The sequence below is a fragment of the Xanthomonas sp. CFBP 8443 genome (assembly GCF_025666195.1).
In the GTDB taxonomy this organism is placed as follows: Bacteria; Pseudomonadota; Gammaproteobacteria; order Xanthomonadales; family Xanthomonadaceae; genus Xanthomonas_A.
The window spans coordinates 2,283,237-2,340,907 of sequence record NZ_CP102592.1 but is presented as its reverse complement, the minus strand read 5'-3'; the positions used below and the strand labels follow the sequence as shown (position 1 = coordinate 2,340,907).

The 57,671-nt window shown below is 69.5% G+C and carries 44 protein-coding genes, 1 tRNA gene and 1 pseudogene (2 of these 46 cut by a window edge); 18 read left to right on the top strand and 28 right to left on the bottom strand.

Annotation, left to right across the window (positions count from 1 at the left end; all coding sequences use genetic code 11):
- Window positions 1–1,963 carry the 5' portion of a GH92 family glycosyl hydrolase gene (locus NUG20_RS10015; protein ID WP_263398167.1) on the bottom strand. The gene continues 512 nt to the left of window position 1, outside the view, so 1,963 of the gene's 2,475 nt are visible here — the first part of the coding sequence; its start codon is at window positions 1,961–1,963; its stop codon lies beyond the left edge, outside the window.
- 419 nt (window positions 1,964–2,382) lie between these two features.
- On the opposite strand from NUG20_RS10015, the gene NUG20_RS10010 reads away from it, so the two are divergent.
- Both NUG20_RS10010 and NUG20_RS10005 read left to right on the top strand, forming a co-directional pair.
- The gene (locus NUG20_RS10010) at window positions 2,383–5,478 is read left to right on the top strand and encodes a TonB-dependent receptor (protein ID WP_263398166.1); all 3,096 of its coding nucleotides are present in this window, start codon (window positions 2,383–2,385) and stop codon (window positions 5,476–5,478) included.
- A gap of 462 nt (window positions 5,479–5,940) precedes the next feature.
- Entirely contained in the window at window positions 5,941–7,128 is a 1,188-nt protein-coding gene (locus NUG20_RS10005) for a C13 family peptidase (protein WP_263398165.1), read from the top strand.
- A gap of 925 nt (window positions 7,129–8,053) precedes the next feature.
- Here NUG20_RS10005 and NUG20_RS10000 read toward each other — a convergent pair.
- The 11 genes from NUG20_RS10000 to hisS all read right to left on the bottom strand — a co-directional run bounded on the left by NUG20_RS10000 (window position 8,054) and on the right by hisS (window position 19,005).
- Complete coding sequence (locus NUG20_RS10000) at window positions 8,054–9,640, bottom strand: calcineurin-like phosphoesterase C-terminal domain-containing protein (protein ID WP_263398164.1); 1,587 nt, start codon at window positions 9,638–9,640, stop codon at window positions 8,054–8,056.
- Between the two features lie 82 nt (window positions 9,641–9,722).
- Window positions 9,723–10,346 (bottom strand): bifunctional phosphoribosyl-AMP cyclohydrolase/phosphoribosyl-ATP diphosphatase HisIE, encoded by a 624-nt coding sequence (hisIE, locus tag NUG20_RS09995; protein WP_263398163.1) that lies wholly within the window; start codon window positions 10,344–10,346, stop codon window positions 9,723–9,725.
- Window positions 10,336–11,112: an imidazole glycerol phosphate synthase subunit HisF gene (gene hisF / locus NUG20_RS09990; protein WP_263398162.1), complete on the bottom strand. Its 777-nt coding sequence runs from the start codon at window positions 11,110–11,112 to the stop codon at window positions 10,336–10,338. The genes hisIE and hisF overlap by 11 nt, the downstream gene beginning before the upstream one ends.
- Window positions 11,106–11,840 (bottom strand): 1-(5-phosphoribosyl)-5-[(5-phosphoribosylamino)methylideneamino]imidazole-4-carboxamide isomerase, encoded by a 735-nt coding sequence (gene hisA / locus NUG20_RS09985; protein ID WP_263398161.1) that lies wholly within the window; start codon window positions 11,838–11,840, stop codon window positions 11,106–11,108. Before hisA ends, hisF begins: the two co-directional genes overlap by 7 nt.
- Window positions 11,837–12,439, bottom strand: coding sequence for an imidazole glycerol phosphate synthase subunit HisH (hisH, locus tag NUG20_RS09980; protein ID WP_263398160.1), 603 nt, complete (start codon window positions 12,437–12,439; stop codon window positions 11,837–11,839). Before hisH ends, hisA begins: the two co-directional genes overlap by 4 nt.
- A gap of 28 nt (window positions 12,440–12,467) precedes the next feature.
- Entirely contained in the window at window positions 12,468–13,595 is a 1,128-nt protein-coding gene (gene hisB / locus NUG20_RS09975; protein WP_263398159.1) for a bifunctional histidinol-phosphatase/imidazoleglycerol-phosphate dehydratase HisB, read from the bottom strand.
- A complete protein-coding gene (gene hisC, locus NUG20_RS09970) occupies window positions 13,592–14,701 on the bottom strand; it encodes a histidinol-phosphate transaminase (RefSeq protein WP_263398158.1) in 1,110 nt (369 codons plus the stop codon). The genes hisB and hisC overlap by 4 nt, the downstream gene beginning before the upstream one ends.
- The gene (hisD, locus tag NUG20_RS09965; RefSeq protein WP_263398157.1) at window positions 14,698–15,993 is read right to left on the bottom strand and encodes a histidinol dehydrogenase; all 1,296 of its coding nucleotides are present in this window, start codon (window positions 15,991–15,993) and stop codon (window positions 14,698–14,700) included. Before hisD ends, hisC begins: the two co-directional genes overlap by 4 nt.
- Window positions 15,990–16,910: an ATP phosphoribosyltransferase gene (gene hisG / locus NUG20_RS09960; RefSeq protein ID WP_263398156.1), complete on the bottom strand. Its 921-nt coding sequence runs from the start codon at window positions 16,908–16,910 to the stop codon at window positions 15,990–15,992. The genes hisD and hisG overlap by 4 nt, the downstream gene beginning before the upstream one ends.
- Before the next feature lie 9 nt (window positions 16,911–16,919).
- A complete protein-coding gene (locus tag NUG20_RS09955; RefSeq protein WP_263398155.1) occupies window positions 16,920–17,246 on the bottom strand; it encodes a YerC/YecD family TrpR-related protein in 327 nt (108 codons plus the stop codon).
- 355 nt (window positions 17,247–17,601) lie between these two features.
- Window positions 17,602–19,005, bottom strand: a complete 1,404-nt coding sequence (gene hisS / locus NUG20_RS09950; RefSeq protein WP_263398154.1) for a histidine--tRNA ligase — start codon at window positions 19,003–19,005, stop codon at window positions 17,602–17,604.
- Window positions 19,006–19,142: 137 nt separating this feature from the next.
- On the opposite strand from hisS, the gene NUG20_RS09945 reads away from it, so the two are divergent.
- Together NUG20_RS09945 and NUG20_RS09940 are read left to right on the top strand one after the other, a co-directional pair.
- Complete coding sequence (locus NUG20_RS09945) at window positions 19,143–19,871, top strand: Crp/Fnr family transcriptional regulator (protein ID WP_263398448.1); 729 nt, start codon at window positions 19,143–19,145, stop codon at window positions 19,869–19,871.
- 335 nt (window positions 19,872–20,206) lie between these two features.
- Entirely contained in the window at window positions 20,207–20,518 is a 312-nt protein-coding gene (locus tag NUG20_RS09940) for a hypothetical protein (RefSeq protein ID WP_263398153.1), read from the top strand.
- A 100-nt stretch (window positions 20,519–20,618) separates the two neighbouring features.
- Here the strand turns inward: NUG20_RS09940 and thrC are convergent, their stop codons facing one another.
- The 6 genes from thrC to NUG20_RS09910 all read right to left on the bottom strand — a co-directional run bounded on the left by thrC (window position 20,619) and on the right by NUG20_RS09910 (window position 27,555).
- The gene (gene thrC / locus NUG20_RS09935) at window positions 20,619–21,920 is read right to left on the bottom strand and encodes a threonine synthase (RefSeq protein WP_263398152.1); all 1,302 of its coding nucleotides are present in this window, start codon (window positions 21,918–21,920) and stop codon (window positions 20,619–20,621) included.
- Window positions 21,921–21,956: 36 nt separating this feature from the next.
- Window positions 21,957–22,343, bottom strand: coding sequence for a hypothetical protein (locus NUG20_RS09930; protein WP_263398151.1), 387 nt, complete (start codon window positions 22,341–22,343; stop codon window positions 21,957–21,959).
- A gap of 297 nt (window positions 22,344–22,640) precedes the next feature.
- Entirely contained in the window at window positions 22,641–23,594 is a 954-nt protein-coding gene (locus tag NUG20_RS09925) for a homoserine kinase (RefSeq protein ID WP_263398447.1), read from the bottom strand.
- A gap of 11 nt (window positions 23,595–23,605) precedes the next feature.
- Entirely contained in the window at window positions 23,606–26,104 is a 2,499-nt protein-coding gene (thrA, locus tag NUG20_RS09920) for a bifunctional aspartate kinase/homoserine dehydrogenase I (RefSeq protein ID WP_263398150.1), read from the bottom strand.
- Window positions 26,105–26,605: 501 nt separating this feature from the next.
- Window positions 26,606–27,004: a hypothetical protein gene (locus NUG20_RS09915; protein ID WP_263398149.1), complete on the bottom strand. Its 399-nt coding sequence runs from the start codon at window positions 27,002–27,004 to the stop codon at window positions 26,606–26,608.
- A gap of 474 nt (window positions 27,005–27,478) precedes the next feature.
- Window positions 27,479–27,555, bottom strand: a tRNA-Arg gene (locus tag NUG20_RS09910).
- A 163-nt stretch (window positions 27,556–27,718) separates the two neighbouring features.
- Here NUG20_RS09910 and NUG20_RS09905 point away from each other — a divergent pair.
- The 10 genes from NUG20_RS09905 (at window position 27,719) to NUG20_RS09860 (ending at window position 38,323) form a co-directional block, all read left to right on the top strand.
- On the top strand, window positions 27,719–29,251 hold the full coding sequence (locus NUG20_RS09905; protein WP_263398148.1) for an L-piperidine-6-carboxylate dehydrogenase: 1,533 nt from the start codon (window positions 27,719–27,721) through the stop codon (window positions 29,249–29,251).
- Window positions 29,252–29,254: 3 nt separating this feature from the next.
- Window positions 29,255–29,995, top strand: coding sequence for a metallophosphoesterase family protein (locus NUG20_RS09900; protein ID WP_263398147.1), 741 nt, complete (start codon window positions 29,255–29,257; stop codon window positions 29,993–29,995).
- A 99-nt stretch (window positions 29,996–30,094) separates the two neighbouring features.
- The gene (locus NUG20_RS09895; RefSeq protein WP_263398146.1) at window positions 30,095–30,376 is read left to right on the top strand and encodes a DUF4190 domain-containing protein; all 282 of its coding nucleotides are present in this window, start codon (window positions 30,095–30,097) and stop codon (window positions 30,374–30,376) included.
- 4 nt (window positions 30,377–30,380) lie between these two features.
- Window positions 30,381–31,148 carry a class I SAM-dependent methyltransferase gene (locus NUG20_RS09890; RefSeq protein WP_263398145.1) on the top strand — a complete coding sequence of 256 codons (768 nt, stop codon included), beginning with the start codon at window positions 30,381–30,383 and terminating at the stop codon, window positions 31,146–31,148.
- A gap of 10 nt (window positions 31,149–31,158) precedes the next feature.
- Entirely contained in the window at window positions 31,159–32,214 is a 1,056-nt protein-coding gene (locus tag NUG20_RS09885) for a quinone-dependent dihydroorotate dehydrogenase (RefSeq protein ID WP_263398144.1), read from the top strand.
- Entirely contained in the window at window positions 32,211–33,251 is a 1,041-nt protein-coding gene (murB, locus tag NUG20_RS09880) for a UDP-N-acetylmuramate dehydrogenase (protein WP_263398143.1), read from the top strand. Before NUG20_RS09885 ends, murB begins: the two co-directional genes overlap by 4 nt.
- Window positions 33,252–33,259: 8 nt before the next feature.
- On the top strand, window positions 33,260–34,153 hold the full coding sequence (locus NUG20_RS09875) for a DMT family transporter (RefSeq protein ID WP_263398446.1): 894 nt from the start codon (window positions 33,260–33,262) through the stop codon (window positions 34,151–34,153).
- A gap of 32 nt (window positions 34,154–34,185) precedes the next feature.
- On the top strand, window positions 34,186–35,346 hold the full coding sequence (locus tag NUG20_RS09870; protein ID WP_263398142.1) for a TPM domain-containing protein: 1,161 nt from the start codon (window positions 34,186–34,188) through the stop codon (window positions 35,344–35,346).
- 298 nt (window positions 35,347–35,644) lie between these two features.
- Entirely contained in the window at window positions 35,645–37,525 is a 1,881-nt protein-coding gene (locus NUG20_RS09865; protein WP_263398141.1) for a DEAD/DEAH box helicase, read from the top strand.
- A 108-nt stretch (window positions 37,526–37,633) separates the two neighbouring features.
- Window positions 37,634–38,323: an aspartate/glutamate racemase family protein gene (locus tag NUG20_RS09860; protein ID WP_263398140.1), complete on the top strand. Its 690-nt coding sequence runs from the start codon at window positions 37,634–37,636 to the stop codon at window positions 38,321–38,323.
- A gap of 233 nt (window positions 38,324–38,556) precedes the next feature.
- On the opposite strand, the gene NUG20_RS09855 is transcribed toward NUG20_RS09860, so the two are convergent.
- Window positions 38,557–39,255: a phosphatase PAP2 family protein gene (locus NUG20_RS09855; RefSeq protein WP_263398139.1), complete on the bottom strand. Its 699-nt coding sequence runs from the start codon at window positions 39,253–39,255 to the stop codon at window positions 38,557–38,559.
- Window positions 39,245–40,510 carry a flavodoxin-dependent (E)-4-hydroxy-3-methylbut-2-enyl-diphosphate synthase gene (gene ispG / locus NUG20_RS09850; protein WP_263398138.1) on the bottom strand — a complete coding sequence of 422 codons (1,266 nt, stop codon included), beginning with the start codon at window positions 40,508–40,510 and terminating at the stop codon, window positions 39,245–39,247. The genes NUG20_RS09855 and ispG overlap by 11 nt, the downstream gene beginning before the upstream one ends.
- 124 nt (window positions 40,511–40,634) lie before the next feature.
- Between ispG and NUG20_RS09845 the strand changes: the two genes are divergently transcribed.
- The 3 genes from NUG20_RS09845 (at window position 40,635) to NUG20_RS09835 (ending at window position 44,356) form a co-directional block, all read left to right on the top strand.
- On the top strand, window positions 40,635–41,858 hold the full coding sequence (locus NUG20_RS09845; protein ID WP_263398137.1) for an ATP-binding protein: 1,224 nt from the start codon (window positions 40,635–40,637) through the stop codon (window positions 41,856–41,858).
- Window positions 41,855–42,421: a response regulator transcription factor gene (locus NUG20_RS09840; protein WP_263398136.1), complete on the top strand. Its 567-nt coding sequence runs from the start codon at window positions 41,855–41,857 to the stop codon at window positions 42,419–42,421. The genes NUG20_RS09845 and NUG20_RS09840 overlap by 4 nt, the downstream gene beginning before the upstream one ends.
- Before the next feature lie 144 nt (window positions 42,422–42,565).
- Window positions 42,566–44,356, top strand: a complete 1,791-nt coding sequence (locus NUG20_RS09835) for a putative bifunctional diguanylate cyclase/phosphodiesterase (RefSeq protein ID WP_263398135.1) — start codon at window positions 42,566–42,568, stop codon at window positions 44,354–44,356.
- An 84-nt stretch (window positions 44,357–44,440) separates the two neighbouring features.
- Here NUG20_RS09835 and NUG20_RS09830 read toward each other — a convergent pair whose 3' ends face one another.
- From NUG20_RS09830 to NUG20_RS09820, 3 genes are all read right to left on the bottom strand, one after another.
- On the bottom strand, window positions 44,441–46,003 hold the full coding sequence (locus tag NUG20_RS09830; protein ID WP_263398134.1) for a sodium/sugar symporter: 1,563 nt from the start codon (window positions 46,001–46,003) through the stop codon (window positions 44,441–44,443).
- A 406-nt stretch (window positions 46,004–46,409) separates the two neighbouring features.
- Window positions 46,410–49,001: a glycoside hydrolase family 3 protein gene (locus NUG20_RS09825; protein WP_286038061.1), complete on the bottom strand. Its 2,592-nt coding sequence runs from the start codon at window positions 48,999–49,001 to the stop codon at window positions 46,410–46,412.
- Between the two features lie 588 nt (window positions 49,002–49,589).
- The gene (locus NUG20_RS09820; protein WP_263398133.1) at window positions 49,590–49,820 is read right to left on the bottom strand and encodes a hypothetical protein; all 231 of its coding nucleotides are present in this window, start codon (window positions 49,818–49,820) and stop codon (window positions 49,590–49,592) included.
- A 55-nt stretch (window positions 49,821–49,875) separates the two neighbouring features.
- Here NUG20_RS09820 and NUG20_RS09815 point away from each other — a divergent pair, with 55 nt between their 5' ends.
- Window positions 49,876–50,118: a hypothetical protein gene (locus NUG20_RS09815; RefSeq protein ID WP_263398132.1), complete on the top strand. Its 243-nt coding sequence runs from the start codon at window positions 49,876–49,878 to the stop codon at window positions 50,116–50,118.
- Here NUG20_RS09815 and NUG20_RS21880 read toward each other — a convergent pair.
- The 5 genes and pseudogenes from NUG20_RS21880 to panD all read right to left on the bottom strand — a co-directional run.
- The gene (locus tag NUG20_RS21880) at window positions 50,115–52,556 is read right to left on the bottom strand and encodes a PAS domain-containing protein (protein ID WP_343237625.1); all 2,442 of its coding nucleotides are present in this window, start codon (window positions 52,554–52,556) and stop codon (window positions 50,115–50,117) included. The genes NUG20_RS09815 and NUG20_RS21880 overlap by 4 nt on opposite strands.
- A gap of 261 nt (window positions 52,557–52,817) precedes the next feature.
- Window positions 52,818–54,217 (bottom strand): annotated as a pseudogene (locus NUG20_RS21875) (chemotaxis protein CheB); the annotation flags it as partial.
- Between the two features lie 443 nt (window positions 54,218–54,660).
- Window positions 54,661–55,398 (bottom strand): hypothetical protein, encoded by a 738-nt coding sequence (locus tag NUG20_RS09800; RefSeq protein ID WP_263398131.1) that lies wholly within the window; start codon window positions 55,396–55,398, stop codon window positions 54,661–54,663.
- 460 nt (window positions 55,399–55,858) lie between these two features.
- Window positions 55,859–57,373, bottom strand: coding sequence for a glucose-6-phosphate isomerase (gene pgi / locus NUG20_RS09795; RefSeq protein ID WP_263398130.1), 1,515 nt, complete (start codon window positions 57,371–57,373; stop codon window positions 55,859–55,861).
- A protein-coding gene (gene panD / locus NUG20_RS09790) for an aspartate 1-decarboxylase (protein WP_003470181.1) crosses the window boundary here: on the bottom strand, window positions 57,370–57,671 show its 3' portion. 79 nt of this gene lie beyond the right edge of the window; 302 of the gene's 381 nt are visible here — the last part of the coding sequence; its start codon lies off the right edge, out of view — the gene reads right to left on this strand; it ends in the stop codon at window positions 57,370–57,372. The genes pgi and panD overlap by 4 nt, the downstream gene beginning before the upstream one ends.

Below are 57,671 nucleotides of genomic sequence, written 5' to 3'. Positions count from 1 at the left end.
TGTAGTAGCTGTACGGCCCGACCACCCACTCCTTGCGCGCGGCGGTCAGCGGCGCCTGAAGCAGCGCGTCGTAGGCGAAGAACGCATCCAGCCGGCGCCCGGCCTGTTCGCGGCCGTGCATCGCCTGGACCAGGCCGGGCACGTCCTGCTGCACCAGCCACTGGTATTGCCAGCCGGTCCCCTCGTGGAAGCCATGATGCGAGCGCGGGCTGTAGTGGCCGTCGGCCGGCGTGTACCACGCGCCGTCCTCCATGCGCGGCCGCGGGAAGCCGTCGAACCCGCCCTGCGCATCGCGCACCTGCGGGTCCCACACCTTGCGCCAATTGCGCCCGCGTTCGCGCAGCACGCCGGCGTCCTCGGCGTGGCCCAACCCGTCGGCCATTTGCGCCAGCGCGCAATCGGCCAGCGCGTATTCGAGCGTGGCCGAGCCGCCATGGTGCGGATCCACGTCCATGCCCTTGGACGGGAACGCGCGGTCGTACTGCACGAAGCCGTTGGCCAGGTAGCTCGGATTGCCCGAGCGCCCGGCGTGGCGCGAGTTCAGCGGCGGGATGCCGAAGGCATTCCTGCGCAGCGCGGCATAGGCCACCTCTTCGCGCCCGGCCAACGCGCCGGCGCGCCACAGGTCGACCAGGAACGGCGTCACCGGATCGCCGGTCATCACGTTGGTTTCGAAGTTGGCGTAGCCCCAGCGCGGCAACCAGCCGCCCTGTGCGTCGATCGCCAGCACGCTGCGGGCGATGTCGCGCGCGATCTGCGGCCGGGTCAGCGCCAGCCATTGGTTGTGCGCGCGGTAAGTGTCCCACAGCGAGAAGTACTCGTAATAGGTCCAGCCGTCGGCGCGATGGATGGCATCGTCGTAGCCGCGATAGCGGCCGTCGGCGTCGCTGCCGGTCAGCGGCTGCAGCAGCGCGTGGTACAGCGCGGTGTAGAACACGGTGCGGTCGTCGCCGCTGCCGCCGCGCAGGCGCACCGAGGCCAGTTCCTGCCGCCACTGCCGCTGCGCCAGCTGCCGCATCCGCTCGAAGCCCAGCAGGCTGTCGCCTTGCTTGCCGTCGGCGCGCAGGTTGGCGCGCGCGCCTTCGGCGTCCACGTGCGAGATCGCGCTGACCGCGGTCACCGCGCGGCCCTCGCCCAGATCGAAGCTGAGCCAGGCCCCGCTCGGCTTGAGTTCGCCTTCCATGCCGTGGCGGGCGCCGGGCACGCCGCCGGCCTCGCCCCAGGTGCCGAACGCCTTGAACGGGCGGTCGAACTCGATGCGGAACCAGGTGGTGTACTGGTGGCCGCCGCAGAAGCTGTCGGTCACCAGCTTGCCCTCGACCACGCGGTCGCCGACCACCTCGATCGCGCTGCCCGTCACCATGTGCCGGTCGTTGGCCTGACCGAGGTTGACCAGCACGTGGCCGCTGCCGGCCGCGGCCGGGAAGGTGTAGCGCTCTGCCGCGGCGCGGGTGCGCGCGGTGGCCTCGACGTCGATGCCGCCGTAGTCGGTCAGCCGCACCTTGTAGTAGCCGGCTTGCCCCACTTCGCCGGCGTGGGTGTACGCCGAGGCGTAGCGCTTGTGGTCGAAGCTCTTGGCGTCGCCGGTATCGAAATCGCCGCCGGGGCCGATGCGTCCGGTCACCGGCAGCACCGACACCTGGCCGCCCTGTTCCCAGCACCCGGCACCGGACAGGAACGAGTGGCCGAAGCCGCGGATCTTGGGGTCGTCGTAGCGCCAGCCGGCGTAGTGCTCGCCGATCGGGCTGACCTGGATCAGGCCGAACGGCGCCGAGGCGCCCGGGAAGGTATTGCCGTCGTCCTTGCTGCCGATGAAGGTGTTGACCTCGCGTTCCAACGCCTGCGGCGCGGCCTGCAGCGCCGGCGCGAACGCCAGCGCCAGCAGGCAGGCCAGCCCGGCGAGCTGGCGGTGCCGAGGCCCGGCGGTGGCGGCGGCAGGTAGTGGCGGATTGAGCGCTGCCATGGGCCGATGACACTGCGGCAGCGAGCCGCCCGCCGAGAGGCGCGCGACCTTGCATCGCGCCGCAAAACCCAAGCCGACCAACGCAGCAGCACCCATGCAGGCTCGCCTCCCCGGAGATTTAGATCGATTCAAGTAAACAAGAGAATCTCGGCGGGCGCATTCTGCGGCGCAGCATCCAATCGCCCTGCTCCACCCCGGATTCGCATATTGCGCGGCAGCATGCGTGTCCCGGCACGTCGTGTTACACATCTGGCGCCGTTTAGATCGATTCAAGCTCGATCAAGGCCCGAAGCACAGCGACGCCGGCACAGCCGAACCCATCAGATACATCGTCGCGGAGCGCGAACGCCCAGATTTGGATCGATAAAAACCAAGACCGTGCAAGCCGCCGTTCAATCCAGGAGAGAGGAGAGAGGGGAATGAAACAGACTTCACGCATGCAGGGCCGCCACACGCTGTCCACCGCCATCGGCTTCGCCCTGGCCGCCGCGCTGGCGCCGACCGGCGCGTTCGCGCAACAGGCCACCGCGCAGGCCGCCACGCCGTCGTCCGATGCGACCACGCTCGACAGCGTCAACGTCACCGGCTACCGCTACGCCATCGAAAAGAGCCTGCAGCAGAAGCGCGACGCCAACGCCGTGGTCGAAGTGATCACCGCCGAGGACGTGGGCAAATTCCCCGACAAGAACGTGGCCGACGCGCTGCAGCGCGTGCCGGGCGTGGTCATCACCCGCGATGGCGGCGAAGGCAAGAGCGTGAGCGTGCGCGGCCTGGCGCCGGACCTGACCCTGACCCAGTTGAACGGCAACTACGTCGCCACCTCGGAAACCAACGACGAAGCCACGCGCTCGTTCAACTATACCCTGCTGCCGTCGAACATGCTGTCCAGCGCGGAGCTGTTCAAGTCGCCGGAAGCGCGCATCGACGAAGGCGGCATCGGCGGCACGGTGATCCTGCATACCCGCCGCCCGCTCGACATGGAAGCCAACTCCGGCTACGTGAACGTCGAGGGCACTTCGTCCGACACCAGCCACGACGTCGATCCGCAGCTGTCGGCGCTGTACTCCTGGCACAGCAAGGACGAACGCTTCGGCGTGCTGGTCGGCGTGACCCAGCAAAAGCGCACAAACCGCAGCATGGAGGCGAGCACCGAGGACTACCAGTGGTACGGCGCCGGCACCGACGCGGTCGATGCCCACGGCAATCCGCTGACCCAGGACGGCATCCACTACTGGTGGGGCCAGTCCGGCTTCAACGACCAGAACGGGCGCAACTACAGCGAGTTCTTCCTGCCCACCTCGGTCAACTTCGCGGTGCGCGACGAACAGCGCGAACGCAAGGGCGGGCAGTTCACGTTCCAGTTCAAGCCGCTCGACAACCTGACCCTGACCGCCAACTACTTCCGCTTCGAGCTGCAGGGCAACTACACCCAGAACATGCTGAAGATTCCGGAATGGAACCTGGCGCGCTTCAACGGCGACGGCAACTGGGCCGGCGGGCGCCTGCTCAACGGGCTCAGCTTCGACCCCAGCGGCAGCATCGTCACCGGCGCGCAATACGAAAAACTGGCCGGCAAGACCTACTACTGCAGCGAGGAACAGGCGGCCGCCGCCGGCCTGGCGCCGGGCGGCTGGGGGCCGGACGACTGCACCATCCCGACTCCGCAGCTCACCGGCACCTACAGCCGCGAGAAGGCGCTGTCGCAGACCGCCGACCTATCGATCGACTGGGACATCAGCCCGCTGTGGAAGGCCTCGTTCACCGGCGGCCGCACCTGGTCCGACGGCGGCCCGTCGATGAGCTTCCGGATGGCGGCCAAGCCACGCCGGCAGGTCGACGGCGTGTGGCAATCCGGCAACGCCTACAGCGCCTGGGACCTCACCGGCACGCCGAGCGCGACGTTCTCGCCGAACCTGCAGGACCAGCTGATGGCGGGCATCGCCGAGATCGATACCGGCTCGACCGATTCGTCGTGGATGCAGACCAGCATCAAGCAGAACTACTTCCAGGCCGACATCAGCAAGCTGTTCGAAAACGGCTGGCTGGATTCGATCCAGTTCGGCGCCAAGTACCGCGACGGCCAGGTGCACCGCAACACCGGCAACACCTACTGGGTGTGCCAGGGCACCGATCCGGCCGACTACGACAACAACCGCTACCAGTCCGGTTGCGACCCCAGCGCCGGCGTAGCCCAGCCCGGCTTCTTCCGCTCCAGCCCGATCGACAACATCCGCGGCGGTTTCAACGCCAACGTGTTTCCGGGCATCGACTACCCGGCCTACATCGACTACCTCAACGACCGCTACGGCGGCTCGCACAACCGCCGCGAGGACGACTTCGTCTACAACGTCGACGAGAAGATCTTCTCCGGCTACTTCCAGGCCAACTTCCGCACCGAGCGCCTGCGCGGCAACCTCGGCGTGCGCGTGGTGCGCACCAAGCAGTTCGCCGAATCCAGCGATTCGGTGGAACGGTTCAACGATTACTTCCAGGACAACGCGGCCGGCGCGCCGATGGGCTGCGACGATCCGGCCGCCGCCGCGCTGATCGGCTCCGGCAGCGGCTATGTGTGCCAGAGCGGCTTCGTCCGCCTGCCCGATGCGCTGGCGCGCGAGAAGACCTATGCGCTGAGCTCGATGGAGAAGACGTATACCGACGTGCTGCCCAGCTTCAACATCGCCTGGGACATCACCGACACCCTGGTGCTGCGCGGCGCGGCGTCCAAGGTGATCGCGCGGCCGAGCTACACCAGCATCGCCTACCCCGGCAGCCTGCGCTTCGTCAGCGACGAGTACAGCAACGACCGCCGCGTCGCCGGCGGCACCGACACCCCCGGCTGGCACGGCTCGGGCAGCAACAAGGGCCTGGAACCGTTCGAGGCGACCCAGTACGACATCGGCCTGGAGTGGTACTTCACCCCGGGTGCGGTCGCCGGCGTGGCGCTGTTCCGCAAGAACGTGGACAACTTCACCGTGCCGGTGGTGCGCGACCAGCAGATGACGGTCGGCGGCCAGGCGGTCACGGTGCAGCGCTACGAAACCGAGGCCAACGGCCAGGACGGCGTCTCGCAAGGCGTGGAACTGTACGGCCAGTACACCTTCGGTTTCGGTCTGGGCGTCCAGGCCAACTACACCTACAACGACACCAACCTGGCCGCGATCGTGCTGGACGGCCAGGCGATCGGCTCCTCGCCGCTGGTCGGCAGCGCCAAGAACCAGGCCAATGTCACCGTGTTCTACGAGAACCAGAAATTCCTGGCGCGCGCCTCGTACAACCGGCGCGGCGAAGTCGTCGGCGGCCTCAACAACGGGCTGACCGAATACTCCGAACCCTACGATCAGTTGGACCTCAACGTCGCCTACAACTTCACCGAGGCCCTGACCCTGACCGCGTCGGTGCTCAATGCGACCAGGTCCGAACAGCGCATCCACCTGGGCAACGACAGCGAGGCGCGCCTGCTGTCGAACACCTACACCGGCCGCCAGCTGTATCTCGGCATGAACTGGAAATTCTGAGCGCTCGCCCCGGCGCTTCGACTCGGGGGCAGGTCTCTCCACGGCAGCCGCGCTGGTCCAGGCGGCTGCCGTTTTTTCTTGACGCGCGGGCCGGTTGGCCGCGACCAGGCGCGATGGTCCACGTAGTCGCGCGGCCATGTGCCTGCACGACGCTCGCCCGTTACCGGGGCACCGGTGCCCCGCCGCTTAGATGGGGTCGCTCTCTCCACGGCAGCCGCGCTGGTCCAGGCGGCTGCCGTTTTTTCTTGACGCACGCGAGCTGGGTGGCCGCGATCAGGCGGCCATGATCCATGGAGTCGCTTGGGCAGGAACCCGATTGCACCATGGCAGCGCGAATCAAAACCGGTGGAGCATCGGCAGGACCGATCGCTCTCCTGCACTTCATGCACCTTCCTGATTCCAGGGTTCCGCACTCCGGCCTTGGCGATTGCCGGGCCCGCAGTTTGCCGCGATCATCTGCGCATGGCCGCCACCTCCCGCCCGCGCTCCCGTCCGTACCGGCACCTGCTGGCCGCGGGCCTGCTGCTGTGCGGCGCCGGCCCGCACGCGGCGGTGTCGCCGGCGGCGCCGGTCGCGCTGGCCGCATCCACCTTGCCCGATCCCGGACAGGATCCGTTGCTGCAGGCGCAGCTGCGTGCACTGCAGCCGCAGCGGCCGGGCGTGACCGACCTGTACGTGGTCGGCTTCGCCGGCGACGCCAGCGAGGACGTGTTCCGCAACGAGACGCTGTACCTGCGCCAGCTGTTCGCGCAGCGCTTCGGCGCGGCAGGGCGCATCGTCACCCTGATCAACCACGCCGACAATCTCGACGCCCACGCCTATGCGCCGGAGGCCTCGTACGACAACCTGGCCGAGACGCTGCAGCGGATCGGCGCGCTGATGGACCGGCGCGAGGACGCGCTGCTGCTGTTCCTGACCAGCCACGGCACCGAACAGCACGAGCTGTACCTGCAGTTCGGCCCGGGCGAGGACGCCGACTACGACACCATCGCGCCGGCGGAACTGCGCGAACTGCTCGACGACGCCGGCATCCGCAACCGGGTGATCGTGCTGTCGGCGTGCTACTCGGGCGGCTTCGTGCCGGCGCTGAAGAGCGCGGACACGCTGATCATCACCGCCGCGCGCCGCGACCGGCCCTCGTTCGGCTGCGGCAACACCGCCAGCGCCACCTATTTCGGCCGCGCCTGGCTGATCGATGCGCTGGCGCGCACCAGCGACTTCGTCGAGAGCTATCGCCTGGCCAGCGCCGAGATCACCGCGCGCGAACGCGCCGAGGGCGAAGCGCCGTCGTATCCGCAGCTGTACGTCGGCGCGCGGATCGCGCCGTTGCTGCAGCGCTGGCGCGCACAGCTGCAGCCGGTCGCGGCGCCGGCGTATCCCTATCCGGAACCTGAGGCAGAACCTGCGGCGGAGCCGGAGACCGAAACGGAGACGGAGACGGGAACCGGGACGCCGGCAAACACGGATACGCCAACGGCAGCAGGGCCGGAACCGACTGCCGACGGCACGGCCGCTGCGAACCGCAAGATCCATGCGCAGCCGGGACCGAGGCCGGTTCCCAATGCCGATGGTGAGGCCAAGGCAGCGGCCGCAGGTCCGGCGAACGTACCGGCGTCGGCACTGCCGTCCGCGACAACGCCCCGCCACTGAGGTCCACGCGGCGATGCTGCGCGGACGATCGCGAGCGCCAGCTGTGACGTCCGCGGCGCTGGGCGCGGTCTACGCGCATGCGCGCGGCGGCGGCAGCCTGGCCGCGATGCAGACGGCACTGGCGGAGCGCAAGGGTTTCTTTGGCACATCCCCGCAACGAGATGCGAGTGATTCGCGTTTGATCGCACACTGCCGGCACTCGCTAAACTTCGTCCGCAGCAAGCCCGCCAGCCTCACGCCAGCCAGCTGCGCCCGATCCTTCCGCCCGCTCGCCTTCGCTCGCCAGCCAGGATCATCCGCTTTCGACAGCCTCCCGCGTGGAGGCGTTTTTGTTTTTGGGATTCGAAATCCACTGGTGGCCTGTCGCCATCGGCGACGCTGGCGCCCGCGCCGAGCCGCAGGGTTTGCCGCCTGCGCTCGTCGCGACTGAAGTCGCTCCCACAAGCGCTTGCGGCGAGCCAGCCGGCGTGCACTGCAGGAGGGGCTTCAGCCCCGAGAGCCCGCTTGCGGAGCCAACCAGTTTGCCGGCTCGTTTGTCGCGGCTGAAGCCGCTCCTACAAAGGCACGTAACAGTGGGCTGGATGCATTGTCGAACGGACCTCAGTCCCGACGGTGGCCGAGGCCACCCATCTCGCTGGCGGATTCGCGGTTGGAGCCTCTCCTACAGAAGCGCAGAAAACCAGCCTGGTGCACTTTAGGAGGGGCTTCAGCCCCAAGAGTCCGCTTGCGGAGCCAAACAGTTCGCCGGCTCGTTCGTCGCGGCTGAAGCCGCTCCTACAAAGGCGCGCAGCCGCGGGCCGGGTGCACTGTGGGAGGGACTTCAGTCCCGACGCGGGAAGCCGAAACGCTCGCCGCTCGCAGCTTGCCGCTCGCCATGTCAGGCCAGGGAATCCACCGCATCAACGCGCCGGTCCGCAGCGCGCACTCAGGGCGTCGCGTCCTGCAGGCGATAGCCAGTGGTGGCGCGTTGCTCGCCGCGCCAGCGGTCGAAGGCGCGGACCTCGATGCGGTGCGCGCCGGCGCCCAGGTCGGTCGGCAAGGCGCCGCGCCACAGGTGCTGCGACGGGGTCGCTTCCGGCGAGCGATCGTAGCCGCGCAGGGTCTCGGCGGCATCGTCGCGTGCGTTCTCGGCGAGCAGGTCCGGATCCGGCTGCTGCACGCGCGCCATCGGCTTCCACGCGCCGTCGTCGATGCGGTATTCCACGCGGCTGTCGTCCTCGCCCATGAACACGTTCGCGTACACCGCCCAGGCCGGATACGCCCCGCGGCGCAACACCCTCGGCGCGTGCAGGGTCATCGGCGCATCGTCGACCGCGCGCGCGGCATGGTAGGCCAGCGCATAGCGGCCGTCGCGCTGCACGGTCAGCAGCGCGTAGCCGTTGGGGGTGCCGTCGGCCATCGTCGCCGCGGGAATGCCGTCGGCATCCTTGGCACCGGACCAGAACGCGCCGCAGGCCGCGCCGACGTTGTATTCGTGCAGCGGCTGCGCGCCGCGCCAGCCGTCGTCGGCGCCATGGTAGTAGTGGCGCTGGGTGTGGCTGTGGCCGCTCAACACCAGCACGTGCGCGAATGGTTGCAGCAACGCGAACAGGCGTGCGCGGTCGGCATGGCGGAAGGTTTCCTTGCCCGGCGCGGCGTCGAACAGCGGGATGTGCAGGCCCAGCACCAGCAGCCGCTGCTTCGGCAGCGTCGCAAGGTACGTCTGCAGGAACGCAAACTGGTCCTCGCGCAAGCCGCCGACGTAATTCGGCCGCTGCTGCGGCTGATAGACCACGTCGTCGAGGAACACGAAGCTGGCGCCGCCCTCTTCCACCGCATAGGTGTCCGGGCCGTAGATCGCACGCCAGCTTGACAGCGACGCGAGGTCGTCGACCGCATCGAAATTCAGGTCGTGGTTGCCGGGTACGTGGAACCACGGCACGCCGAGCTTGGCGGTTTCGGCGTTCAACGCCGGATACAGCGACAGGTCGTCGTTGACCACGTCGCCCAGGGTGGTGCCCAGGCGCGCGCGGGTCTTGCCGAGCAGCGGCGCGACGATGTCGCGCGCGTAGTAGCCGACGTCGGTCGCCGAGGCGGTCTGGGTGTCGGCGAACACCAGCACCTCGGTGCTGGCCGCCGCCGGTTGCGCGCGCAACGCGAAGTCCCAGCCGCTGGTCGCGCCGGCGCTGGCCGCGATCCCGGGGTATTTGAGCGCAGGCGATCCGACCGGCGCGTAGTGCCGCCAGTAGTCCGGCAAGCCGTTGCCGGCACTGGCGAAGGCGTAGCCGTCGGGCTTGATCACGAACAGCGTGCGCCCCGGCTCCACCTCCAGGCGGTAGCGGCCCTGCGCGTCGGTGCGCACGATCTGCACGCCGTCGGAGACCTGCACCCCGGCGACGCCGCGCTCGCCGCTGCCGCGGCCGGCGTGGCCGTCACGTTCCTGGTAGACGCTGCCGCTGATCGTCGCCGACTGCGCCAGCGCGGGCGCAGCGGCCGTCAACAGGCAGGTGAACACTATGGCGCGTAGCGACATGCGGGGGTCCAGCGATCGGAAGAAGCCGCGATTGTAGCCATCCGCCGCGGCACGGCGATGACCGTCGCCGCACGCCCGGGATTCAGCGGTGGCGCGCTTCCAGTACCGCCACCGCGTCGGCCAGCGCCAGGCCGCGTGCGCGCAGCAGCACGGTGAGGTGGTACAGCAGGTCGGCCGATTCGCCGAGCAGTTCGGCGTCGCCTTCGGCCACGCCCGCCAAGGCGGTTTCCACGCCCTCCTCGCCGACCTTCTGCGCGATGCGCCGCGTGCCCTTCTCGAACAGCTGCGTGGTGTAGCTGCCGGGCGGACGTTCGCGTTCGCGCTGCGCGACCAAGCGGTCGAGCGCGCCTAGGAACTGGCCCGGCGCCTGCGGGAAGCAGCTGCTGCGCCCGAGGTGGCAGGTCGGGCCGTGCGGGTGCGCCAACACCAGCAGCGTGTCGCTGTCGCAGTCGGTCTCGATCGAGACCAGCTCCAGGGTGTTGCCGGAGCTTTCGCCCTTGGTCCACAGGCGCTGCTTGCTGCGGCTGTAGAAGGTGACCTTGCCGCTGGCGCGGGTCGCGGCCAGCGCTTCGGCGTTCATGTAGCCGAGCATCAGCACGCGCAGGGTGGCGGCGTCCTGCACCACCACCGGCAGCAGGCCGTCGCCCTTGCTCCAGTCCAGCCCCGCGTCCGCGGTCGCGGCGGCGGCTTGGTGTTCATGCGCCATCGCGCACCTCGATCTGTCGTTGGCGCAGGAAGCGCTTGAGCTCGGGAATCGGAATCGCGCCGCTGTGGAACACGCTGGCGGCCAGCGCGCCGTCCACGTCGGCCTGTTCGAACACATCGGCGAAGTGCTGCATCTCGCCGGCGCCGCCGGAGGCCACCAGCGGCACCTTGCACAGCGAACGCACCTCGAACAGCTGGGCGATGTCGTAGCCGCGGCGCACGCCGTCGTTGTCCATGCAGTTGAGCACGATCTCGCCGGCGCCGAGTTGCTGTGCCTCCACCACCCAGTCCACGGTGCGCACGCGCAGCGCCTGGGTCTTGCTCGGATCGCCGGTGAAGCGGCGCACGCGCCACTGGCCGTCGTCCTCGCGGATCGAATCGATGCCGACCACCACGCACTGCACGCCGAAGGCCTCGGCCAGTTCGGCGATCAGCGCCGGCCGCTCCAGCGCCGGCGAGTTGATCGAGATCTTGTCGGCGCCGGCATGCAGCACCGCGCGCGCGGTGGCCACGTCGCGGATGCCGCCGGCCACGCAGAACGGGATATCGATCAACCGCGCCACGCGTTCGACCCAGGCGTAGTCGACCGAGCGCCCTTCCGGGCTGGCGCCGATGTCGTAGAACACCAGTTCGTCGGCGCCCTGGTCGCGATAGCGCAGCGCCAGTTCGACGATGTCGCCCATGTCGACGTGGTCGCGGAACTTGACGCCCTTGACCACGCGGCCGTCGCGCACGTCCAGGCACGGGATGATGCGCCGGCTCAGCATGCCAGCGCCTCGTCCAGGCGCAATCGCCCTTCCAGCAGCGACTTGCCGAGCACCGCGCCGGCGCAGCCGACCTCGCGCGCGGCGCGCACGTCGGCGGCGTCGCGGATGCCGCCAGAGGCCTGCACGTGCACGCCCGGCGCGATCCGGCGCAGGTAGGCGTACAGCTCCAGGTTCGGCCCGGACAGCATGCCGTCGCGGGCGATGTCGGTGCACAGCAGGTGCTTCAGCCCGGCGGCGGCGTAGTCGACCGCCAGCGCTTCCAGGGTCAGCGAGGAGGTTTCGGTCCAGCCCAGCACCGGCAGCCGCCACACGCCCTGCGTGTCCTGGCGCGTGTCCAGCGCCACCGTGATGCGCTCGGCGCCGAACTCGGCCAGCCATTCCAGCACCGACTCGCGGTCGCGCACCGCCAGCGAGCCGATCACCACGCGCGTGGCGCCGGCGTCGAGGATGCGCTGCACGTCGGCGCGCGAGCGCACGCCGCCGCCGGTCTGCACCTGCAGCCCGGTCTGCGCGCTGATCCGGCTCAGCAAAGGCGCCAGGGTGTAGCCGCCGGCGCGCGCCGCGTCCAGGTCCACCAGGTGCATCCAGCTCGCGCCGGCGTCGGCGAAGGCTTGCGCGCGCGGCAGCGGATCGTCGCCATAGTGGGTTTCGCGGGCGTAGTCGCCTTGCGCCAGCCGCACAACGCGGCCGTCGCGGATGTCCAGCGCGGGATAGACGATGAAGCTCATGGGAAATCGGTCTCGAGGAAGTTGCGCAGGATGCGCGCGCCGGTGCTCGCCGAACGCTCGGGATGGAACTGCGCGCCGCAGCGGCGGCCGCGTTGCACCACCGCGGTGAACAGGCCGCCATGGTCGCAGGCCGCCACCGTATCGGCGGTGACCGGCGCGGCGTAGCCGTGCACGAAATAGGCGTCGGCGTGTTCGGCCAGGCCGTCGAGCAGCGGCGAGGCGCGCATCGGCAGCAGCCGGTTCCAGCCCATGTGCGGAATGCGGATGCCCAGCGCCGGCGGCATGTGCCGGACCACGCCGGTCAGCAGGCCCAGGCAGTCGACGTCGCCTTCCTCGGAACGCTCGAACAGCAGCTGCATGCCCAGGCAGATGCCGATCAGCGGCACTTCGAGCGCACGCAGCGGTTCGACCAGCCCTTGCTCGCGCAGCCGCGCCATCGCGTGCGGCGCGGCGCCGACGCCAGGCAGGATCACCCGCTCGGCGCCTTGCAATCCGGCCGCGTCGCGCACCAGCCGCGCCTCCACGCCCAGGCGCTCCAGTGCGTAGCGCACCGAGCCGAGGTTGGCGCCGCCGGCGTCGATCAAGGCGACATCGGTCATCGCGGCCTCCTCGCGCACACGGCCGCCATCACAGCACACCCTTCGTCGAGGGCAGCGCGGCGCCATCGCGGCGCAGCGCCTGGCGCAGGGCGCGCGCCAGCGCCTTGAAGCAGGCCTCGACCTTGTGGTGGTCGTTGTCGCCACGCACGCTCAGGTGCAGGTTCAAGCCCGACGCATCGCACAGCGAGCGGAAGAAATGCGGCACCAGCTCGGTCGGCAGGTCGCCGACGCGTTCGCGCTTGAACTCGCCTTCGAACACGAAATACGGGCGGCCGCTGAAATCCAGCGCGGCGCTGGCCAGGGTCTCGTCCATCGGCAAGGTGAAGCCGACCCGGCCAGCGGCGGCGTCGGCCGGCCACGGGCTGTCCGGCGGATCGAAGCCGTAGCGGCCGATGCCGCGCTTGTCGCCCAGCGCCTGGCGCAGCGCCTGGCCCAGGGCCAGGCCGGTGTCCTCGATGGTGTGGTGCTCGTCGATGTGCAGATCGCCCTCGGCGCGCACGTCCAGGGCGAAGCCGCCGTGCTTGCCGATCTGCTCGAGCATGTGGTCGAAGAACGGCAGACCGGTGGCGCAATGCGGATCGCGCGCCAGGTCCAGGTCGACCTCGACGCGGATCCGGGTTTCCTTGGTATCGCGCTGCACGGTGGCGCGGCGCGGCGCGTCGGCCAGTTCGTGGGCGATGCCGGCCCAGTCCCAGTCGCCGCCGAACTGCTCGGTCTTCAGCTGGAAGCCGCGGATGCGCAGGTTCTCGGCGAACTGGATGTCGGTGAGGCGGTCGCCGACCATCGCCGAACGCGCCCAGTCGATGCTGCGGTCCTGCAGGTACGGCAGCATCAGGCCGATGCCCGGCTTGCGCGTGGGCGCGTTGTCGGCCGGCCAGCTGCGGTCGATCAGCACCTCGCGGAACGCGATGCCCTGGCTGGCGAAGATCTGCAGCATCAGGTCGTTGGGACCGTCGAACGCGGCCTGCGGATAGGCCTCGCCGCCTAGGCCGTCCTGGTTGGTGACGATGACGAACTGGTAGCCGGCGTCGCGCAGCTTGAGCATCGCAGGAATCACGCCCTGCACGAAGCGCAGCTTCTCGTAGGCGTCGATCTGGAAATCTTCCGGCTCCTCGATCAGGGTGCCGTCGCGGTCGACGAACAGGATCGGGGTCATGCCGCCGCCCTCCCCGCCTGCAATGCGCCGAGCACGCGCTGGTTCTGCTCCGGCGTGCCGAGGGTGATGCGCAGCGCATCGCCCAGGCTCGGCGCGGCACGCTGGTCGCGCACCACCACGCCGGCGCCGAGCAAGGCGCGGAACGCGGCGTCGGCGTCGTCGAAGCGCAGCAGCAGGAAGTTGCCCTGCGACGGGTAGACGCGGCGCACGCCCGGCAGCGCGGCCAAGGCGGTCTGCATGCGCGTGCGCTCGCCGCGCACCTCGGCCACGCGCAGCGCGGTCTGCCGCAGCGGCTCGGCCTGCAGCGCGGCCAGCGCTAGCTGCGCGCACGGCGCCGGGATCGGATACGGCGCCTGGCAGCGGCGCAGCACCGCGATCAGCGCCGGATCGGCGATCACGCAGCCGATCCGCGCCGCAGCCAGCGCATGCGCCTTGGACAGCGTGCGCAGCACCGCCAGGTTGGGATACCGCGCCAGCAACGTGGTCGCCGACGGCACCTCGGAGAATTCGCCGTAGGCCTCGTCGACCACCAGCAAGGCGCGCCCGTGCAGGCGCTCGGCGGCGCGTTCGATGTCGGCCAGCGGGATCGCCGCGCCGCTGGGATTGCCCGGCGAGCACAGGAACACCAGCTTGGCCATCTGCGTCAGCGCCGCGTCCACCACCGCATCGACATCGGTGACCAGGCCGGCGGCGTCTTCGCGCAACGGCACCTCGACGATGCGCGCGTTCTGCAGCCGCGCGCACACCGCATACATGCCGAACACCGGCGGAGTGATCACGATCGCATCGCGGCCCGGCTCGCACAGCGCGCGCAGCAGCAGGTCGATGGCTTCGTCGCTGCCGCGGCCGAGCAGCAGTTGCTCCGGCGCGCAGGCGTACAGCGAGGCCAGCGCGGCGCGCAGCGCCGGCGGCTGCGGATCCGGATAGCGGCGGTTGCCGGCGTCGCGGTCGGCGGGATTGGCCCAGGCCGATTCGTTGGCGTTGAGCCAGACCTCGCCCTGCAGCGCGCTGCTGCGCGCCGAGGAATAGCCGGCGAAGTCGCGCAGGTCGGGGCGCACCAGGGCCAGCATCGAGCCGGGCGTCGCCGCAGCGGTCGCCGCGCTCATGCCGCCTTCTCCATCCGCAGCGCTACCGCATTGGCGTGCGCGTCCAGGCCCTCGGCGCGGGCCATGGTCACCGCGCAGGCGCCGATCGCGGCGATGCCGGCGCGGCTGGCGCTCTGCACGCTGACGAAATTCTGGAAACTGGCGACGCTGACCCCGCTGTAGGCGCGCGCCGCACCGTTGGTCGGCAGCACGTGGTTGGTGCCGCTGCAGTAGTCGCCCAGCGCTTCCGGGGTGTAGTCGCCGAGGAACACCGAGCCGGCGGCCTCGACCCGCTCCAGCCAGCCGCGCGGCTCGCGCAGCGCCAGGATCAGGTGTTCGGGCGCGTAGCGGTTGCTGATCGCGAAGGCGTCCTCGAGCGTGCCGACCTGGATCAGCCGCGACGCGGACAGCGCCTGGCGCGCGATCGCCGCACGCGGCAAGGTCGCCAGCTGCCGTTCGATCTCGTCCTCGACCGCATCGATCAGTTCGGCGCTGTCGGACAGCAGCAGCACCTGCGAATCCGGGCCGTGCTCGGCCTGCGACAGCAGGTCGGCGGCGACGAACGCGGCATCGGCGCCGACGTCGGCGATCACCAGCACCTCGGACGGCCCGGCCGGCATGTCGATCGCCGCCGCACCGGCCTGCGCCACCTGTTGCTTGGCTTCGGTCACGTAGCCGTTGCCCGGCCCGAACAACTTGTCGCACGAGGGCACCGACTCGGTGCCGAAGCCCATCGCCGCGATCGCCTGCGCGCCGCCGAGCTTGAACACGCGATCCACGCCGGTCAGCCTGGCCGCGACCAGCACCGCCGGATCGGCCGAACCGTCGGCGCGCGGCGGCGTGCACAGCACCACCTCGCGGCAGCCGGCCAGCGCCGCCGGCACGCACAGCATCAGCGCGGTGGACGGCAACGGCGCGCTGCCGGCCGGCACGTACAGGCCGACCCGGCCGATCGGCCGCACCACCCGTTCGCAGACCACGCCGGGCGCGGTTTCCACCGCATACGGCTGGGTCATGCCGGCGCGGTGGAAGCTCTCGATCCGCGCCGCGGCCTGCGCCATCGCCTCGCGCAGCACGGCCGGCACCGCGGCCTCGGCGGCGGCGAACTCGTCGTCGCCGACTTCGAAGCTCTGCAGCACCACGCCGTCGAAACGCGCGGTGATCTCGCGCAAGGCCGCATCGCCGCGGCCGCGCACATCATCGAGCAACTGCGCCACCGCCGCGCGGGTCTGCGCGGCCACGGTCTGCGCCGGCCGGGTCAGGGCCTGCGTGCGTGCCTGCGCGTCGAGCGAATACCACTCCAATCGGTTCATGCCAGCGAGCGCTCCACCGTCAACACCATCAGCCCCTGCGCGCCGGCGCGCTCCAGTTCTTCCATGCGCTGCCAGGTGATGGCGCCGTGGCACATGGTCTGCAGCTGCAGCGGACCGTCGCCGTCGCCGTCGCCGGGCAACTGCACCAGCGGGTCGGCGTCGGGCAGCAGCCGGGTCAGCTCGGCGACGTGGTCGCGCGAGGCGCGGAACATCAGCAGCTTGCTGTCGCGCAGCTTGAGCACGCCGTCGAGCCGGCGCAGCAGCATCGCCGCCAGCCCGGCACGGGCATCGCCCGGCTCGCGCACCGGCCCGGCCAGCACCGCCTCGCTTTCCAGCAGCGTCTCCACCGGCTTGAGCTGGTTGGCGGCCAGGGTCGCGCCGCTGGAGACCAGGTCGCAGATCAGCTCGGCGGTGCCCAGGCGCGGCGCGATCTCCACCGAGCCGGACAGCTCCACCACCTGCGCGTCGATGCCGCGCGCTTCCAGCCAGTCGGCCAGCACCGCCGGATAGCTGGTGGCGATGCGCTTGCCCTGCAGCTGCTCCACGCCGGTCCAGTCCCAGGTGTCGGGCACCGCCAGCATCAGCCGGCACTGGCCGAAGTTCAGCCCGCGCAGCGCGCGGTAAGCCTCGGGCAAGCCGTTGCGGCGGCGCTCGCCGGCCTGCTCTTCCAACTCGTTGCGGCCGACGATGCCGAAATCGCAGACGCCGTCGGCGATCAGCCCGGGGATGTCGTCGTCGCGCACCAGCAACAGGTCCACCGGCAGCGATTCGCCGTAGCAGAACAACTTGTCGCGGCTCTCGCGCCAGCTCAGCCCGCAGGCGGCCAGCACCGCCCGCGCCGGCTCGGCCAGGCGGCCGCTCTTCTGGATCGCGATACGCAGCCGGTCACGCGCCGGCGCTGCCAGGGAAGCACTCATCAGGACATCTCAATGGGAATCGGAAGGACGCGCCGCTTGCCGGCGCAGCGCCGTGGCATAGCCGCCGGCGCCATATTCCAGGGTCCGCGCGACGCGGCCGATGGTGGTGACGCTGACCTGGGTCAGCTCGTGGATCTCGCGGTACGGCACGCCCTTGAGCAGCAGCGGCACCACCCGCCAGCGGTCGGACATCGCCTCCAGCTCGGCCGGCGTGCACAGGTCCTGCAGGAACGCGGCGACCTCCTGCGGCTTGCTCAGGTGGGCCAGGGCGCGCGACAGCGCCTTGAACGAGGAGTCGTTTTCGCGATCGGTAGTGGGGGCGGGTCGTTGTTTCATTGCATTAATGTAATAGCGTGTTAGTACATTAGCGCGAATGGACGGACCGGGTCAAGCCGCGGTGTGCGGGCGTTGTGTGGATGTGTTCGATCCGGAATGGGATCAGGTCGCCATGCGATCTGTCGCGGCTGAAGCCGCTCCTACAGGGGGTGGTGCGCGCACGTGCTTTCGTGCGCTTTTGTAGGGGCGGCTTCAGCCGCGACAGGCACTCGCACCTACCGCATAGGCCCAAGGGCACAGGGGCGGCCTCAGTAGCGACAGGCCCTGGTCATCCGCGTCGCGACTGAAGTCGCTCCCACAAGGGACATGCGGCGCGACCGTCCAGGTTGCGCCATGCCCGGCCCGGCAAGCCCGCTCAGGGCATGACCTTGGCCTGCTCCAGCTCGACCAGCAGGGTGCTGGCCAGTTCGTCGCGGGCGACGTCGAACTGCTGCTCGCGCATCAGATCCTTGACCGCGACCACGCCGCGCGCCAGCTCGTCGTCGCCGGCCAGCACCACGAAGCGGATGCCGGCACGCGCGGCGTACTGGAACTGCTTGCCGACCTTCTTCGGCTCCATCTGCACTTCGGTGTTGATCCCGCCGGCACGCAGCCGGCGGGCGATGTCCAGCGCGTCGTCCAGCTTGGCCTCGTCCATCAGCGCCACCATCGCCTGCACGCTGCTGGAGGCGATGCCCTCGATCAGCCCGGCCTCGCGCAGCTGCCAGAACAGGCGGGTCAGGCCGATGGAGATGCCCACGCCCGGCAGCTTGGACTTGCTGTAGTGGCTGGCCAGGTCCTCGTAGCGGCCGCCCGAGCAGATCGAGCCGATCTGCGGGTAGTCGGTCAGCACGGTCTCGTAGACGGTGCCGGTGTAGTAGTCCAGGCCGCGGGCGATGGAGAAGTTCAGGCAATACGCGGTTTCCGGCACGCCCAGCGCCTTGACCAGGGCCAGCACCTCGCGCAGCTCGGCCACGCCTTCGCGCAGCGTCGCGCTCGACTCGGCTGCCGCGGCCAGCGCGTCCAGACGCGCCAGCGCGTCGTCGTGGCCGCTGGAGCGCACCGCCACGAAGGCCAGAATCTGCTCGACCTGCTCGGCGGCGATGCCGAAGCCCTCGCCCACCAGCGTCTCGCGTACGTAATCGGCGCCGCGCTTGTCGAGCTTGTCGACTTCGCGCAGCACCGCCAGCTGGCGCTCGCCCTCGGCCACGCCCAGGCTCTCGAAGAAGCCGCGCATCAGCTTGCGGTTGTTCAACTGCACCGCGAACTTGCCGATGCCCAGTTCGGCGAACACCGCGTGGATCACCGCCAGCACCTCGGCGTCGTAGCGGATGCTCAGCGCATCCTTGCCGATCACGTCGATGTCGCACTGGTAGAACTCGCGGAACCGGCCGCGCTGGGCGCGCTCGCCGCGGTACACGCGCTGCATCTGGTAGCGGCGGAACGGGAAGCTCAGCTCGTGCTCGTGCTCGGCCACGTAGCGCGCCAGCGGCACGGTCAGGTCGAAGCGCAGCGCCAGCTCCGGCAAGCCGCCCTCGCCGCCGGCGTCGGCCGCGGCGTTGGCCAGCGCGCCGGTGGACTGCACGAAATACACCTGCCGCTCGGTCTCGCCGCCGGACTTGGTCAGCAGCACGTCCGACAGCTCGAACACCGGCGTCTCCACCGGCAGGAACCCGAACCGCTCGTAGTTGCGGCGGATGACGTCCAGCATGCGCTGGAACGCGATCTGCTCGCGCGGCAGCAATTCCATGATGCCGGGCGGCGTACGGGGCTTGATCACGTGCAAAACTCCTGCGTCTTGGGGGCAAACGGACGCCAATTCTAGCCGCACTGGGTGCCGCGGTCGTATCGGCGTATCATCTGCGCGTGACCACTCTGCCCGACCAGCGCCCGCACCGGACCGCCTCCGGCTTCGCCCTGCCCTATGTCGAGCCCGCCGCGGCCCGCGATCCGAACGCGCACGAGTGCATGCATTGCGCCGTGCGCCACCTGGCGGTCTGCTCGGCGCTGGCCTGCGACGAGGTCCAGGCGCTGGAACGGGTGACCACCTCGCTGTCCTACGCCGCCGGCGCCACCGTGATCCGCACCGGCGAGGCGCGGCAGGCGGTCTATACCGTCACCTCCGGCGCGCTGCGCCTGGTCCGCACGCTGGCCGACGGCCGCCGCCAGGTGGCGGGCTTCGTGCTGCCGGGCGACTACGTGGGCCTGAGCGAATCGGAGAAATACCGCACCGACGTCGAAGCGATCGCCGACTCTCGCGTATGCCGGGTTTCGGTGGCGAACATGCGGCAGTTGCGCACGCAATACCCGCAGCTGGAGCGCAAGCTGCTGCAGCGTGCCTGCCTGGAACTGGACGCGGCGCAGGACGCGGCGCTGGCGCTGGCGCGCCTGCAGCCGATGGAAAAGCTCGCCGATTTCCTGCTCAAGCTGGCGGCGCGCACCGCCAGCCGCGGCGATCCCGGCAACACGGTGACCTTGATGATGGGCCGCGGCGACATCGCCGACCATCTCGGCCTGACCATGGAAACGGTCAGCCGCACCTTCACCAAGCTGCGCCAGCAAGGCCTGATCGCCCTGCCGCAGCTGCACGTGGTCGAGATCCGCGACTTCGCCGCGCTGCACCGGCTGGCCTCCGACGAAGAGTGAGCCGACCACGGCGCGGCGTTTTTTTCGCCAGCCCGTGTCTACGCCTTGCACCACGGCGGCCGCACCGACTTATCCACAAGTTTCCAGGGCAACGCTCCACATGCGCTGTGGACAACCCGGCGCCAGCCACGGAACGCCTTCGGCGACGCGCGGCAGGCAGCCGAGCCGGCCTCCGGCAATGCGCGGGACCGGCAGCAGACGCGGCCCCACCGCGCCCATGAATGCTTCAGACCATCGCCATGCACCTGTCGCACGCCGGGGCATAGACTTGCGCCCGCAATACACCTGCGGCGCCGCCGCGGTGCCGGTGGGGGGGAACCATTCGGAGGGCCGCCATGGCCGTCGCCATCGATATGCACGACTCGCGCGCCTGCGTGATGCTGGATCGCGAAAGAGAACTGGAGTTCTGGAAGGCGCATTTCGCGCAGGCCCCGTTCCATCGGCCCGGGCATGTGTTCACCGACTACGAGCCGGCGCTGAAGCTGGCCTACGACGCCTATCTCAAGTACCACGGCCAGCGCTTCGAGGACGTGGTGCCGCAGCTGCGCGACGTGTTCCTGCGCGACCATCCGCGCTCGCGCCTGGACTGGCTGCAGGCGCGCAGCGTGGTGCAGGCCGCCTGGCAGCGGCTGCAGCCCGACGACTGAGCCTGCGCGCCTGGGTTCCCGTGCTGCGCGCAGCCCGTGCGGCAGCGCGGCGGACGGACGGCGGCACTGCCGCTGCCCGGCCCCATGGCCGTCGCGGCCCTCAGCCGGCCAGCAGGCGCGCGCGCAGTGCCGCGTAGTCCGGCGCGATCGGCTCGGCGTGCGCCGGGCGCTGCAGCAACGCCGCCAACGCCGGCGGCACCGGCACCGGCTGGCCGATCAACGGCTCGACCACCGCCTCGAACTTGGCAGGATGCGCGGTCGCGGCCACCGCCCAGTCGCCGGCATCGGCCTCGGCGCCCTCGGCACGGATCTGCTGCAGTACGTGCAACGCGGTGGCGGTATGCGGGCAATGCACCTCGCCGTAGCGGCGGAAGCGCTCGCCGATCAGCTGGCGGATCTGCGCATCGTCCACCGAATACGACTGGAACTGCGCGCGCAACGCGGCATCGTCGCCGCGGTACAGCCAGCGCAGGCGCTCGAAATTGCTCGGCGCGCCCACGTCCATCGCATTGGCCACGGTGGCCACGCTGGGTTGCGGGGCGTAGTCGGCGCCGGCGAAATAGTCCGGCAGCACGTGGTTGGCGTTGGTCGCCAGCACGATACGGCCCAGCGGCACGCCCAGCCCGCGCGCCAGGATCGCGGCGAGCGCATTGCCGAGGTTGCCGGTCGGCACCACCAGGTTCAGCGGCTGCGCACGCCCGGCGTAATGCACCAGCGCGCTGTGCGCGTAGTAGCTCATCTGCGGCAGCAGCCGGCCCAGGCTGATGCTGTTGGCCGAACTCAACGGCGCCTGCGCCTGCAGCTCGGCATCGTTCAAGGCCTGCTTGACCAGCGCCTGGCAGTCGTCGAAGGTGCCGGCCACGCGCAGCGCCTGGATGTTGTCGCCGAAGCAGCCCAGTTGATGCGCCTGGCGCGGCGACACGCGCCCGTCCGGATACAGCACCACCACGCGCAGCCCAGGCTGGCGATGGAACGCGGCGGCCACCGCGGCGCCGGTATCGCCGGAGGTGGCGACGAGGATGGTCAGCGGCGTGGCGGCATCGCGGCGCAACCGGGCCAGGCAGGCGGCGAGGAAGCGCGCGCCGAAATCCTTGAACGCGGCGGTCGGCCCATGGAACAGCTCCAGCGCGTGGTCGCCGGGCGTGGCCAGCGACTGCAGCGGCGCAGCGAAATCGAAGGCCTCGGCGCAGATTGCCGGCAGCTCGGCGGCGAGCGCGTCGCCATCGAAGAACGGCGCCAGCAGCGTCGCGGCGGTCTCGGCCAGGTTGTCACCAGCACGCAGTTCGCGGGCCGGTGGCATGCGCTCGGGCACATACAGCCCGCCATCGGGCGCCAGGCCGGCGGCGATGGCCTGGCTGAGCGTGGCGGCGGGCGCGGCATTACGGGTGGAAATGAAGTTCATGGTGGTTCCATCGGCAGGGGGAATTCGATCGCACTGTCATCCGTGACTATGGCACTGCTTGGTTGTTGCTCTTGTTGTTGCTCTTGTTGTTGCTCTGCCTTGCTTCGGCTGTTGCTTTTTTTGCTTTTCGATCTCCCGTGAGGCGCGGCAAGCAGGATGGGTACAACCCCCGAAGGGGGCGACGCGCAGGATGCGCGTCGTTTTCGGCAGGCACATGGATGTGCCTTCCGAAAATTCCCATCCTGCTTGCGGACCCGTAGCGCGCAGCGCGGAGGGCGCGCCGCCCGGGTGTGCTTTCTTTTGGTTACTTTTCTTTGCACAAGCAAAGAAAAGTGACCCGCGCCAGCGGAAGCTTTGCTCTTGCTCTTGCTCTTGCTCTTGCTCTTGCTTTGAATCTTCAGACCAAAACAGAAGCAGAGGCAAAGGCTTTCGCCTTGCGGCGAGTCACTTTTCTTTGCTCGCGCAAAGAAAAGTAACCAAAAGAAAGCGCGCCCTGCCTTGCGCCCTCCGCGCTGCGCGCTCCGGGTCCGCGTCCATGACGGGGATTCGCGGAAGGGGCATCCTGCCCCTGCCGCGAACGGCGCACATCCTTGTGCGCCGCCCCTTCGGGGTTTTTCCCCGTCATGGCCGCCGCTTCGGGAAGGGAACCCGGTACCGCAACAGCAAAAGCAACAGCAAAAACAACCCCGAAAGCAACAGCAACAGCTAGGCTACGTGCCGCTACAGCAATCGGGCGCCCGGACACTGCAGCGGCGATACCCAATACTGGCTGTCGAAGCCGGCGTCCGCGAACGCCGCCTGCACCGCCGGCGCGGCCGCCTCGGCCGCCGCGCGCGTCGCGAACCACCCGAACACGCTGGGACCGGCACCGGAAATGCTCGCGCCCATCGCCCCCGCCGCCAAGGCCGCCGCCTTGGCCGCATCGAAACCGGCGATCAACGGCGCCCGCCGCGGCTCGATCAGCACGTCGCGCAGGCCGGCGCGCACCAATGCCTCATCGCCGGCATGACAGCCCGCCAACACCAGCGCCAGATTGGAACTCTGCGTCACGAACTCGCCAAGCCGGTACTCGCCCGCCAGCGCCTCGCGCGCGCGGCGCGTCTCCAGCACCGCATCCGGATGCACCAACAGGCTGTGCCAGGCCGCCGGCACCGGCACCGGCACCATCCGCTGCAGCGTCGACAGCACCAGCCCGCCCAGGAACATCGGCCCCAGGTTGTCGCCGTGGCGGCTGCCGCTGGCCACCGCCTCGCCTTCCAGCGAATACAGATACAGCTGCTCGCGCGACAGCGGCGCGTCCAGCAGCGCATTGGCCGCCACCAGCGCGGCCACGCACGAGGCCGCCGAACCGCCCATCCCGGAACTGAGCGGGATGCCCTTGTCGATCTCCAGTTCGAATCCGAACGGCAATGCCAGCGCCTCGCGTAGCGCGATCAAGGCCGCGCCGGCGGTGTTGCGCGCCGCCTCCAGCGGCAGCGCCACGGTGGTGCCGCGGATCGCCGCGATGCGCACCTGCGGCGCGTCGATGCGGCGCACCGTCACCGTGTCGCCGACGCCTTCCACCGCGTAGCCGAGCAGGTCGAAGCCCACCGCCACGTTGGCCACTGAGGCCGGCGCGAACGCACGCGCCTCGCGCGGCAAGGCGCGCGCGCCGGGCTGCGGCGACAGCGACATCTGCGCTGCGCTCACAAGCGCGCCCCCTCGCCCGCCGCCACCCGCAGCAGGTCGGCGAACACGCCGGCGGCGGTGACTTCCGGACCGGCACCGGGGCCCTGCACTACCAACGGATTGTCGCAATACCGGCGGGTGGTGAACTGCACCACGTTGTCGGTCAGCCGCAGGTTGGCGAAGGCGTGCTCGGCCGGCAGTTCCACCAGGCCGACGCTGGGCGCGCGGTCCGGCGCCAGCTGCGCCACGTAGCGCAGCACGCAGCCGCGCGCCCTGGCCGCCTGCAGGCGCTGCGCGAATGCCGCGTCCACTTCGTGCAGGCGCGCCATGAAGTCCTCGACGCTGGCCTGGCGCAGCGCTTCCGGCACCAGGCTCTCCACCGCCACGTCCTCCAGGCTCAACTCGCGCCCGGCCTCGCGCGCCAGGATCACCAGCTTGCGCGCCACGTCGATGCCGGACAGGTCGTCGCGCGGATCCGGCTCGGTATAGCCCATGCCGCGCGCCTCGGTGACCAGCTGCGAGAACGGCGCGCTGCCGTCGTATTTGTTGAACAGCCAGGCCAACGTGCCGGAGAAGATGCCTTCGATCGCGGTGACCGCGTCGCCGGTGTCGACCAGATCGCGCAGCGTGGTGATCACCGGCAGCCCGGCGCCGACCGTGGCCTCGTAGCGGAAGCGCGCGCCGCTGCCCGCGGCGGCGGCGCGGATCGCATGGAAGCGCGCCAGCGGCCCGGCGCCGGCCTGCTTGTTCGGGGTGACCACGTGGATGCCGGCGGCGAGCCAGCCGGCGTAGCGGTCCGCGACGTCGGCGCTGCCGCTGCAATCGATGATCACCGCGTGCGGCAGGTGCGCCGACAGCAGGTGCGCGGTGAACGCGTCCAGGTCGGTGGGCTGCGGGCCGCTGGCGAAGGCCTGCCGCCAATCGCCGGCGATCGCGCGGGTTTCCAGGCGCATCGTGCTGCGCGAAGCGATCGCGCGCAGGCGCAGGTCGAGGTTGGCCTTGGCCAGCAGTTGCGGCTGCGCCACCCGCAACTGGTCGAGCAGCGCTGCGCCGACGTTGCCCGGGCCGATCACCCCGACCGAGAAGGTCTGCGGCGACAGCCAGAACCCGGCGTGCGCCGCGCGCAATGCCTTGGTCGCGTGCGCGCTGTCGATCGCCACCGAGATGTTGCGCTCGGAGGACCCCTGCGCGATCGCCAGGATGTTGACCTGGGCGCGGCCCAGCGATTCGAACAGGCGCGCGGCCACGCCCGGCTGCCCGGCCATGCCGTCGCCCACCGCGGCCAGCACGCTGATGCCGGTGGTCAGCTGCACCCGCTGCACCTGGCCGACCACCAGCTCGTGCGCGAATGCCGACAGCAGCGCGTCGCGCGCGCGCTCGCATTCGTTCTGCCGCACCACGCAGCAGATCGAATGCTCCGAGGATCCCTGTGAGATCATCACCACCGACACCCGCGCGTTGCGCAGCGCGGCGAACACGCGCTCGGCGGTGCCGGGCACGCCGATCAGGCCGGTGCCCTCGAGGTTCAGCACGGCCAGATCCGGGCTCAGGGTCAGGCCCTTGATCGGGCCGCTGGAGGCGCTGCTGGCGGTGATGCGGGTGCCCGGGTGCTCGGGCTGGAAGGTGTTGCGGATGATGATCGGCAGGCCGCGCTCGATCGCCGGCGACATGGTCTGCGGATGCACCACCTTGGCGCCGAAATAGGCCAGTTCGCAGGCCTCGTCGTAGCTCAGCGTCTCCAGCTGCACCGCCTCGGGCACCACCCGCGGATCGGCCGACAGCACGCCGTCGACGTCGGTCCAGATATGCAGTTCGTCGGCATCGAACAAGGCGGCGAAGATCGCGCCGGAATAGTCGCTGCCGTTGCGGCCGAGCGTGGTGATGCGCCCGGCGCGATCGCGGGCGACGAAGCCGGTGACCACGATGCGCTGCTGCGGGTGCTGCGCGCGCCAGTCCGCCAGGCGCCGCGCGCTGGCCTCCCAATCCACGTCCACGCCCAGTTCGCCGCGATCCACCACCAACACCTCGCGCGCGTCCAGCACCGCGCAGTCCTCGCCCAGCGCGCGCAGGTGCTCGCCGAGCAGTTGCGCCGAATACACCTCGCCCAGGCCCTGCACCCGGTCCAGCACCTCGCGCGGCAGTTCGCCGATCACCGCCAGCGCGCCGAGGATCTCGGCCAGATGCTCGAAGCGCGCGTCCAGCCACTCCACGGTGATGCCGGCGTGCTCGCCGAGCAGCGACACCGCCGCGGCGCGGTGCCGCGCGCGGGTCTCGTGCCAGCGTTCGCGCCAGTCGCTGTTCTCGCTGGCGGCCAGTTCGGCCAGCGCGATCAGCGCATCGGTGACCCCTTTCATCGCCGAGACCACGGTGACCTGCAGGGTCTCCGGGCGCGCCAGCAACAGCTGCGCGACATGGCGATAGCGTTCGGCGTCGGCCACCGAGGTGCCGCCGAACTTGTGGACGACGGTGCGCGCGGGTTCTGCGGCGGGAGCGGAAGCGACAGCGGGGGACGGCATGGGAGACCTCGAAGTGGAGGCCCCGCTCGCATCAGGCTGACGGGTTCCCCCGCATCCTGATCCGGGTGCGGGGCCGTGGGTTTCGACTGTTACGCGAAAACGACGGGCCGCACCGGGCTAATGGTGTGGGTGGTAATGCCAGTGGTCGTGCCCGCGCAGCACGCTGCCGCCCGCCGATGCGACGGCGGTGCGGGATCACGGGCGAGGACGGAAGCGCTGGGCATGGACGCAAGAGGACATCATGCGCCGGGGTGCTGTCAAGCACCGATTGTGCCGACGCAGCATGGAGACCACGCCTGGGTCAACAGGTTGCAGAAGTTACTATCGTGCGTCGATGCGGATTGCCCGCCGCGGCGTGGATTGTTGGCGTGCAGTCGCCAGCGGCACGTGCGCCGACGCAGCTGCGACCGAAGCAGCCGACACGCAAAAAAAAGCCCATGGCGAGTCGCCTCGCGCATGGGCCGGAACGTCATCAAGCGGACATGGACGCCTGCCGCGCCATCAATGCTGCTGGTTGTCGGCCGGAGGCTGCTGCTGCGGATCGGTCGGCTGGGTGCCCTGGGTCGCGTCCTGGCCGGTGGTCGAGCCTTGGTCGGTGCCGGTGCCGGTCCCCATGCCAGTTCCGGTGCCAGTGCCAGTCCCGGTGCCAGTGCCAGTGCCAGTGCCAGTGGCCGAGCCCGCGGCGCCGTCGCCGGTCGCGGTGCCGGTGGCGGCATCGCCGCTGGTGGTGCCCGCCGCCGGTGCGGCGCTTCCGCTCTGGCCGCCCGCCGGGCTGCCGTCGGCTGCGGTGGACGGGGTCGCTGCGTTCTGGTCCTGGGCCGCCTGGTCGCCATCGCGGTGGCAGGCGACCAGCGCCGCCAGGACCGAACCGACCAACATAACCTTCAACGTTCTGCTCATGAGTGACTCCTGCTTCGCATGCGTACGTGGTTGGTAGAAGAGCAGCCGCGAGCGGCGGCCGATGACAGCTAGCCCGCACTCGAAAACGCACGAGGACCGCGACCATCGCCGTGTCGCCTCCACGCGGTGGATGCGTGGCGTTGCGGCAGGCATGGGCCCGGCATGGCCAGGCGGCCGTCATGCATCTCGACCTCGACAGGGCCGCGCATCGCAGTTCGCGACGGCCGCTCCGTCATTGGCGGACGCTCGTAGGCTACGCAGCGCGATGCTTAAACAGCGTCGGCGCAAGGTGTAGGCGGCGTGAGCCGCATCCGGGCGCTGATGCGCTGGTTTTCGTCAGGAAATCGCGCTTGCAGCGACAGCCGAAACGGCGGCGCCATGACTGGCGGATGCGCTTCCGGCGAATAGCACGACGGCGCCGCGGAGCGCCCCGGCGCGCGCAGCCGGAAAGCGGGCTGCGCAAACTCCATGCGATGGTGACCCTGGCGCGATTCGAACGCACGACCTGTCCCTTAGGAGGGGACCGCTCTATCCAGCTGAGCTACAGGGCCTTGGCCGGCGCATTGTCGCACGATCGCCGCGCTTGCCAAGCCCGCGCCAGCGCGCTGCCGCTGCGGCCTGGCCCGCCCGGTCTGCTAAAATGCGCGGCTAATCGCGCCCCGCGTCCCCCGCCTGCGGTCGCCTTCCCTGTCGCAACGATTCCCAGGAGATTCCATGTCCGCTGATCTGCTCAAGGCGCTCGGCCTGACCGCGTCCAATTCCGGCACCTACCTCGGCAACGGCGAGTGGTCCACGGCCACCGGCGCCGGCGTGCTGCAGCCGTTGAACCCGTCCAACAACGCGGTGATCGCCGAGGTGCAGGCGACCACCAAGGACGATTACGAAACCGTCGTCGCCCGTGCCCAGGCCGCGTTCAAGGTGTGGCGCACGACCCCGGCGCCGCGCCGCGGCGAGGCGGTGCGGCTGTGCGGTGAAGCGCTGCGCCGGAACAAGGACGCGCTGGGTTCGCTGGTCGCGCTGGAAATGGGCAAGAGCAAGCCCGAAGGCGACGGCGAGGTGCAGGAGATGATCGACATCGCCGATTTCGCGGTCGGCCAGAGCCGCATGCTGTACGGCTACACGCTGCACTCCGAGCGTCCCGGCCACCGCATGTACGAGCAGTACCAGCCGCTGGGCCTGGTCGGCATTATCAGCGCGTTCAACTTCCCGGTCGCGGTGTGGGCGTGGAACGCGTTCCTGGCGGCGATCTGCGGCGACATCTGCCTGTGGAAGCCGTCCAACAAGACCCCGCTGACCGCGATCGCGTCGATGAAGATCTGCAACGACGCGCTGCGCGACGCCGGCTTCCCGGACATCTTCTTCCTGATCAACGACGCCGGTACCGAACTGGCCGAAACCCTGGTCGAGGACAAGCGCATCGCCCTGATCAGCTTCACCGGTTCGACCCAGGTCGGGCGCAACGTCGCCGAGAAGTGCGCGCGGCGCCTGGGCCGCTGCCTGCTGGAGCTGGGCGGCAACAACGCGATCATCCTCGACGAGAGCGCCGACCTGAAGCTGGCGATCCCGGGCATCGTGTTCGGCGCGGTCGGCACCGCCGGCCAGCGCTGCACCACCACGCGCCGGCTGATCGTGCACGAATCGATCTACGACACCGTGCTGGCGACCCTGCTCAAGGCCTACAAGCAGGTCGAAGGCAAGATCGGCGATCCCACCGATCCGGCCAACCTGATGGGGCCGCTGAACAGCCGCGGCGCGGTCGAGCAGTTCCTGGCCTCGATCGAAAAGGCCAAGGCCGCCGGCGGCACCGTCGAGACCGGCGGCACCGCGCTGGACCGGCCCGGCAACTTCGTGCTGCCGGCGATCGTCACCGGCCTGCACAACGGCGACGACGTGGTGCAGCACGAGACCTTCGCGCCGATCCTGTACGTGATGAAGTACAGCACCCTGGACGAGGCCATCGACCTGCAGAACGGCGTGCCGCAGGGCCTGTCCTCCTCGATCTTCACCCAGAACCTGAAGGCCGCTGAGAAGTTCCTGTCGGCGGCCGGCAGCGACTGCGGCATCGCCAACGTCAACATCGGCACTTCCGGCGCCGAGATCGGCGGCGCGTTCGGCGGCGAGAAGGACACCGGCGGCGGCCGCGAATCCGGCTCGGACGCGTGGAAGGTGTACATGCGCCGGCAGACCAATACGATCAACTACTCCGACTCGCTGCCGCTGGCGCAGGGCATCAAGTTCGACCTGTAAGCGATGCGCATCGCCGCCCTGTCCGATATCCACGGCAACCTGCCCGCGCTGGACGCGGTGCTTGCGGACATCGGGCGGCGCGGCGTGGAGCGGATCGTCAACCTCGGCGACATCGTGTCCGGTCCGCTGTGGCCGCGCGAGACCGCCTCGCGGCTGCTGCCGCTGGCCCTGCCCACGGTGCGCGGCAACCACGAACGCCAGCTCGGCGAACTGGCGCCCGCGGCGATGGGCGCCAGCGATGCCTACGCCCACGCGCAGCTGACGCCGGCGCAGCTGCGCTGGCTGGCCGGGCTGCCGCCGACCCTCGCGCTGGACCAGGCCCTGCTGTGCCACGGCACGCCGCACGACGATCTGTGCTGGCTGCTCGACGAACTGGACCCGCCCCGCTTGCTGGCCGCCGACGCACGCCGCGTAAGCGAACGACTCGGCGCAACGCCGCAGGCGACGCTGGTGCTGTGCGGACACAGCCACGTGCCGCGCACGCTGCGCCTGGACGACGGGCGGCTGCTGTGCAATCCGGGCAGCGTCGGCCTGCCCGCCTACGCCGAGACGCATCCGCGGCCGTACCGGGTCGAGACCGGCACGCCGCAGGCGCGCTACGCGATCCTGGAACACCGCGACGGCCATTGGCAGGCGCAGCTGCTGGCGGTCGACTACGACCATGCCAGCGCCGCGGCGCAGGCCGAACGCAACGGCCAACCGCTGTGGGCGCACGCGCTGCGCCACGGACGCATGCCCGGATGAGCGACGCACGGCGCGCACGCTTCTGGGATAATTCGCGCATCGCGCACGCCGCGATGCCCGCCAGGCGAATGCCGCCCTCCACCTCACGAGGATCCGCAGATGAACGCCGTCCGTGAAACCAATTCGCTCGCCGTGGTCAGCCTGATCGCCGGCATCCTCGGCTGGACCCTGATGCCGGTGCTCGGCAGCCTCGGCGCGATCATCGCCGGGCACCTGGCGCGCGCCGAGATCCGGCGCCAGCCACAGCGCTTCCAGGGCGACGGGCTGGCGGTCGGCGGGCTGCTCCTCGGCTGGCTCGCGGTGATCGTCGCCGTCGTGGTGGTGCTGGCGTTCGTGGCGTTCTTCGGCGGGCTGGCGTGGCTCGCCAGCATCCAGGGCTGAGCCGATGGACGCCTCCGCTCCGCGCGAACGCTTCAGCGACCGCGTCGCCGACTACGTCCGCTACCGCCCCGACTATCCGCCGGCACTGCTGGACTGGGTGCACGGGGAACTCGGCGTGGCGCGCGACGCGCAGGTCGCCGACATCGGCGCCGGCACCGGCATCTCCACCCGCATGTTGCTGCAGGCCGGGCACCCGGTGCTGGCGGTGGAGCCGAACGCGGCGATGCGCGCGGCCGCCGAGACGCTGCTGCGCGACCTCCCCGGCTTCGCCGCGGTCGACGGCAGCGCCGAGGCCACCACCCTGCCCGCCGCCAGCGTCGACCTGATCAGCGCCGCGCAAGCCTTCCATTGGTTCGACCTGGAGGCGGTGCGCCGCGAATGGGCGCGGGTGCTGCGCCCCGGCGGGCTGGCGCTGGTGTACTGGAACTCGCGGCTGCTCGACGGCACGCCGTTCCTGCACGACTACGAGCGCTTGCTGCTCGACTACGGCACCGACTACAGCGCGGTGGCCGAGCGCTACCACGACGATGCGACGATGCAGCGCTGGTTCGGCGCCGGCCTGCGCGGCACGGCCCAGTTCCCGAACGTGCAGCAGCTGGACTACGACGGCCTGCGCGGGCGCCTGCTGTCGTCCTCCTACGCGCCGCTGGCCGGGCATCCGCGCCACGCGCCGATGCTGGCCGCGCTGCGCGCGCTGTTCGATCGCCACCAGGTCGATGGCCTGGTCGATGTCCACTACCGTACCCGTGCCTTCGCCGGCACGTTGAACTGAGCTGCGCCGCATGTATTCCCTCGCCCGCCCGTTCCTGTTCGCCTTCGACGCCGAGCGCGCCCACGCATTGGGCCTGCGCGCGATCGAGATGGCCTACCGCACCGGCACCAACCCGCTGCTGGCCAAGGCCATCGCGCCGATGCCCACGCGCGCCTTCGGCCTGGAGTTCCCCAACCCGGTCGGGCTGGGCGCCGGCCTGGACAAGAACGGCGAGCACATCGACGCGCTGCTGGCGCTGGGCTTCGGCTTCGTCGAGATCGGCACCATCACCCCGCGGCCGCAGCAGGGCAATCCGAAGCCGCGCATGTTCCGGCTGCCGCGCGAGCAGGCGGTGATCAACCGCATGGGCTTCAACAACCTCGGCGTGGATGCGCTGGTGCGCAACGTCGAGCGCGCGCGCCGCCGCCACGGCCTGCTCGGCATCAACATCGGCAAGAACAAGGACACGCCGAACGAGGACGCCGCGTCGGACTATCTGCATTGCCTGGAAAAGGTCTACGCGCTGGCCGACTACGTCACCGTCAACATCTCCTCGCCCAACACCGCCGGCCTGCGCGAGCTGCAGGAGGAACAGGCGCTGCGGCAGCTGGTGTCGCAATTGCGCGAGGCGCAGGAAGCGCTGGCCGCGCGCCACGGCAAGCGCGTGCCGATGCTGGTCAAGGTCGCGCCGGACCTGAGCGACAGCGACATCGACGCGGCGGCGCGGGTGCTGTCGGACCTGCAGGTGGACGGGGTCATCGCCACCAACACCACCATCACCCGCCCCGGCCTGGAGCGCAACCCACTGGGCGCCGAAGCCGGCGGCCTGTCCGGCGCGCCGCTGCTGGGCCAGTCCACGCTGGTGCTGCGCCGGCTGCGCGCGCGCCTGCCCGAGGCGATCCCGCTGATCGGGGTCGGCGGCATCCTCTCCGGCGCCGACGCGGTGGCGAAGATGGCCGCCGGCGCGGCCCTGGTGCAGTGCTACAGCGGGCTGGTGTTCCGCGGGCCGGAACTGATCGGCGAATGCGTCGAGGCGATGCGCCGGCGCCGCGAGGCGCCCAGCCGCGGCGCGGTCGCCGCGCTATGAGCAATGCCTGGTCGCTGACCGCCAACGCGCCGCTGCAGGCGCTGAACACCTTCCATGTCGCCGCGCAGGCGCCGTGGCTGCTGCAGATCTTCGCGCCCGAGGCGCTGCCCGAGGCGCTGCTGGCGCCGGAACTGGCCGGCGCCGCGCTGCTGCCGCTGGGCAGCGGCAGCAACATGCTGTTCGCCGGCGATGCGCCCGGCGTGGTGCTGGCCTTCGCCAACCGCAGCATCGACACGCTGGAGCATCGCGCCGACTACGCCATCGTCCGCGCCGGCGCCGGCGTGGGCTGGCACGAACTGGTGATGTGGTCGCTGGCGCAGGGCCTGTCCGGCCTGGAGAACCTGGCGCTGATCCCGGGCACGGTCGGCGCCGCGCCGATCCAGAACATCGGCGCCTATGGCGCGCAGGTCGGCGAGTTCGTGCACGTGGTCGAGGCCTACGACCGCGCCGACGCGCGCTTCGTGCGGCTGGACGCGGCGGCCTGCGAATTCGGCTACCGCGACAGCCTGTTCAAGCGCCAGCCCGACCGCTATCTGATCGCCGCGGTCGAATTCAACCTGCCGCGGCTGCATGCGCTGCGCCTGGACTACGCCGGCATCGGCGAGGAACTGGAGGCGCTCGGCATCGCCATGCCCGGCGCGCCCGACGTGGCGCAGGCGGTGATCAACATCCGCCGCCGCAAGCTGCCGGACCCGGACGTGCTCGGCAACGCCGGCAGCTTCTTCAAGAACCCGCTGCTGCCGGCCGAACAGGCGCAGGCGCTGCAGCACGCCTACCCGGCGCTGCCAGTGTTTCCCGGCGACGCCGAGGACCAGCGCAAGCTGTCGGCGGCGTGGCTGATCGAGGCCTGCGGCTGGAAGGGCCATCGCGACGGCGACGCCGGCGTGTCCGCCGCGCACGCGCTGGTGCTGGTCAACCACGGCCAGGCCAGCGGCGCCGAGCTGCTGGCATTGGCGCGGCGCATTTCCGCGTCGGTGCTGGAACGTTTCGGCGTGATCCTCGAACCGGAGCCGCGCATCGTCGGCGCGCAGTGGTGAACGAGGCGATGTCGCTGCGCGCGGCCATGCTGATGCTGGCCAGCACGCTGGCGTTCGGGCTGATGGTGGTGGCGATCCGGCTGGCATCCGCGCACCTGTCCACGGTGGAGATCGCCTTCTTCCGCAACCTGTTCGGCCTGCTGTTCCTGCTGCCGATGCTGCTGCGTCCGGGCCAGCCGCTGCCGCGCACCGCGCAGCTGCCGCGCTACCTGCTGCGCACCGCGGTCGGCCTGGTGTCGATGCTGGCCGGGTTCTGGGCGATCGGCCACCTGCCGCTGTCGCAGGCGATCGCGCTGTCCTACTCCACGCCGCTGTTCGTGACCCTGGCCGCGGCGTTCTGGCTGGGCGAGAACGTGCGCCTGCGGCGCTGGATGGCGGTGCTGTGCGGCTTCGCCGGCGTGCTGATCATCGTGCGCCCCGGCGCGGCCACGTTCAGCACCGGCACCCTGGTCGCGCTGCTGGCGGCGGTGATGAGCGCGCTGGTGGCGATCCAGATCAAGCAGCTGGCACGGGCGGACTCGGCCAACACGGTGGTGTTCTACACCTACGTGTTCTGGGTGCCGATGTCGTTGCTGCCGGCGCTGTTCGCCTGGACCTGGCCGCACGGCATCGACTGGCTGTGGCTGCTCGCCACCGGCCTGTTCGGCACGCTGGGGCAACTGCTGTGGACGCGCGCGCTGCGCATCGGCGAGGTCTCGGCGCTGACCCCGATCAGCTTCATCCAGCTGCCGTTCGTGGCGCTGCTGGGCTGGTGGCTGTTCGGCGAGGCGATCGCGCCGCACACCCTGCTCGGCGCGGCCATCATCATCGCCGCCAACGTCTACATCGCGCATCGCGAATCGGTGCTGGCCAAGCGCGCCGCCACGCACGCGCCGATGGAAGGCGCCAAGCCCGGGGAATGAGCGCAGCCGCACCGCGCCTGGCGGCCGCCATAATGGCCGCACGATCCACCTCGGCCCACGCCATGCGCGCCTTCCGCCTGCTTGCCATCGCCACGCTCGCCCTGCTGCTGTGGCCGGCGCTCGCCGCGCTCGCCATCGAGATTCCCGCGTATACGCCGGACGTGGTCGATCCCAGCGGCCAGTTGAGCGCGTCGGACCGGCAGCGGGTGAACGCGTCCCTGCAGCGGCTCCGCACCGACCAGGGGATCTGGGGCGCGGTCTACATCGTGCCCGCGCTCGACGGCGACAACCTCGAGAGCCTGTCCGAGCGCGCGTTCAAGACCTGGCAACTGGGCCAGAAGGACGTCGACAACGGCCTGCTGCTGGTCCTGTCGATCCAGGACCGCCGCTCGCGCTTCGAGGTCGGCTACGGGCTGGAAGGCCGCCTGCCGGACGTGGTCAGCAAGCACGCGCTGGACGACTACCTGACGCCCAGGATGCGCCAGGGCGATACCGCCGGCGCCATCATCGACGCCTTCGGCTTCATGGCGCGTGTCGTTGCGCAGGACCCGACCAGCCTCGAAGAACTGTCGCGGCCGTCGGCCGCGCCCGCCGCCGAACCGCGCCACTGGGAACGCGGCATGATCGCGTGGGCCGGGCTGGTGGCATTGATCTGGCTACTGCCGCTGCTGCGCCGGCTGTGGATGCGGCACCTGCGCGCGCGGTTGCTGCGCGAGCACCCGCAACTGGCCGGCCAGGCCGAAGACATCGCCGAATCGACCCGCCGCTCGTGGTTCCTCGCGGCGTTCATCAGGCTGTTCCTGACCGTCAACCCCGGCGTGTTCGTGCTGGTGCTGTCGGCGCTGTTCCCAGTGGCGTTCGTGCTCTCGCTGGCCATCGAGCTACTGGTGCTGGGACTGGCGCTGGCGCTGGCCGGCCGCCGCTATTCCTCGCCCGAGTATTTCCGCGATTTCCTGCGCGAGCAGGCGCGCGAGCGCCAGGCGCTGATGCGCAAGGGCCACGTGGTCGCGACCACGTCCGGCGGCTACGCCTATACCCCGGCGTACTACGCCAGCCGCAAGTCGTCTTCGTCCTCATCTTCGTCCTCGTCGTCCTCGTCGTCTTCCTCGTCGTCCAGTTCGAGCGGCTCGTCCTCCTCCGGCTCCTCCGGCGGCGGCAGCTCCGGCGGCGGCGGCGCCAGTTCGAGCTGGTAGCGCTGCGTGCGCCCCACGCGGCGACGTTCAGCGCCGGCACCCAGCTCGCGTTCGACGAAGCCCCGACCGCTGGAACGTACTCGGGTCGCCGATCATTCTCGGCGCCAATACCTACCGCAAGGCGGTGCTGGCAACGCGCGCGGCCAACGCTGCACCCACGGCAGCGGCCAAGCTGTGTGTATAGCGCCGCAGATCCGGTCTCAAGCTGGCGGACAGCCGCGTCCTGCATTTGTTTACCTGGCCGCAGCGACACTGCACTAAGCTCGGCGGACAAGGACATCGGTTTCAGGGGGAAACCATGGCAGCGCTGATACCCAGCTATGCGTCATGCTCGCAACGGATGACAACAGGCGAACGCCGCTTCGCCCAGCGTCTGATCGATAAGCTGGAAGACGACTATCTGTGCTGGTACGACGTGCCGGTGGGTCCGAAGCACCGGCATCCGGACTTCGTCGTTCTGCATCCCAGCCGGGGGTTTCTGGTCCTGGAAGCCAAGGACTGGAAGCTTGAATCGATCGCGGAGATCAATCGCGACAGTGTGGTGCTGCATACCGAACGCGGGCGCGACGTCACCGCCAATCCAGTGCGTCAGTCTCGCGAATACACCCTCGAACTATGCAAGCTCCTGCAACGCGACCCGGCGCTGCGCCATCCCGACGGCAGCCAGCGCGCAGGCAAACTGATGATGCCCTGGGGCTGGGGCGTGGTTCTGACCAACATCACGCGCCATCAGTTCGAACAGGCGCAACTCGAGCACTTCATCCCCTCCGCCTCGGTGATATGCCGCGACGAGATGACCGAAGCCACGGATCCCGAAGATTTTCAGAAACGGCTCTGGGACATGTTCATGATGCCGTTTGCTTGCCAGATGTCGCTTCCTCAGATCGATCGCTTTCGTTGGCACCTGTTCCCCGAACTGCGCATCCCGACGCAGGGCAACATGTTCGATGGCGCGGCGGAACCGAAATCGCTGCTCGACGGAATCCCCGACCTGATCAAGATCATGGATCTGCAACAGGAGCAGTTGGCGCGCTCGCTGGGCGATGGCCATCGGGTCATCCACGGCGTCGCCGGCTCCGGCAAGACCATGATTCTCGGCTACCGCTGCCTGGAGCTGGCGCGCCGCTACGCGAAGCCGGTCCTGGTCTTGTGCTACAACAAGACATTGGCAGGACGGCTGCAGCAACTGATCTCCGCCAAGGACATGAGCGAGCGGATCGTGGTCGCGCATTTCCATGGGTGGTGCCGGCAGCAACTGGAGGCCTTCCATGTCCGCAGTCCGGCGGCGCAAAGCGATGGGCATGCCTACGCCGAGGCGTTGGTGCGATGCGTAATAGACGGTGTCGCATCCAATGCGATTCCGCGCGCTCAGTACGCGGCAGTGTTGATCGACGAAGGCCACGACTTCAAACCGGAATGGTTCCAACTGGTCGTGCAGATGATCGACCCGGAAACCAATGCGCTCCTGCTTCTCTACGACGATGCGCAGGCGCTCTACGACAATGGCGGCAAACGCAAGTTCACGTTTGCCAGCGTCGGCATCCAGGCGCAGGGGCGAACCACCATCTTGCGGATGAACTATCGCAACTCCCTAGAGGTGCTGGCCACGGCGAAAGCGTTCGCCCGTGAACTGCTCGAAAGCCATGACGCCGACGACGATCACGTCCCCGTGATTGCCCCGGAAAGCGCCGGCCGCCGCGGGCCACTCCCGGAACTGCTGCGTTGCAGGAACATCTGGGACGAGGCCGAACGCATTGCCCTGCAGGTCGCCGAGGCGATCGACCAAGGCGCCAACGCTAACGATTTCGCCGTGCTTTGCCGCAGTAACCAGCTGGCCAAGCTAATCGCCAACCGTCTAATTAAGGAACGTATTCCGGTGGTTCTCGCGGAAGACAGCGCCAAGCGCAGTTTGTTCGAAGGCGCGCCGTCGGTGAAGGTCATGACGATGCACTCCAGCAAGGGGCTGGAGTTCGACACCGTCTTCATTCCCGGTATCTGCGAGATCGGCCAGCGCCAGCATGGCGACGAAGAGCAGATGCTGCTGGAGGCGAAACTGCTGTATGTGGCGATGACCCGTGCACTGGGGCGCCTGGTGATGCTACACCACGGTGAAGGCGTGTTCGCGGAGAAGATCCATGTGGCCTTGGCGGACGTACGCGCGCGCCTGCAGGCCGCATGAGCGCAGAGCCGATGCCGAAGCGAGCGCCGTGAGCGGGTCGGACGGTTCGCTGCGCACAGGTATGCTTGCCGTGTGCGCATCCATTTCGGGTGCCGTATGGAAAGCGGAATGAAGACCATCGGCCTGATCGGCGGCATGAGCTGGGAATCCACCGTGCCCTACTACCGGCACATCAACGAGACGATCCGCACGCGGCTGGGCGGGCTGCATTCGGCGAAGATCCTGCTATACAGCGTGGACTTCCACGAGATCGAGCAGTTGCAGCAGGCCGGTGACTGGGACGCGGCCGGCGCGGCGATGGCCGCCGCGGCGCGTGCGCTGCACGCCGGCGGCGCCGATTTCCTGGTGCTGTGCACCAACACCATGCACTGCGTCGCCGATGCGATCACGGCCGCGGTGCCGTTGCCGCTGCTGCATATCGCCGATGCCACGGCCGCCGCCCTGCACAACGCCGGGATCCGCAGGGTGGGCCTGCTGGGCACGCGCTTCACCATGGAACAGGCCTTCTACCGCGAGCGGCTGCAGCGCCACGGCTTCGATGTGCTGGTGCCGGCGGCGGAGCAGCGCGCCGAGGTGCACCGCATCATCTACGAGGAGCTGTGCCAGGGGACGATCCGCGATGCATCGCGGGCGCGCTACCGCGACGTGATCGGCGCGCTGCAGGCGCAAGGCGCCGAGGCGGTGATCCTGGGCTGTACCGAGATCTCGCTGCTGGTCGGCGCCGCCGACGCGCAGCTGCCGCTGTTCGATACCGCCGCGCTGCATGCGCATGCGGCGGCGTTGCACAGCCTGGCGTAGCGGCGCGGCAGCACACGGCCGATCGCCGGTCTTCGCTGGCCGGATCGGGTCCGGCGAGCGGCCCGCAACGCCTGCGCCGAAAGCGGCTCAGCCTCGCTGAAGCGGTGTCGGCAACGAGCCGGGAATGGACTCCCTGCACACGCACGCAAGACGCTGCCGTGCAAAAAAAGCCATGTGGCCGAAACCGCACGCGGCGGCGCCAGTTCGAGTTGGCAGCCGCGGCTCGCTTCCGCTCAGGAAGCGCGGCGCTGCCGCCAGCGCGGGCGCCGTTCGCCGCGGAACATCAGCAGGTACAGCCCGACCACCCACACCAGCGCCGCGCACCAGCCGCCGAGGATGTCGGACGGGTAATGCACGCCCAGGTAGATCCGCGACACGCCGACCAGCAGCGCAAAGCTGCCGGCCAGCAGCAGCACCGGCCAGCGCCAGCGGGTGCGCCAGGCCAGCGCGACCAGCACCGCGGCCAGGGTCATCGAGCCCATCGCGTGGCCGCTGGGAAAACTGAAGGTGTGCTCGGGCGCGATCGACTCCCACAGGCTCGGCCGGTCGCGCTGGAAGAACTGCTTGGCGCCCATGTTCAGCAGCGCCGAGCCGACGAACGAAAACGCGGCGAACATGGCCTCGCGCCAGCGCCGCAGGCCCAGCAGCACCAGCACGATCACCGTATCCAGCGGGATCACGCCGTACTGGTAGCCAGCCTCGGTGACGACGGTGAAGAACCGGTCCCAGCCGGGCGCGGCCAGCGCGCGCATGCTCCACAGCAGCGGTTCGTCGAAGTAGAAGTTCTCCAGTTCGTGGACTTCGTCGGCCAGCTCGACGAACACGCCCATCGGCAGCAGCACCCCGGCAAACAGCAGGCCGATGCGCCAGGCGTTGCGGCGCAACCACTCGCGTACGCCGGCGGCGCGCTCGGCCGGAACCTCAACCGGCACGGCGGACGTACTTGGTTTCGACGTAGTCGTCGATCAGCGCGACGAATTCGTGGGCGATGTTCTCGCCACGCAGGGTGATCTTCTTCTCGCCATCGACGAACACCGGCGCCGACGGCGCCTCGCCGGTGCCCGGCAGCGAGATGCCGATGTTGGCGTGGCGCGACTCGCCCGGACCGTTGACCACGCAGCCCATCACCGCCAGGGTCATGTTCTCGGCGCCCGGATGGGTCACCTTCCACTCCGGCATCTTCGCGCGGACGTGGTTCTGCACCACCTTGGCAAGTTCCTGGAAGAACTCGGAGGTGGTGCGGCCGCAGCCCGGGCAGGCGGTGACCAGCGGGGTGAAGGCGCGCTGGCCGGTGGTCTGCAGCAGCTCCTGGGCGACGATCACCTCCTGCGTGCGCGACTGGCCCGGTTCGGGGGTCAGCGAAATGCGGATGGTGTCGCCGATGCCTTCCTGCATCAGCACCGCCAGCGCCGCGCTGGAGGCGACGATGCCCTTGCTGCCGATGCCGGCCTCGGTCAGGCCCAGGTGCAGCGCGAAATCCGAGCGCTGCGCCAGGTCGCGGTACACCGCGATCAGTTCCTGCACGCCGCTGACCTTGCAGCTGAGCACGATGCGGTCGCGGCCCAGGCCCAGTTCCACCGCACGCTCGGCCGAATCCAGCGCCGAACGGATCAGCGCCTCGCGCAGCACGCGGCCGGCGTCCCACGGCGTGTCGCGGCGCGAGTTCTCGTCCATCAGCTGCGCCGCCAGGGCCTGGTCCAACGAGCCCCAGTTGGCGCCGATGCGCACCGGCTTGTCGTACTTCAGCGCGAACTCGATCAGCTGCGCGAACTGGGTGTCCTTCTTCTTGCCGAAGCCGACGTTGCCGGGATTGATCCGGTACTTGGCCAGCGCCTGCGCGCAGGCCGGCTCGGCGGCCAGCAGCTGGTGCCCGTTGTAGTGGAAGTCGCCGATCAGCGGCACCTCGATGCCCATCATCCGCAGCTTGTCGACGATGCGCGGGATCGCCGCGGCCGATTCGGCGTTGTTGACGGTCAGCCGCACCAGCTCCGAACCGGCGCGCCACAGTTCGGCCACCTGCTTGACCGAGGAGGCCACGTCGGCGGTGTCGGTGTTGGTCATCGACTGCACCACGATCGGCTTGCCGCCGCCCACGACGACGCCTCCGACACGGACCGGCTGGGTGGAACGGCGCGCCCAGGGCGCGGCGTCGCTGGGGGGGGTGGGTCGGCTGACGGCGTCGTACATGCGCGCATTTTAGCGTGTGCGGCGGCCCTGCCCCACTCCCCGGCGGCACCGGTTCAGCCGAACGGCCGGCGCTGCGACGGTTTGTCGCAGACAGCCGCCGGCGCCAGCGCATACGATGCGCGCCATGACTTCCACCGACGCCTCGTTCCTGCGCACCCTGTGCAGCCTGCGCTGGCTGGCCACCGCCGGGCAGGCGGCGACGATCCTGGTCGCGACCTGGGCGATGCGGCTGCCGCTGCCGCAGGCGCCGCTGTGGTCCGGCGTGGCCGCGTTGGCCCTGTTCAACCTGTATGCGCAGCTGCGCCTGCGCCATGCCGACACCGCGGCGCCGGCCACCGCCTTCGGCCACATCCTGGTCGACGTGACCGTGCTGACCTGGATGGTCGGCTGGAGCGGCGGCATCGGCAACGCCTTCGGGTCGCTGTTCCTGGTGCTGATCGCGCTGGCGGTGCTGGCCCTGCCGTTGCGCTGGGCGCTGGCGGTGGCGGTGGCCTGCGTGGCCGGCTATGCGGTCAGTGCGCTGTTCGGCCTGCCGCTGCCGCGCGGCCCGCACCAGGCGCTGGACCTGCAGCGCTGGGGCATGGCCGCCAACTTCCTGCTGTCCACCATCGTGGTGCTGGTGTTCTCCACCCGCCTGGCGCTGGCGCTGCGCGAACGCGAGCGCGAGCTGGCGCTGCTGCGCGAGCGCTTCACCCGCAACGAGGGCATCGTCGCCCTGGCCACCCACGCCGCCTCGGTCGCGCACGAACTGAACACGCCGCTGGCGACGATGACCCTGCTCACCGACGACATCGTCGAGCAGATCGAGCAGCCGGAGCTGCGCGAAGACCTGGAAACCCTGCGCGAACTGCTGGTGCAGTGCCGCGAACGGGTGCTGGCGCTGGCCGCGCCGGCGCAGCGCGCCGGCGGCGGCACGGTGTCGCTGGCGCACGTGCTGCACCAGTGGCAGCTGGTGCGGCCGACGGTGCAGCTGCGCCGCAACGTCGACGCGCCGCTGCAGCTGCGCCTGGAAAGCGCGATCGGGCACCTGCTGCAGGTGCTGCTCAACAACGCCGCCGATGCCGGCGAACGCGCCGGCCATCCGCAGGTGGACCTGAGCGTGCGGGTCACCGGCAGCGAACTGGTCGGCGAGGTGCGCGACTACGGCGGCGGCTTCGACGCCAACCAGGTCGCACTGCCGGCCACCCTGTTCCGCAGCGGCAAGCCCGACAGCATGGGCGTGGGCCTGGCGCTGTCGCATGCGACCATCGAACGCCTGGGCGGCGAACTGTGGACCCAGCCCGCGCCTGGCCACGGCGCGCGGGTCGGTTTCCGCCTGCCGCTGCTCGCCCTGGAGACCCCCGCATGAACACCGACGCCCCGCTGGGCCTGCTGGTCGACGACGACCCGCTGTACCTGCGCACCCTGCAGCGCACCCTCGCCCGCCGCGGGCTGGAGACGCTCACCGCCGACAGCGGCGCCGCGGCATTGGCGCTGGCCACGGCGACGCCGCCGGACTACGCGTTGATCGACCTCAAGCTCGGCGACGAATCCGGCCTGGCCCTGATCCAGCCGCTGCGCGCGATCCGCGCCGACATGCGCATCCTGCTGGTCACCGGCTACGCCAGCATCGCCACCGCGGTGGAGGCGATCAAGCTCGGCGCCGACGACTACCTGCCCAAGCCGGCCACGGTGCAGATGATCCTGCGCGCCTTGAACCTGGACGCGGACAGCGCCGAGGACGAGGACGGCGTCGAACTGCCGGACGCGATGACCCCGCTCAGCCGCCTGCAGTGGGAGCACATCCAGCAGGCCATGCACGAGACCGGCGGCAACGTCTCGGCGGCCGCGCGCCTGCTCGGCATGCACCGCCGCTCGCTGCAGCGCAAGCTGGCCAAGCGCCCCAGCCCGCAGCGCGACCCGCCGCGCTGACGCTCTCCCTGGCAGCGCCATGCGCCGCCACCACGGCGGGCCGGCGCCGCGCCGCTGCATCTCTCCACACGCGGTCGTTCATCTTCCGCGCCACCACCCGCACCGCGCCCCTCAAGTCGCCCATCCGCACGCCGCTACCGTGGCATGCATTCCTCTTCCCCTCCCCCGCCGCCGCCCGACGAATCGCGCAGGCTGGCCAGCCTGCGCCAGCTGTGCCTGCTCGACACGCCGGCCGACCGCGTGTTCGACCTGATCACCCAGCTGGCCGCGCGCACCCTGCACGCGCCGATCGCGCTGGTCTCGCTGATCGACGAGCAGCGCCAATGGTTCAAGGCCAGGGTCGGCCTGGATGTGCCGCAGACGCCACGCGACCAGGCCTTCTGTGCGCATGCGTTGCACAGCCCGGAGCTGCTGGTGGTGGCCGATGCGCAGCAGGATCCGCGCTTCCGCGACAATCCGCTGGTCACCGGACCGCCGTTCATCCGCTTCTACGCCGGCGCGCCGCTGCTGCTGGCCGACGGCAGCGGCCTGGGCACGCTGTGCGTGATCGACACCGAACCGCGCAGCACGTTCGACGCGCAATCGCGCCGCACCCTGCAGGAGCTGCGCGATCTGCTGCTGATGCGGATCGAGACGCTGCGCAACACCAGCTTCGTCGATGCGTTGACCGGCCTGCCCAACCGTAGCCGCTTCAACGAAGACCTGACCATGTGGCTGTCGCTGCAGAGCGCCGACCATCACGATACCGGCGTGGCGATCGACGTGTGCGGCACCGAGTACTTCCGCGACATGGTCAAGGCCTTGGGCTGGGAGTACGCCGAGGGCTACCTGCTGGCCGCGCGCGATCGCCTGCTCGCGGCGCTGGACGGGCCGCCCGCCTACCGCATCGACACCACCAGTTTCGCCTTCGTCGTGGAAGGCAACGACCCCGCGCGCCTGAAGCAACGTTGCGAACACGTGTGCAGCGCCTTCGCCGAGGCGATCGAGCACCAGGGCATCCCGCACGCGGCGACGCCGTCGATCGGCGCGGTGCGTCTGGACGGCACGCTGAGCGCCAACCACACGTTGCGCTCGCTGACCACCGCGGTGGACATGGCGCGCCAGCGCGGGCTGCCGTGGAGCCTGTACGAACGCAGCCACGACGCCAGCCAGCGCAACGCCTTCCGCATCCTGGCCGCACTGCCGGAGGCGCTGGACGCGCGCGAGCAACTGAGCCTGCACTACCAGCCGCGGGTCAGCCTGCGCGACGGCGCATGCGTCGGCGTGGAAGCGCTGCTGCGCTGGCAGCATCCGCTGCTCGGCAACGTCGCGCCGAACGAATTCATCCCGCTGGCGGAAAAGACCGCGCTGATGAGCCGGATCACCGCCTGGGTCCTGCAGGCCGGCATCGCCCAGGCCGCGCTGTGGCAGCGGCAGGGGCATCATTTCAGCGTCTCGTTGAACGTCTCGGCGGTCGACCTGGAACAGGCCGACTTCATCGCCACGCTGCGCGAGCTGCTGGCGCGGCATGCGCTGGAACCGGGCCGCATCGAGATCGAATTCACCGAGAGCGCGATGATCCGGCATCCGCAACGCGTGGCCGAACAGCTGCAGGAGATCAGCGCGCTGGGGGTGAAGATCGCCATCGACGATTTCGGCACCGGCTACAGCAACCTCAGCTACCTCAAGCGCATTCCCGCCAACGCGCTGAAGATCGACCAGTCGTTCATCCGCACGCTGCCGAGCAGCCGCACCGACTGCATGATCGTGCCGTCGATGATCCGGCTCGGCCACGACTTCGGCCAGCAGGTGGTGGCCGAAGGCATCGAGACCGAAGAGATCTACGCCATGCTGCGCGAATGGGGCTGCGACGAGGGCCAGGGCTACTGGATCGCGCGGCCGATGCCGGCCGCGGCGCTGGACGCGTGGCTGGCCACACCCTGGCGCGGCGGCTGAGGCGCGGCCACGCCAGCACCGGCAACAGCCGCCGAACCCGCGGCGACCGCGGGCGCGCGGTCGCCGCCACTGCTCAGCGGTGGCTCACCAGAACACCGTATACAGCGCGATCAGGATCGCGACCACGCCGACCGCGCCGATCTTGAAGCCGAGCGTGGTGCCGTAACCGACGTCGTCGGTGCGGATCAGGTCGTGCGCCTGCCTGGCCGGGGTGGCCAGCGACACCGCCACTGCCAGCACCAGCGCCGCCACGAACACCACGCCGATGCGGTCCATGAACGGCAGTTCCGGCCAGGCGAACTTGAGCGCGAACGACAGCACCACCGAGCCGATCGCCGCGGTCAGCGCGCCGGCTTCGTTGGCGCGTTTCCAGAACAGACCGAGCATGAAGATCACCACCACGCCCGGGGTGAAGAAGCCGGTGAATTCCTGGATGAACTGGAACCCCTGGTCGAAGTTGCCGAGCAGCGGCCGCGCGGTGAGGATGCCGACAAGCACCGACGCCACCGCGGCGATGCGGCCCACGCGCACCAGCTGCTTCTGCTCGGTCTGCGGGCGGAACTTGGCGTAGAAGTCCAGGGTGAAGATCGTCGCCACCGAATTGATCTTCGACGCCAGCGAGGCGACGATCGCCGCCACCAGCGCGGCGAACACCAGGCCGAGCACGCCGGTGGGCAGCAGTTGCATCATCGTCGGATACGCCTGGTCGGGCTTGGCCAGGTCCGGCGCCAGCACCACCGCGGCGATGCCCGGCACCACGATCACCAACGGCATCAGCAGCTTCAGGAACGCGGCGAACACGATGCCCTTCTGCGCCTCGCCGATGTCCTTGGCGGCCAGCGCGCGCTGGATGATGTACTGGTTGAAGCCCCAGTAGCTGATGTTCATCACCCACAGCCCGCCCAGCAGCACGCTCAGGCCCGGCAGGTCCTTGTAGAACGGGTTGTCCTTGGACAGGATCATGTGGAAGTGTTCGGGGTGCGCGTTCCACAGGTGCTTGAAGCCGGCCAGCACGCCGGCGCCGTCGCCGATGCGCGACAGCGTCAGCCCGGCCACCAGCAGGCCGCCCAGCACCAGCAAGGTGACCTGCACGATGTCGGTCAACGCCACCGCCTTGAGCCCGCCGTACAGCTGGTAGACCAGCGCGAACACCCCGATCAGCGCCAGCGCCAGGGTCTGGTCCATGCCGGTGACCTGGCTCACCGCGATCGAACCCAGCCACAGGATCGAGGTCAGGTTGACGAACACGTACAACAGCAGCCAGAACACGGCCATCAAGGTGCGGATCCACTTGCCGTAACGCTGCTCCAGGAACTGCGGCATGGTGTAGATGCCGTTGCGCAGGAAGATCGGCAGGAAGAACTTGCCGACGATCAGCAGGGTCAGCGCCGCCATCCATTCGTAGGAGGCGATCGCCAGGCCGATCGCATAGCCGGACCCGGCCATGCCGATGATCTGCTCGGCGGAGATGTTCGCCGCGATCAGCGAGGCGCCGATCGCCCACCACGGCAGGGTCTTGCCGGCCAGGAAGTAGTCCTCGGCGCTCTTGCTGTGCCCGGCCTTTTCCCGCGATACCCACTGCGCGAGCACGAAGATGCCCGTCAGGTAGACCAATACGATCGCCACATCCAACGTCGCCAGACCCACTGCACTTTCTCCCACGGGCCGCGGCCCGTCGCCTGTGTATCGATGAACCCGTCCCGGCGGGACGGCGCGTGCTTGCACCCGATTCGCCGCGACCGTTGGCGATCAGGCGATAGAGACAGGCCTGCTTCGGAGGGCAGGCTGTTGTGGGAGGGGCTTCAGTGCCGACGGGCCTTGTTGGCCTACTGTCGGGGCTGAAGCCCCTCCTACAGGGGTTGCTGAGAGTTCTTGCCAATCGGGTGCCTGAAGGCAGGAGCGCAGCCGTGGCGGTGTGGCCGCGCGGCTTACCTGCTCCGGCGGGTCCGTCTGCAGCGCTGGTGTTCCTGTCTTGCGACGCTTGCGTGCGTTTCAGCAAGCGACGACGCCGTTCGACAGGAACAGCGCCGCCTGTGCTCGCCCGACGCGCGGCTCAGCGCACCGGGCAGTCGACCACGCTCTGCGCGTCGTTGCTGGCGCCCAGCGCGATCCGCGACAGCGACAGGTCCAGCGTGCCGTCGCTCTCGATCACCGGCAGCCGCTCCAGCTTGGCCACATCGGCGCCGGCGACGCTGAAGCACTTCAACGGCACGCCCAGCGCGCGCCACTCGCCCTTGGGCAGCGCCGCCAATGCCTTGCCCAGATCGACCTGCGCCGCACAGCCGCTGCCGCAGCCCACGCCGATGGTCGTGCTGGCGCTCGGCGCCGCGTCCACCTTCAAGGTCAGGATCAGCTGCACGTCGCCGTTGCTCTCGCGCGACACGTCCACCGGCTTGGGCAGCACCAGCGCCACCCCCGCCTTGCCCTTGCCCGACCATTGCAGACGGCGCGCATCCTCCTGCGCCTTGTGGTCGACCGCAGTCATCCGCAGCGAACCATCGGCCAGCGCCGCCGGCATGGTCGCCGCCGGCAGATTGGCCTGGCTGGCGCCCTGCAGGATCAGGTTGATGCCCGCCGCCGGCTTGCCGCGCTCGAAGTACACCCCGCCCACCGCCTGCGCACCGGACACGCCGGAGACTTCGGACAGGCGGCTCAGATCGCCCTTGTCGGCATAGGTCAGGCCGTAGCCGAACGCGAACTGCGGGTTGTAGTTCTTCTGCCCGACGTTGTTGGCGTACTGGGTCGCGCTGCGCGGCCAGGAGAAGCTGAGCTTGCCGTGGAAATCGTACTGGACGCCGCCATCGGGCTTGCGCAGCAGCACGTCGGCGACGCCGCCGCCTTCCGAGCCCGGCAGCCACGCGGCGACGAAGGCGTCGGCGGCGTTGATCTCGCGGTTCACCCACAGCGGACGCCCGCTCAGGAACACCGCCACCACCGGAATGCCTTCGGCCTTGAGCTTCTTGATCAGCTGCAGGTCGCTGTCGTCGCCGGGCTTGTACAGCAGCGTGGCGATGTCGCCCTGGAACTCGGCGTAGGGGTTCTCGCCGAACACCACCACCGCCACGTCCGGCTTGGCCTGGTACGTGCCGTCGATCGCCAGTTCGGCGCTGCCGCCGGCGGCCTTGACCTGCTCCTGCAGCCCTTCCCAGATGGTGTTGCCGTTCGGGTAATCGCTGCGCTTGGTGCCGGTGCCCTGCCAGTTCAGCGTCCAGCCGCCGGACTGCTTGCCCATGTCGTTGGCGCCGTCGCCGGCGACCAGCAGCTTGACCTGCGGCTTCAGCGGCAGCAGCTGCTTCTGGTTCTTCAGCAGCACCAGCGACTCGCGCACCGCCTGCCGCGCCACCGCGCGGTGCTCCGGTGCGCCTAGCAGTTCGAACTTGCCGCCGAGCGGGCGCTGCGACGGCTTGCCGGCCTCGAACAGGCCCAGCCGCAGCTTCACCCGCAGGATCCGCCGCACCGCCTCGTCCAGCCGCGTCATCGGGATCTCGCCCGACTCGACCGCCTTCAGCGCGCTCTCGTAATAGCCCTTCCAGCTGTCCGGCGCCATCAGCATGTCCACGCCGGCATTGAACGAGGCCGGGCAGTCGTCGTTGCGGCAGCCGGCGACCTGGCCATGGCCGTTCCAGTCGCCGACCACGAAGCCGCCGAAATGCATCTGCCCCTTCAGCACGTCGGTCAGCATCGGCTTGTTGCCGTGCATCTTGACGCCGTTGAAGCTGTTGAACGAGGCCATCACCGTCTGCGCACCGGCGGCGATCGCCGGCGGATAGCCGGCACCGTGGATGTCGCGCAGCTGCTGTTCGCTGACCCGGGTGTCGCCCTGGTCCTTGCCGTCGGTGGTGCCGCCGTCGCCGAGGAAATGCTTGACCGAGGCGATCACGTGCGAGCCGTCGAGGAAGCCGGGCTGCCCGGGCACACCCTGCAGGCCTTCGACCACCTTGCCGGCGAAGCTGGCGACCACCTCGGGCGATTCGGAATAGCCTTCGTAGGTGCGGCCCCAGCGGTCGTCCTGCGGCACCGCCACGGTGGGCGCGAAGGTCCACTCCATGCCGGTGGTGCGGGTCTCGGCGGCGGTGACCGCGCCGATCCTGCGCATCAGCTCCGGGTTGCGGGTGGCGCCCAGGCCGATGTTGTGCGGGAACAGCGTGGCGCCGACGATGTTGCTCTGCCCGTGCACCGCATCGATGCCGAAGATGATCGGGATCGCCGGGCCGTCCTTGCCTTTCTGCATCGACGCGTCGTAGTAGGCGTCGGCCAGCTTCAGCCACTGCGCCGGGCTGGCGTCGTACTTGCCGTCGGGATCGGAATTGCCGCCGGCCAGCACCGAGCCGATGTGGTACTTGCGCACGTCGTCCGGGGTCATGCTGGCGATGTCGCCCTGCACGATCTGCCCGACCTTCTGCTCCACCGACATCTGCGCCATCAACTTGGAAATGCGCGCCTCCAGCGCCGCATCCTCGGCCAGCGGCCAGGCCGGCGACGGCCACAGCTGCGGATGGATCGCCGGCGGCGCGGCGGACGCGGCTGCCGTCGCCGGAGCCGATTGGCCGGGGCCGGCCGCGGCCAAGGCCAGCAGGCCCAGCGCGGCGGCGGTGGCCAGCGCATTGCGAAGCGGCGCGGACACGCCAGCGGACTGTTTTTCCAAGATCTTCCCTCCCAGGAACTTGATGAGTGCGGCGCCCCTCGCCTCGCGGCCGGAGCGGCCCGGCGCGCAACCAGCCGCTTACGCTTTCGCAATTGGCGAACGGTGTCAACCGACAACGCGCGTATGCCGTGCGCGCAGGGTCATATCGGATTGCGCTATAGCAACGGAATACCTTCGAAGCCAGGACATACGCCCCGGAACCCATCTGCACCCGGGGACGCCCTGCCCGCGCCGTCGCCAAAATTGCTGCAGCACAACATGGCGCCGCGGACGGGCTGCGCAAAAGTGCGCGGCCGTAGGGTGCCGGCGCCGCCGACGCATGCGGCAAGACCCCACAGCGCATGCCAGGTAAAGGCGGACCATTGGCAGGCAGCGCGGATGCTGCCGTCCATATTTGCGATATGTGCGATGCAGCGATCGTCGATCGCCGCCCCGAGTAGGCCGGGCACTCCCGGCCTCCGCCCCAGGACCGGGACGTGATCGCCAGAACGCGCTGCGTACACATCGCAGCGCCATTCGACAACGGATCAGGGCGCCAGTCGCACCGCGGCATCGGCAAGGACCGGCGCCCGCCGCAACGCATGCGCCCTATCGATCGTTCGCAACGGCCGCGGTGGCGTCATCCGTACGGTGGCCTTGCTCGCTCGCAGTCGGCACCAGCAACTTCACGCACTTCTCGCAGGCGATGTCGATCTTCTCCAGACAATCGCGGACCAGTGCATCCTGGCCCAATTCCGCCGCACGCTTGGCCAGGCGGCCGGCCATGCAGATCGAGTTGACCTCGTTGCGGATGTCGTGCATCAGTTCTTGCTCGCTCATCGTCGTCCCTCGCTGGCGCATCCCCCACCACCGAGCATAGCCGGATGGCGTGAACATGGTGCGCAAATACACGGGCGTTTTCTTCACCTCATGCGCAGGTCGCGATCGTCTGCGCATGCGCCGGCGACCGCGTGCTCTCGCGTGGATCTGCGGCACGCCGAGCGCATGGCCGCCGGCACGCATCGCGCCGACGCCGATCGGCGCGCGCAAAGCCTCGCAAGGCGCCGCGCGCGCCACCCTGCGGGCGGCGCGCGAACATGCCTGCGAACGTGCGACGCCGCTATGCCGCCATGCCTAGTGCTGCTTGCGACGACGCGAACGCGTGTGGCGCCTGATCTCCGCCAGCAGCATGTCAATCGCCACCGGTTTGTTGACGTGCGAGGTGAACCCCGCCGCCAGCGCGCGCGCCACGTCCGCCTGCGCGCCGAAACCGGACAGCGCCAGCGCCGGCACGTCGCCGTAGTTCGGCAACTGGCGCAAGCGGGCGATCAGCGACAGGCCGTTCATGTCGGGCATGCCGATGTCCGACAGCACGATATCGAAGCGCGACGCGGCGGCGATCTCCAGCGCGGCCGCGCCGGTGGTGGCCACGCTGACCTCCGCGCCCTCCAGTTCCAGCAGCGCCGCCAGCGATTCGACGGTGTCGCGACTGTCGTCGACCACCAGCACCTGCAGGCCGGCGCAGGATTCGGCACCGAGATCGCTGTCGGGCAAGGCCGGCACGGCGACCGGTTTGGCCAGCGGCAACCACACCACGAAGGTACTGCCGTGGCCGAGGCCTTTCGACAATGCCTCGACCCGGCCACCCTGCTGGTCCACCAGCTGCCGCACCAGCGCCAGGCCGATGCCCAGGCCGATCTGCTTGCTCGCCGCCCGCGCCGCCGCCTGGCCGAACATGTCGAACACGCGCGGCAGGAAATCCGGGCTGATGCCCTGGCCGGTGTCTTCCACCGCCAGGCGGCCATAGCCGCCGACGCTGGAGATGAGCACGGTGACGCGGCCGCCGGCCGGAGTGAACTTGATCGCGTTGGACACCAGGTTCCAGACGATCTGCTCCACCCGCTGCGGATCGCCGCGCACCAGCAGGTCCTCGTCTTCGCAGACCAGGTTCACCTGCAGGTCCGAGGCCGCCGCGTCGGCCGACGCCACCTCCACGATGTTGCGCGTCAGCGGCAGCAACGGCAGGTCGCCGATGTTCAGATGCAACTTGCCCGTGCGGATGCGCGACAGGTCCAGCAGATCGTCGATGATCTTGGCCTGGCTGTGAATCGCGCGCCTGACCACATCCACGATCGCCATGCCCTTTTTGGACGCGCGCACTTCGGACATGCGTGACATCAGCTCGACGTTGACGCTGATCAGGTTCAGCGGATGCTTGAGCTCGTGCGACATCACTGCCAGGAAATCGCCCTTCAGATCCTGGTCCGCATCGCCGCCTGCCACCACCATCGCATTCGCGGCGTCGGCCGCCGTTTCCTGCGCGCGCCAGAGCAGCTTCAGCGCCCCCTCGGCTGCGGCGCCGGTCGGAATGCTGGTCTCGAACAGCTCGCAGGTCTGGCCGTTGCGGCAGCGCAAGGCGCGGCGCTCGGTCCGCGGTTCGCCGTCCTGCGCGGCGTTGGCGGGCGCAGCGCCGGTGGCCTGCTGGGCGGCGACGTACAGTTGCGCGGACGGCTGGCCCAGCATGTCGTCGGCCGCATAGCCCAGCAGTTGGGTGGCGCCGGCGCTCCAACGCACGACCGCGCCGTCCGCGTCCACCACCACCAGACCGAGCTCGCCGCCACCGCCGAGCAACGCGCGCGCCGGAATGCCCGGCGGCCGCGCCTGCTGTTCGGCCAGGCGCAGCCGGGTCAGGTCGACGAAGGTCAGCACCGCGCCATCGATGCGGTTCTCCTGGGTGCGGTACGGCAGCACGCGCGCCATGTAGGTGCGCCCGTCGATCGCCCGCACCTCGCGCTCGCGCACCTGCAGCGACGCGAATGCGGCCTGCACGTCGGCCGCCAGCTCCTGGTAATCCAGGCGATGGGTGATGTCCAGCAGGCGCCGGCCGATGTCGGCGGGAATGATGCTGAAGATCGCCTCCGCATGCGGCGTGTAGCGCTTGATGCGCAAGTCCGCGTCGACGAAGATCGTGGCGATCTCGGTGGAGGCGATGAAGTTGCGCAGGTCGTCGTTGATCTCCGCCGCTTCGTCCACCTTGCTCTTGAGCTCGTAGTTGACCGTGGTCAACTCCTCGTTGAGCGACTGCAGCTCTTCCTTGCTGGTCTCCAGCTCCTCGGTGGCCGAGCGCAGTTCCTCGTTGATCGCCTGCAGCTCCTCGTTGGAGGCCTTCAGCTCCTCGGTCGAGGTCTCGGCCTGCTCGATCGTGGTCTGCAGCCGGTCGCGCGTGGCCTGCAGTTCGTCCTCCAGGCGCAGCACGATCGCGTCCTTCGCCGGCGGGGTTTCGCCGGCCTGCTTCGGACTCAGCGTGTCGTCGACCTCGTCGAAGAACACCAGCATGAAATTGGCGTCGGCATCGGGGTCGCGGAACGGCCGCACCACCATGTTGAGATAGCTGCGCGCGCCGTTGCGCTCCAGGCACACCTGGCGCGCCTCCACGCTGCGCTTGGTATGCACGGCCTGGAACAGCGCGCTGCGCAGTTCCAGCCGCAGGTCCGGATCGACCACCGCCAGCAGGTTGTAGCTGGGCTCGCCGCCGCCGAACTTCATGAACCGGCCGACCTCGCGCGACATGTGCACGATGTTGTAGTCCGGGTCGACCACGACGCTGGGCGGCGCGTAGTGTTCCAGCACGCGCTGATGCACGTCGGCGAAGGAAAACCCGCGCGCGCGGGTGGCCGACGGCAGCAGCGCATTGCCGCCGCGCACCCCGGTGCGCAGCGGCAGGCTCGGCGTCTGCAGATTGCGCGACTGCGCGCGGGCGCGGTAGATCCGGTTCTTCTTGTCCACCGGCTCGAACAGCGCCGCCGCCGCATCGGCCGATTCGGAGTTGCCGAGGAACAGGTAGCCGCCCGGCGTCAGCGCGAAGTGGAACATGTGCAGCAGCCGCGCCTGGATGTCGCGATCCAGGTAGATCAGCAGGTTGCGCAGCAGATCAGGTCCACCCGCGAGAACGGCGGGTCGCGCAGCACGTTGTGCAGCGCGAACAGCACCCGGTCGCGCACATGCTTCTTGACCCGGTACTGGTGGTGCTCGCGGCTGAAATATTCGCGCAGCCGCGTCGGCGGCACGTCGGTCACGATGGAATCGGGGTACAGGCCGGCGCGTACGCGGGCCAGCGCGCGCTCGTCGATATCGGTGGCGAACACCTGGATCGCCGGCGGCGAGTCGCTGCGCGCGGCCTCGTCGGACAGCAACATCGCCACCGAGTACGGTTCCTCGCCGGTCGCGCACCCCGGGGTCCACACCCGCACCGAACCGCTGTCGCGGCCGCGCTCCAGCAGGCCGGGCACGATGTCGCGTTCCAGCGCCTCGAACGCCTCGCGGTCGCGGAAGAAATTGGTCACGCTGATCAGCATGTCGCTCAGCAGCGCGGCGGTTTCGGCCTCGTTGTCCGCCAGGAAGTCGCGGTAGCTGCCGATGTCCTTGAGCAGGTTGACCTGCAAGCGCCGCTCGATCCGGCGCAACACGGTGGCGCGCTTGTAGTGGTGGAAGTCGTGCCCGGTGCGCGAGCTGAGCATGCTCAGGATGTCGCGCAGCGCTTCCTCGTCGCCGCGGCTGGCGCGTACCTTCTTGGCCATCATCGGCTCGTCGATCTCGCCCTTCACCGGCAGCACGATCTCGCGCGCGTTGTGCCAGAGCTGCAGCAGCTTCGGCGGCATTTCCACCGCCGGCAGCACGAAGTCGACGAAGCCGCTGGCGATGGCGTTGCGCGGCATGTCGTCGTATTCGCTGTCGTCCGGCGCCTGCGCCAGGGTCACGCCCCCGTGTTCCTTCAGCGCGGCGATGCCGACCGAGCCGTCCGCGCCGGTGCCGGACAGCACCACGCCGACCGCGCGATCACGGTGCGCCAGCGCCAGGGTGCGGAAGAACGTATCGATGGCGGTGTGGCGCCCCCGCGGGCGGGTGGCGTCCTGCACGATCAGGCTGCCGTCGTTCATCACCAGGTCCACCGACGGCGAGATCACGTAGATGTGGTTGCGTTCGATCCGTTGCGGCTGGGTGACCTGAATGACCGGCATGCGCGTGGAGCGCTGCAGGAACCGGTCCGCACTGCTCTCGTGCTTGGGCGACAGATGCAGGATGACCACGAACGCCATGCCGTTGTCCGCCGGCAGGTTCGTCAGCAGCGCCGAGACCGCGGCCAGGCCCCCGGCCGACGCGCCGATGCCCACCACCGGGAAGTCCAGATGACTGATCTGGATCGGGCCTTCCTCGGTTTCCTCTACGTTGTGGGGCATCGTCGGTCCAAAGCTGAAGTGTTATATGTGCGTTCATGTTACCGCCAAGCGCCGTAAGCTTTCTGTGTGCATGACGTGCAGGTGCGTTCACAGCGCCGATGCACGGACGTGAGGCGTTCTTGGCGAGCAGCGACGGACGGCAGCGTATGGTGTGGCGCATGTGCACGAGACGCCCAGGCAAGAGCGCGGCGATGCCGCTGGGGCTGGGCTGCCGAGCCCGCGCACTGCGCCAATGGCGATGACGAATCGGGCCTTGCACGCGCGGGCTGGCGCGAATGCACGCCGCGCTCGGACTGCGGCGCGGCGGACATGCAGAGCGCAAAGAACACAGACACCGCCGGCCAGGGGGCTGTCCGGCATTCACCACGTTGCCGCCCGATAGAGCGAACAGGTTCCAAGGCCTATCGCGGCACCCGCCCCAGACGATCACCCGCCTCAGCAGACTAGAACTCCGCTTCCTTGCGCGTTGGCTTCAACGTTTGCCAACCCAAGTCGTTACCGATGCTGAGAAACCCCGTGCCCCCAGACAGCCCTTGTGCCTGCACGACAGAAGAATACTCCGCAAAAAAATCGGGTTTGCGCCATTGCGCGGAAATCGATTCGCGGCTGCCGCCCAGGTCGTTGTTCCAAGCAACGGCCTTTTGCGAATTCGGCGAACCGAATTTGCCCTTGAGCAGTTCCATCACGCGTTGCTGCGCCTCAAATCCGGTCGTATTGAAGCGCAACGCGATCACGCGCCCATTGCGCAACAACACCAGGCCGCCCGCACCTTCCAACGAAAAGGCGTCACCTGCTCCCGCGCCTATCGACAGGCCGATGGGCGCAATCCACGCCGGGAACTCAGCCTGGGCGAAGACAAGGTAACCGTATTCGCCTGGCCCGAACTCGGTGTTGCCCACTGCCATGTTCGTCGTGCCAGGCGCTACGCACAGACCCGTTGCGGGCAGAACGGCCTTTGCTGGCTCCGGTGGCGGCGCCGTCAGCTTGTTGAACGCCCTAGCACCCAAGCCTGTGTTGCGAGGGCGAGCAGGCGCGGATGGCAAGGAAATCTGGCAAACGGGAAGCGCCAGCGGCGCTCCCAATGTGATGCCGAATATGTCGGGTTCCGCCGCCAACACGGGCGTGCAAGAAAGAGCGGACAGCAATACGGCAAGCGAACCGACCAGCACAGAGAAACGCATACGGCAGGCATCCATGCAGCGGCAGGGAAAGAGACGGCTGAGTATACGTGCGTGGCTGTGCTGCTGGCAGAGTTTGCGGCTTTCGAAAGCATGCCGGGCCGGCCAGCAGGCATGCCGTTTTTCATGCCAAGCAAAGCAGTGTCATCCGTTGGCCATAGCATCATGCATAGCATTCGCCGCAGTGTCGCCATCGGCTGGACGCGCGCCCAATGAGGGAAAATCCGATGATGCCTGGATGGCGCCAGTACAGCGTTGTTCAATGGCACGATCTGAGCCGATGGCCGTGCGGCTTACGCTTACATTCGCTCGTTGTCGGCACCGCGGACTCGCAGCAAAACGAGATTGCCGCTTTCTGTACCGATGCCGCGTTCCTTGATCAGAAAAACGATAAAGGCGGCGATCTTGCTTGCGCCGCCTCTATGAGCAGCATGCCGCTCATCATGCTGCAACTCGGTACGCCTCAGCCGCGCAACCGCGCCAGCACCGCGCGCGTCACCGGGTCGGCGACCTCGGTGCCCTCGCCTTGCAGCGCCGGCAGCAGCTGGCTGGCCAGCTGCTTGCCCAGTTCCACGCCGAACTGGTCGAAGGCATTGATGCCCCAGATCACCGACTGCACGTAGACGCTGTGCTCGTACATCGCGATCAGCGCGCCCAACGCCTGCGGGGTCAGCGCGTCGAGCAGGATCAGCGTGCTCGGGCGGCCGCCCGGATAGTCGCGGTGCGGGTCGTCGCTGCCCTGCCCGTTCGCCAGCGCCTCGGTCTGCGCCAGCAGGTTGGCCAGCAGCGCCTGGTGGTTGACGGTGTACGGGTCGTCGTTGCGGATGCAGCCGATGAAATCGGCCGGCACGATGCTGGTGCCCTGGTGCAGCGCCTGGAAGAAGCTGTGCTGCACGTCGGTGCCGGCGCCGCCCCACCACACCGGCACGGTATCGGCCTGCACCGGCGTGCCGTCCAGCTGCACGCGCTTGCCCAGGCTCTCCATCACCAGCTGTTGCAGGTACGCCGGCAGCAGCGCCAGGCGCTGGTCGTAGGTCATCACCGCCTGCGTGGCATAGCCGAGCACGTTGCGGTTCCACAGCGTGGTCAGTGCGTGCAGCACCGCCACGTTGCGCTGCAGCGGCGCGGTCAGCGCGTGTTGGTCGAACTGCGCCGCGCCGGCCAGCAATTGCTCGAAGCCGTCGGCGCCGATCGCCAGCGCGATCGGGAAGCCCACCGCCGACCACAGCGAATAGCGCCCGCCGACCCAGTCCCACATCGGCAGCACGCGGCTGGCGGCGATATCGAAGGCCTTGGCGGCGCGCTCGGGATTGGCGCTGACCGCGTACAGGCGCTCGCTGCCGCCGAGCCAGTCGCGCAGGATCTGGCCGTTGAGCAGGGTTTCCTGGGTGCCGAAGGTCTTGGAGATCAGCACGCCGGCGGTGCGCGCCGGATCCAGCGTGGCCAGCGTGCGCTGCATCGCCGCGCCGTCGACGTTGGACACGAAGTGCACGCGGAAACGCGCGCCTTCGACCGGACGCAGCGCGTCGGCGACCAGGCGCGGGCCCAGGTCGGAACCGCCGATGCCGACGCTGACGATGTCGGTGACCTCGGTCTGCGCCAGCGCGTCGATCAGCGCACGCATGCGTTGCTGCACCTCGCGCGCGCTGGCGTTGGCGTCGGCCGCGACCGGTGCGCCGCTGAGCTCGCCGCGCAATGCCGTATGCAGCGCGGCGCGGCCTTCGGTGACGTTGACCGTCTCGCCGCGGAACAGGCGCTGGAACGCGCCGGCCACGTCGTGTTCGGCGGCCAGCGCGAGCAGCGCGTCGAGCGCGGCGCGGTCGTATTTCTGCCGCGCGAAATTGAAGTACAACGGCCCGACCTGCAGCGCCAGGTCGTCGATCCGGCCCGGCTCGGCGGCCAGCAGTTCGGGAAGGCGCGCCCCGCGCAGGCGCTGGGCGTGGGAATGCAGTGCGTCGAAACCGTTGGACTGTGTCATGCGGCCTGCTTCGGGATGCTGTGGTTGGTGTGGGTGATCTTGTTGGCGCCGTCCACGTAGACCAGGGTCGGCTGGAAGCGCGCGGCTTCCTCTTCGCTCATGCCGGCGAAGGCGGCGATGATGATCAGGTCGCCGACCTGCACGTGGCGCGCGGCGCCGCCGTTGAGCGAGACGATGCCACTGCCTTCGTCGGCGCGGATCGCGTAGGTGCTGAAGCGCGCGCCGTTGGTGACGTCCCAGATGTGCACCTGCTCGAACTCGCGGATGCCGGTGGCGTCCAGCAGCAGCCCGTCGATGG

Bases quoted from the DNA above. Each gene is read 5' to 3' on its own strand.
- NUG20_RS10010 (WP_263398166.1), top strand. From the start codon at position 2,383: ATGAAACAGACTTCACGCATGCAGGGCCGCCACACGCTGTCCACCGCC.
- NUG20_RS10005 (WP_263398165.1), top strand. From the start codon at position 5,941: ATGGCCGCCACCTCCCGCCCGCGCTCCCGTCCGTACCGGCACCTGCTG.
- NUG20_RS10000 (WP_263398164.1), bottom strand. From the start codon at position 9,640: ATGTCGCTACGCGCCATAGTGTTCACCTGCCTGTTGACGGCCGCTGCG.
- hisIE (WP_263398163.1), bottom strand. From the start codon at position 10,346: ATGGCGCATGAACACCAAGCCGCCGCCGCGACCGCGGACGCGGGGCTG.
- hisF (WP_263398162.1), bottom strand. From the start codon at position 11,112: ATGCTGAGCCGGCGCATCATCCCGTGCCTGGACGTGCGCGACGGCCGC.
- hisA (WP_263398161.1), bottom strand. From the start codon at position 11,840: ATGAGCTTCATCGTCTATCCCGCGCTGGACATCCGCGACGGCCGCGTT.
- hisH (WP_263398160.1), bottom strand. From the start codon at position 12,439: ATGACCGATGTCGCCTTGATCGACGCCGGCGGCGCCAACCTCGGCTCG.
- hisB (WP_263398159.1), bottom strand. From the start codon at position 13,595: ATGACCCCGATCCTGTTCGTCGACCGCGACGGCACCCTGATCGAGGAG.
- hisC (WP_263398158.1), bottom strand. From the start codon at position 14,701: ATGAGCGCGGCGACCGCTGCGGCGACGCCCGGCTCGATGCTGGCCCTG.
- hisD (WP_263398157.1), bottom strand. From the start codon at position 15,993: ATGAACCGATTGGAGTGGTATTCGCTCGACGCGCAGGCACGCACGCAG.
- hisG (WP_263398156.1), bottom strand. From the start codon at position 16,910: ATGAGTGCTTCCCTGGCAGCGCCGGCGCGTGACCGGCTGCGTATCGCG.
- NUG20_RS09955 (WP_263398155.1), bottom strand. From the start codon at position 17,246: ATGAAACAACGACCCGCCCCCACTACCGATCGCGAAAACGACTCCTCG.
- NUG20_RS09940 (WP_263398153.1), top strand. From the start codon at position 20,207: ATGGCCGTCGCCATCGATATGCACGACTCGCGCGCCTGCGTGATGCTG.
- thrC (WP_263398152.1), bottom strand. From the start codon at position 21,920: ATGAACTTCATTTCCACCCGTAATGCCGCGCCCGCCGCCACGCTCAGC.
- NUG20_RS09925 (WP_263398447.1), bottom strand. From the start codon at position 23,594: ATGTCGCTGTCGCCGCAGCCCGGCGCGCGCGCCTTGCCGCGCGAGGCG.
- thrA (WP_263398150.1), bottom strand. From the start codon at position 26,104: ATGCCGTCCCCCGCTGTCGCTTCCGCTCCCGCCGCAGAACCCGCGCGC.
- NUG20_RS09915 (WP_263398149.1), bottom strand. From the start codon at position 27,004: ATGAGCAGAACGTTGAAGGTTATGTTGGTCGGTTCGGTCCTGGCGGCG.
- NUG20_RS09905 (WP_263398148.1), top strand. From the start codon at position 27,719: ATGTCCGCTGATCTGCTCAAGGCGCTCGGCCTGACCGCGTCCAATTCC.
- NUG20_RS09900 (WP_263398147.1), top strand. From the start codon at position 29,255: ATGCGCATCGCCGCCCTGTCCGATATCCACGGCAACCTGCCCGCGCTG.
- NUG20_RS09895 (WP_263398146.1), top strand. From the start codon at position 30,095: ATGAACGCCGTCCGTGAAACCAATTCGCTCGCCGTGGTCAGCCTGATC.
- NUG20_RS09890 (WP_263398145.1), top strand. From the start codon at position 30,381: ATGGACGCCTCCGCTCCGCGCGAACGCTTCAGCGACCGCGTCGCCGAC.
- NUG20_RS09885 (WP_263398144.1), top strand. From the start codon at position 31,159: ATGTATTCCCTCGCCCGCCCGTTCCTGTTCGCCTTCGACGCCGAGCGC.
- murB (WP_263398143.1), top strand. From the start codon at position 32,211: ATGAGCAATGCCTGGTCGCTGACCGCCAACGCGCCGCTGCAGGCGCTG.
- NUG20_RS09875 (WP_263398446.1), top strand. From the start codon at position 33,260: ATGTCGCTGCGCGCGGCCATGCTGATGCTGGCCAGCACGCTGGCGTTC.
- NUG20_RS09870 (WP_263398142.1), top strand. From the start codon at position 34,186: ATGGCCGCACGATCCACCTCGGCCCACGCCATGCGCGCCTTCCGCCTG.
- NUG20_RS09865 (WP_263398141.1), top strand. From the start codon at position 35,645: ATGGCAGCGCTGATACCCAGCTATGCGTCATGCTCGCAACGGATGACA.
- NUG20_RS09860 (WP_263398140.1), top strand. From the start codon at position 37,634: ATGAAGACCATCGGCCTGATCGGCGGCATGAGCTGGGAATCCACCGTG.
- ispG (WP_263398138.1), bottom strand. From the start codon at position 40,510: ATGTACGACGCCGTCAGCCGACCCACCCCCCCCAGCGACGCCGCGCCC.
- NUG20_RS09845 (WP_263398137.1), top strand. From the start codon at position 40,635: ATGACTTCCACCGACGCCTCGTTCCTGCGCACCCTGTGCAGCCTGCGC.
- NUG20_RS09840 (WP_263398136.1), top strand. From the start codon at position 41,855: ATGAACACCGACGCCCCGCTGGGCCTGCTGGTCGACGACGACCCGCTG.
- NUG20_RS09835 (WP_263398135.1), top strand. From the start codon at position 42,566: ATGCATTCCTCTTCCCCTCCCCCGCCGCCGCCCGACGAATCGCGCAGG.
- NUG20_RS09820 (WP_263398133.1), bottom strand. From the start codon at position 49,820: ATGAGCGAGCAAGAACTGATGCACGACATCCGCAACGAGGTCAACTCG.
- NUG20_RS09815 (WP_263398132.1), top strand. From the start codon at position 49,876: ATGGTGCGCAAATACACGGGCGTTTTCTTCACCTCATGCGCAGGTCGC.
- NUG20_RS09800 (WP_263398131.1), bottom strand. From the start codon at position 55,398: ATGCGTTTCTCTGTGCTGGTCGGTTCGCTTGCCGTATTGCTGTCCGCT.
- pgi (WP_263398130.1), bottom strand. From the start codon at position 57,373: ATGACACAGTCCAACGGTTTCGACGCACTGCATTCCCACGCCCAGCGC.